The organism is Gordonia sp. p3-SID1431 (genome assembly GCF_025143765.1).
In the GTDB taxonomy this organism is placed as follows: domain Bacteria; phylum Actinomycetota; class Actinomycetes; order Mycobacteriales; family Mycobacteriaceae; genus Gordonia; species Gordonia hongkongensis.
The window spans coordinates 1-57,671 of sequence record NZ_JAMBDT010000019.1 but is presented as its reverse complement, the minus strand read 5'-3'; the positions used below and the strand labels follow the sequence as shown (position 1 = coordinate 57,671).

Annotated in this window: 46 protein-coding genes, 2 pseudogenes and 1 riboswitch; of the genes and pseudogenes, 39 read left to right on the top strand and 9 right to left on the bottom strand. The window is 68.8% G+C overall.

Annotation, left to right across the window (positions count from 1 at the left end; genetic code table 11):
* Window positions 1–112 precede the first annotated feature (112 nt).
* From M4D77_RS07290 to M4D77_RS07280, 3 genes are all read left to right on the top strand, one after another.
* Window positions 113–943: a tRNA (adenine-N1)-methyltransferase gene (locus M4D77_RS07290; protein ID WP_065632207.1), complete on the top strand. Its 831-nt coding sequence runs from the start codon at window positions 113–115 to the stop codon at window positions 941–943.
* Between the two features lie 201 nt (window positions 944–1,144).
* Window positions 1,145–2,962, top strand: a complete 1,818-nt coding sequence (gene arc / locus M4D77_RS07285; protein ID WP_058250428.1) for a proteasome ATPase — start codon at window positions 1,145–1,147, stop codon at window positions 2,960–2,962.
* Between the two features lie 117 nt (window positions 2,963–3,079).
* Entirely contained in the window at window positions 3,080–5,614 is a 2,535-nt protein-coding gene (locus M4D77_RS07280; RefSeq protein WP_259935892.1) for an FHA domain-containing protein, read from the top strand.
* Between the two features lie 84 nt (window positions 5,615–5,698).
* Here M4D77_RS07280 and glgP read toward each other — a convergent pair whose 3' ends face one another.
* Window positions 5,699–8,293: an alpha-glucan family phosphorylase gene (gene glgP / locus M4D77_RS07275; RefSeq protein WP_259935888.1), complete on the bottom strand. Its 2,595-nt coding sequence runs from the start codon at window positions 8,291–8,293 to the stop codon at window positions 5,699–5,701.
* A gap of 67 nt (window positions 8,294–8,360) precedes the next feature.
* On the opposite strand from glgP, the gene dop reads away from it, so the two are divergent.
* The 11 genes from dop (at window position 8,361) to M4D77_RS07220 (ending at window position 20,669) form a co-directional block, all read left to right on the top strand.
* On the top strand, window positions 8,361–9,860 hold the full coding sequence (gene dop / locus M4D77_RS07270; protein WP_058250430.1) for a depupylase/deamidase Dop: 1,500 nt from the start codon (window positions 8,361–8,363) through the stop codon (window positions 9,858–9,860).
* A 194-nt stretch (window positions 9,861–10,054) separates the two neighbouring features.
* On the top strand, window positions 10,055–10,246 hold the full coding sequence (locus M4D77_RS07265; protein WP_004019064.1) for a ubiquitin-like protein Pup: 192 nt from the start codon (window positions 10,055–10,057) through the stop codon (window positions 10,244–10,246).
* Window positions 10,243–11,124, top strand: coding sequence for a proteasome subunit beta (prcB, locus tag M4D77_RS07260; RefSeq protein WP_259935887.1), 882 nt, complete (start codon window positions 10,243–10,245; stop codon window positions 11,122–11,124). Before M4D77_RS07265 ends, prcB begins: the two co-directional genes overlap by 4 nt.
* Window positions 11,121–11,912 carry a proteasome subunit alpha gene (gene prcA, locus M4D77_RS07255; RefSeq protein ID WP_259935886.1) on the top strand — a complete coding sequence of 264 codons (792 nt, stop codon included), beginning with the start codon at window positions 11,121–11,123 and terminating at the stop codon, window positions 11,910–11,912. Before prcB ends, prcA begins: the two co-directional genes overlap by 4 nt.
* A 75-nt stretch (window positions 11,913–11,987) precedes the next feature.
* On the top strand, window positions 11,988–13,346 hold the full coding sequence (gene pafA, locus M4D77_RS07250) for a Pup--protein ligase (RefSeq protein WP_004019052.1): 1,359 nt from the start codon (window positions 11,988–11,990) through the stop codon (window positions 13,344–13,346).
* A 68-nt stretch (window positions 13,347–13,414) separates the two neighbouring features.
* Entirely contained in the window at window positions 13,415–14,407 is a 993-nt protein-coding gene (locus M4D77_RS07245) for a YafY family protein (RefSeq protein ID WP_259935885.1), read from the top strand.
* Entirely contained in the window at window positions 14,407–15,378 is a 972-nt protein-coding gene (locus M4D77_RS07240; RefSeq protein WP_259935884.1) for a YafY family protein, read from the top strand. The genes M4D77_RS07245 and M4D77_RS07240 overlap by 1 nt, the downstream gene beginning before the upstream one ends.
* A gap of 83 nt (window positions 15,379–15,461) precedes the next feature.
* Window positions 15,462–15,734, top strand: a complete 273-nt coding sequence (tatA, locus tag M4D77_RS07235) for a Sec-independent protein translocase subunit TatA (RefSeq protein WP_259935883.1) — start codon at window positions 15,462–15,464, stop codon at window positions 15,732–15,734.
* 93 nt (window positions 15,735–15,827) lie between these two features.
* Window positions 15,828–16,745, top strand: coding sequence for a twin-arginine translocase subunit TatC (gene tatC, locus M4D77_RS07230; protein ID WP_091344258.1), 918 nt, complete (start codon window positions 15,828–15,830; stop codon window positions 16,743–16,745).
* A complete protein-coding gene (locus M4D77_RS07225; RefSeq protein WP_259935882.1) occupies window positions 16,742–19,552 on the top strand; it encodes an RNA helicase in 2,811 nt (936 codons plus the stop codon). The genes tatC and M4D77_RS07225 overlap by 4 nt, the downstream gene beginning before the upstream one ends.
* Window positions 19,553–19,763: 211 nt before the next feature.
* Entirely contained in the window at window positions 19,764–20,669 is a 906-nt protein-coding gene (locus M4D77_RS07220) for a DUF4333 domain-containing protein (protein WP_259935881.1), read from the top strand.
* A gap of 70 nt (window positions 20,670–20,739) precedes the next feature.
* Here the strand turns inward: M4D77_RS07220 and M4D77_RS07215 are convergent, their stop codons facing one another.
* Window positions 20,740–21,696, bottom strand: coding sequence for a 5'-3' exonuclease (locus tag M4D77_RS07215; RefSeq protein ID WP_259935891.1), 957 nt, complete (start codon window positions 21,694–21,696; stop codon window positions 20,740–20,742).
* A gap of 54 nt (window positions 21,697–21,750) precedes the next feature.
* On the opposite strand from M4D77_RS07215, the gene M4D77_RS07210 reads away from it, so the two are divergent.
* A complete protein-coding gene (locus M4D77_RS07210) occupies window positions 21,751–22,917 on the top strand; it encodes a Xaa-Pro peptidase family protein (RefSeq protein WP_259935880.1) in 1,167 nt (388 codons plus the stop codon).
* Here M4D77_RS07210 and M4D77_RS23840 read toward each other — a convergent pair.
* Together M4D77_RS23840 and M4D77_RS07200 are read right to left on the bottom strand one after the other, a co-directional pair.
* Window positions 22,824–23,252 (bottom strand): annotated as a pseudogene (locus tag M4D77_RS23840) (hypothetical protein); the annotation flags it as partial. The gene M4D77_RS07210 and the pseudogene M4D77_RS23840 overlap by 94 nt on opposite strands.
* Before the next feature lie 37 nt (window positions 23,253–23,289).
* Window positions 23,290–23,691 carry a PPOX class F420-dependent oxidoreductase gene (locus M4D77_RS07200; RefSeq protein WP_247449173.1) on the bottom strand — a complete coding sequence of 134 codons (402 nt, stop codon included), beginning with the start codon at window positions 23,689–23,691 and terminating at the stop codon, window positions 23,290–23,292.
* A 63-nt stretch (window positions 23,692–23,754) separates the two neighbouring features.
* On the opposite strand from M4D77_RS07200, the gene M4D77_RS07195 reads away from it, so the two are divergent.
* From M4D77_RS07195 to M4D77_RS07180, 4 genes are read left to right on the top strand one after another with little or no spacing between them, the layout of a single operon-like run.
* Window positions 23,755–24,552 (top strand): SDR family NAD(P)-dependent oxidoreductase, encoded by a 798-nt coding sequence (locus M4D77_RS07195; RefSeq protein ID WP_259935879.1) that lies wholly within the window; start codon window positions 23,755–23,757, stop codon window positions 24,550–24,552.
* Window positions 24,549–25,859: a precorrin-6y C5,15-methyltransferase (decarboxylating) subunit CbiE gene (cbiE, locus tag M4D77_RS07190; RefSeq protein ID WP_259935878.1), complete on the top strand. Its 1,311-nt coding sequence runs from the start codon at window positions 24,549–24,551 to the stop codon at window positions 25,857–25,859. Before M4D77_RS07195 ends, cbiE begins: the two co-directional genes overlap by 4 nt.
* Window positions 25,856–26,632: a precorrin-4 C(11)-methyltransferase gene (gene cobM / locus M4D77_RS07185; RefSeq protein ID WP_259935877.1), complete on the top strand. Its 777-nt coding sequence runs from the start codon at window positions 25,856–25,858 to the stop codon at window positions 26,630–26,632. The genes cbiE and cobM overlap by 4 nt, the downstream gene beginning before the upstream one ends.
* Window positions 26,629–27,393, top strand: coding sequence for a cobalt-precorrin-6A reductase (locus tag M4D77_RS07180; protein ID WP_259935876.1), 765 nt, complete (start codon window positions 26,629–26,631; stop codon window positions 27,391–27,393). Before cobM ends, M4D77_RS07180 begins: the two co-directional genes overlap by 4 nt.
* Here the strand turns inward: M4D77_RS07180 and M4D77_RS07175 are convergent.
* The 3 genes from M4D77_RS07175 to cobG are packed head-to-tail and all read right to left on the bottom strand — an operon-like array spanning window position 27,346 to window position 30,756.
* Complete coding sequence (locus tag M4D77_RS07175; protein WP_259935875.1) at window positions 27,346–28,947, bottom strand: precorrin-2 C(20)-methyltransferase; 1,602 nt, start codon at window positions 28,945–28,947, stop codon at window positions 27,346–27,348. The two genes, M4D77_RS07180 and M4D77_RS07175, sit on opposite strands and share 48 nt — an antisense overlap.
* Before the next feature lie 11 nt (window positions 28,948–28,958).
* Window positions 28,959–29,582 carry a precorrin-8X methylmutase gene (locus M4D77_RS07170; RefSeq protein WP_259935874.1) on the bottom strand — a complete coding sequence of 208 codons (624 nt, stop codon included), beginning with the start codon at window positions 29,580–29,582 and terminating at the stop codon, window positions 28,959–28,961.
* A 13-nt stretch (window positions 29,583–29,595) separates the two neighbouring features.
* Complete coding sequence (cobG, locus tag M4D77_RS07165; protein WP_259935873.1) at window positions 29,596–30,756, bottom strand: precorrin-3B synthase; 1,161 nt, start codon at window positions 30,754–30,756, stop codon at window positions 29,596–29,598.
* 60 nt (window positions 30,757–30,816) lie between these two features.
* Window positions 30,817–30,894: riboswitch (cobalamin riboswitch) on the top strand.
* Window positions 30,895–30,965: 71 nt separating this feature from the next.
* Between cobG and cobN the strand changes: the two genes are divergently transcribed.
* The 5 genes from cobN to M4D77_RS07140 all read left to right on the top strand — a co-directional run bounded on the left by cobN (window position 30,966) and on the right by M4D77_RS07140 (window position 39,668).
* Window positions 30,966–34,742, top strand: coding sequence for a cobaltochelatase subunit CobN (cobN, locus tag M4D77_RS07160; protein WP_259935872.1), 3,777 nt, complete (start codon window positions 30,966–30,968; stop codon window positions 34,740–34,742).
* Between the two features lie 180 nt (window positions 34,743–34,922).
* A complete protein-coding gene (locus M4D77_RS07155) occupies window positions 34,923–35,432 on the top strand; it encodes an FxsA family protein (protein WP_259935871.1) in 510 nt (169 codons plus the stop codon).
* A 108-nt stretch (window positions 35,433–35,540) separates the two neighbouring features.
* Window positions 35,541–37,175, top strand: a complete 1,635-nt coding sequence (locus M4D77_RS07150; protein WP_259935870.1) for an amidohydrolase — start codon at window positions 35,541–35,543, stop codon at window positions 37,173–37,175.
* Complete coding sequence (lnt, locus tag M4D77_RS07145) at window positions 37,172–38,866, top strand: apolipoprotein N-acyltransferase (protein ID WP_259935869.1); 1,695 nt, start codon at window positions 37,172–37,174, stop codon at window positions 38,864–38,866. Before M4D77_RS07150 ends, lnt begins: the two co-directional genes overlap by 4 nt.
* Window positions 38,850–39,668, top strand: coding sequence for a polyprenol monophosphomannose synthase (locus tag M4D77_RS07140; RefSeq protein WP_058250447.1), 819 nt, complete (start codon window positions 38,850–38,852; stop codon window positions 39,666–39,668). Before lnt ends, M4D77_RS07140 begins: the two co-directional genes overlap by 17 nt.
* A 79-nt stretch (window positions 39,669–39,747) precedes the next feature.
* Here M4D77_RS07140 and M4D77_RS07135 read toward each other — a convergent pair whose 3' ends face one another.
* On the bottom strand, window positions 39,748–40,092 hold the full coding sequence (locus M4D77_RS07135; RefSeq protein ID WP_058250448.1) for an RNA polymerase-binding protein RbpA: 345 nt from the start codon (window positions 40,090–40,092) through the stop codon (window positions 39,748–39,750).
* 319 nt (window positions 40,093–40,411) lie between these two features.
* Between M4D77_RS07135 and M4D77_RS07130 the strand changes: the two genes are divergently transcribed.
* The 6 genes and pseudogenes from M4D77_RS07130 to M4D77_RS07105 all read left to right on the top strand — a co-directional run bounded on the left by M4D77_RS07130 (window position 40,412) and on the right by M4D77_RS07105 (window position 44,474).
* Window positions 40,412–40,693 (top strand): hypothetical protein, encoded by a 282-nt coding sequence (locus tag M4D77_RS07130; protein WP_065632033.1) that lies wholly within the window; start codon window positions 40,412–40,414, stop codon window positions 40,691–40,693.
* Window positions 40,690–41,842 (top strand): annotated as a pseudogene (locus tag M4D77_RS07125) (DUF475 domain-containing protein). The gene M4D77_RS07130 and the pseudogene M4D77_RS07125 overlap by 4 nt, the downstream one beginning before the upstream one ends.
* Window positions 41,843–42,042: 200 nt before the next feature.
* Window positions 42,043–42,264, top strand: coding sequence for a DUF3263 domain-containing protein (locus M4D77_RS07120; protein WP_065632045.1), 222 nt, complete (start codon window positions 42,043–42,045; stop codon window positions 42,262–42,264).
* Window positions 42,265–42,300: 36 nt separating this feature from the next.
* Window positions 42,301–42,624, top strand: coding sequence for a hypothetical protein (locus tag M4D77_RS07115; RefSeq protein ID WP_058250451.1), 324 nt, complete (start codon window positions 42,301–42,303; stop codon window positions 42,622–42,624).
* Complete coding sequence (locus M4D77_RS07110; protein WP_058250452.1) at window positions 42,621–43,367, top strand: VOC family protein; 747 nt, start codon at window positions 42,621–42,623, stop codon at window positions 43,365–43,367. Before M4D77_RS07115 ends, M4D77_RS07110 begins: the two co-directional genes overlap by 4 nt.
* 99 nt (window positions 43,368–43,466) lie before the next feature.
* Complete coding sequence (locus M4D77_RS07105) at window positions 43,467–44,474, top strand: oxygenase MpaB family protein (protein WP_259935868.1); 1,008 nt, start codon at window positions 43,467–43,469, stop codon at window positions 44,472–44,474.
* 19 nt (window positions 44,475–44,493) lie between these two features.
* On the opposite strand, the gene M4D77_RS07100 is transcribed toward M4D77_RS07105, so the two are convergent.
* Entirely contained in the window at window positions 44,494–45,726 is a 1,233-nt protein-coding gene (locus M4D77_RS07100) for an NAD(P)/FAD-dependent oxidoreductase (RefSeq protein WP_259935867.1), read from the bottom strand.
* A 28-nt stretch (window positions 45,727–45,754) separates the two neighbouring features.
* Between M4D77_RS07100 and M4D77_RS07095 the strand changes: the two genes are divergently transcribed.
* From M4D77_RS07095 to M4D77_RS07055, 9 genes are all read left to right on the top strand, one after another.
* The gene (locus M4D77_RS07095; protein ID WP_259935866.1) at window positions 45,755–46,984 is read left to right on the top strand and encodes a glucose-1-phosphate adenylyltransferase family protein; all 1,230 of its coding nucleotides are present in this window, start codon (window positions 45,755–45,757) and stop codon (window positions 46,982–46,984) included.
* On the top strand, window positions 46,981–48,660 hold the full coding sequence (locus M4D77_RS07090; protein ID WP_396266540.1) for a phospho-sugar mutase: 1,680 nt from the start codon (window positions 46,981–46,983) through the stop codon (window positions 48,658–48,660). The genes M4D77_RS07095 and M4D77_RS07090 overlap by 4 nt, the downstream gene beginning before the upstream one ends.
* A gap of 18 nt (window positions 48,661–48,678) precedes the next feature.
* Window positions 48,679–49,110 (top strand): helix-turn-helix transcriptional regulator, encoded by a 432-nt coding sequence (locus M4D77_RS07085; RefSeq protein WP_259935865.1) that lies wholly within the window; start codon window positions 48,679–48,681, stop codon window positions 49,108–49,110.
* A gap of 19 nt (window positions 49,111–49,129) precedes the next feature.
* On the top strand, window positions 49,130–49,540 hold the full coding sequence (locus M4D77_RS07080; protein WP_259935864.1) for a VOC family protein: 411 nt from the start codon (window positions 49,130–49,132) through the stop codon (window positions 49,538–49,540).
* Window positions 49,541–49,746: 206 nt separating this feature from the next.
* Complete coding sequence (locus M4D77_RS07075; protein WP_259935863.1) at window positions 49,747–52,155, top strand: excinuclease ABC subunit UvrA; 2,409 nt, start codon at window positions 49,747–49,749, stop codon at window positions 52,153–52,155.
* A gap of 559 nt (window positions 52,156–52,714) precedes the next feature.
* Window positions 52,715–53,986 carry a reverse transcriptase family protein gene (locus tag M4D77_RS07070; protein ID WP_259935862.1) on the top strand — a complete coding sequence of 424 codons (1,272 nt, stop codon included), beginning with the start codon at window positions 52,715–52,717 and terminating at the stop codon, window positions 53,984–53,986.
* Window positions 53,987–54,120: 134 nt separating this feature from the next.
* Entirely contained in the window at window positions 54,121–54,570 is a 450-nt protein-coding gene (locus tag M4D77_RS07065; protein ID WP_159370792.1) for a globin domain-containing protein, read from the top strand.
* Between the two features lie 211 nt (window positions 54,571–54,781).
* Window positions 54,782–56,047: a glycosyltransferase 87 family protein gene (locus tag M4D77_RS07060; RefSeq protein ID WP_259935861.1), complete on the top strand. Its 1,266-nt coding sequence runs from the start codon at window positions 54,782–54,784 to the stop codon at window positions 56,045–56,047.
* Window positions 56,048–56,147: 100 nt separating this feature from the next.
* Complete coding sequence (locus tag M4D77_RS07055; protein ID WP_259935860.1) at window positions 56,148–57,563, top strand: cytochrome P450; 1,416 nt, start codon at window positions 56,148–56,150, stop codon at window positions 57,561–57,563.
* Window positions 57,564–57,671 lie beyond the last annotated feature (108 nt).

Genomic DNA, 57,671 nt, shown 5'->3' with positions numbered 1-57,671 from the left:
CCCGCAGTGACACGAGGCAGGACCGGCCCACCTCGTCGGGTAACGTCCACACGGCCCACGAACCCCTGCGCCGAGTCGCGCGGGTTCGGATCGTTCACGAGAGGAAGCACACGTGCCCACCACCGGACCGTTCGTCGTCGGCGACCGGGTTCAGCTGACCGATGCCAAGGGGCGCAAGTTCACGGTGCTGCTCGACGAGGGAAAGCAGTTCCACACCCACCGCGGTGCCATCTCCCATGACGACCTCATCGGTTCGCCCGAGGGCAGCATCGTCTCCGCGACCAGCGGTACCCAATATCTGGCGCTGCGCCCGCTGCTCGTCGACTACGTTCTCTCGATGCCGCGCGGGGCCCAGGTCATCTATCCCAAGGACGCCGCCCAGATCGTGCTCGAGGGCGACATCTTCCCGGGCGCCCGCGTCCTCGAAGCCGGTGCCGGCTCCGGGGCGCTGACGTGTTCGCTGCTGCGCGCGGTCGGTGCCGACGGAGAGGTTGTCTCCTTCGAGATCCGGGATGACCACGCCGAGCACGCGATCCGCAACGTCGAGACCTTCTTCGGGGGACGGCCGGACAACTGGCACCTCACCGTCGACGATCTGGCGAACGTGGATCGGGACGAACGGTTCGATCGCGTCATCCTGGACATGCTCGCGCCCTGGGAACCGCTCGACGTCGTGCGGACCGTGTTGAAACCAGGCGGGGTCTTGACGGTCTACGTGGCGACCGTCACCCAGTTGTCCCGGGTGATGGAGGCCCTGCGCGAGCAGGAGTGCTGGACCGAGCCCCGGGCCTGGGAGACGCTCCTCCGCGAGTGGAGCGCGGTGGGCCTCGCGGTGCGTCCCGAGCACAAAATGCAAGGCCACACGGCTTTTCTGATCACGGCCCGGCGCCTTGCCGACGGCACCACCACACTGCGTCCGCAGCGCCGTCCGAGCAAGGGCTGAGCCCGGTCGCGGAGCAACGGCTCGTCGCCGAGCTGTGCGGTGAAACATCGCGAATACGTTGCGAAGACGCACATTTAACACACCGTCAACACCGGCGATTGCGCGGTGGACGGCGATTCGCCGTCTCGGCCGGTAGCGTAGGGATACGGCGCGAGCATTCCGATCGAGGGATCGGGTGATTGCCGGCGAGAGGAGTCAGCAATGACCGAATCTGACCGCCACGACGCACTGGGGGACCGCGCGGTTCCCGAGGGCGCCAGTGCATCCGACGAGGGCTTCGTCCCCGCCTACACTCCGCCCCCGCCGCGGAGCGGCACCGAGTCGCCGCTGTCGCGGAGCGGCCCGGACTCGTCTGCGCGCGGCGCAGCCGGCCGGCCGGCCGGGGATCTCCAAGAGCGGGTGGACAGCCTCACCGCACGCAACGCGAAGCTGCTCGACACCCTCAAGGAAGCCCGACAGCAACTCGTCGCTCTCCGCGAGGAGGTCGACCGTCTGGGTCAGCCGCCGAGCGGGTACGGCGTCCTGCTGGACGTGCACCCCGACGCCACCGTCGATGTGTTCACCTCGGGCCGCAAGATGCGCCTCACCTGTTCGCCCAACATCGACACCGACCTGCTGACCAAGGGGCAGACCCTGCGTCTGAACGAGGCCCTGACCATCGTCGAGGCCTGTGAGTTCGACACCGTCGGCGAGATCAGCACGCTGCGCGAGGTGCTCGGTGACGGCAAACGCGCCCTGGTCGTCGGTCACGCCGACGAGGAGCGGGTGGTCTGGCTGGCCGAACCGCTGCTGGGCGAGGTCGACGGTGAGGACGGCCTGCGTCGCAAGCTGCGTCCCGGCGACTCACTGCTCATCGACACCAAGGCCGGGTTCGCGTTCGAGCGGGTGCCCAAGGCCGAGGTCGAGGATCTCGTCCTGGAGGAGGTCCCGGATGTCGGTTACGAGGACATCGGTGGCCTGGGCCGCCAGATCGAGCAGATCCGCGACGCCGTCGAACTCCCGTTCCTGCACAAGGACCTGTTCCGCGACTACCAGCTGCGTCCCCCGAAGGGCGTGCTGCTTTACGGTCCGCCCGGCTGTGGCAAGACGCTCATCGCCAAGGCCGTGGCCAACTCCCTGGCGAAGAAGATCGCGCAGGTGCGCGGCGACGACGCCAAGGAGGCGAAGTCGTACTTCCTGAACATCAAGGGCCCCGAGCTGCTCAACAAGTTCGTCGGTGAGACCGAACGGCACATCCGGCTGATCTTCCAGCGGGCGCGCGAGAAGGCTTCGGAGGGCACGCCGGTCATCGTCTTCTTCGACGAGATGGACTCGATCTTCCGCACACGCGGGTCGGGCGTCTCCTCGGACGTGGAGACCACCGTCGTCCCGCAGCTGCTCAGTGAGATCGACGGCGTCGAGGGCCTCGAGAACGTCATCGTGATCGGTGCGTCGAATCGCGAGGACATGATCGACCCCGCGATCCTGCGCCCGGGGCGCCTCGACGTGAAGATCAAGATTGAACGTCCCGACGCCGAGTCGGCGATCGACATCTTCTCCAAGTACCTCACCGAGGAGCTGCCCATCCACGCCGACGACATCGGCGAGTTCGGGGGCGATCGCACGGCCTGTGTCAACGCGATGATCGAGAAGGTCGTCGAGCGGATGTACGCCGAGAGCGAGGACAACCGGTTCCTCGAGGTCACCTACGCCAACGGCGACAAAGAGATCATGTACTTCAAGGACTTCAACTCCGGCGCGATGATCCAGAACGTCGTCGACCGGGCGAAGAAGTACGCGATCAAGTCGCAACTGGACACGGGTGCACCGGGTCTGCGCGTCCAGCATCTCTTCGACTCCATCCTCGACGAGTTCGCGGAGAACGAGGACCTGCCCAACACGACCAACCCCGACGACTGGGCCCGGATCTCGGGCAAGAAGGGCGAGCGGATCGTCTACATCCGCACGCTGGTCACGGGCAAGAGTGCGGGCGCGAGCCGGGCCATCGACACCGAGACGAACACGGGTCAGTACCTGTAGCGACAGTGGTCTCGACCGAGCAGACAGCCGACTCCCACGGGGTCGGCTGTCTGCTCGACAGAACCGCGTGAACAGCGCCGTCAAGCACTAGAGTTGTCGGCGATGAACAGCACATCGATGGCGCGTGGACGAGTGATCGTCGACGGTGGGGCGCCGCATCCACTGGGCGGCGCTCCGCGCATCACCCTGGGGCGTGAGCCCGACAACGACATCGTGATCAACCATCCGATGGTGTCGCGTCGGCATCTCGCCATCGAGTGGCGCGGTACGGCCTGGTGTCTCGTCGACATCGGCAGCACCAACGGCTTCTTCGTCAACGGCCGGCGGATGGCCGAGTTCGTGGTGCCCGGTACGACCCAGGTACGCCTCGGCGACGTGAACACGGGTCCGGTCGTCGACCTCGTGGTCGACGTGCCCGCATCCGGCGGCCGACCGCCCTCGAGTGGTCCCGGGCGCAGCGTGCCGTCCCGGCCGGGTCCGCCGGTCTCGCGTCCGATGCAGTCGGGCTACCCGCCGTCAGGTCCTCGCTCGGCGGGGTTCCCGGGCGCGGGCGTCCCGGCCTCCGGGCAGATGCCCGCCCACGCGCCGGGCGGACGACAGTACCGAGTGGACCCGATGCCGCAGGAAGTCCTGAGCGCGCCGCATCTGCAGGCGCTGCAGCAGAACGTGTCGGCCGTCTACCGCCTGCCCGGCGCGCCGACACCGCCCGAGCGCGAGTCGATCTCGCTCCGCGGAGTCCAGCGGATCGGACGCACGCCCGACAACGACATCGTCGTCAGCGACGTCCTGGCGTCCCGGCACCACGCTCAGGTGTCCAGCCGCGGGGCGGCCCTCGTGATCGAGGACCTCGGCAGCGTCAACGGAACCTTCGTCAACGGCCGGCGGGTGTCGAGCGCGCAACTGACCGACGGCGACGTCGTCACCATCGGAAACAGCGACTTCGTGGTGTCCGGCGGCACGCTGATGCGCGGGCAGGAGAGCGCCGCGGTCGCCGACGGCCTCCACGTCCACGGGGTCAGTCTCGTCGTCGACGGCGGGAAGCGTCTGCTCGCCGACGTGGACTTCAGCGCCAGTCCGGGCACGCTGACCGCGGTGATCGGCCCCTCGGGCGCGGGTAAGTCGACGGTGTCGAAGATCGCGGCCGGACTCAACTCACCGACGAGCGGCCTGGTCACCTTCGAGAGCCGCAACGTCCACGCCGAATACGACGCTCTGCGCACCCGCATCGGTATGGTGCCGCAGAAGGACGTCCTGCACCACAAGCTCACGCTGCGGCAGGCGTTGCGCTACGCCGCGGAACTGCGCCTGCCACCCGACCTCTCGAAGGCCGATCGGGACCGGGTCATCGACGGGGTGCTCAGCGAGCTGCAGCTGACCGAGCACGTCGACACCCGCGTGGAGAAGCTGTCCGGCGGCCAGCAGAAGCGCGCGTCGGTCGCGATGGAGTTGCTGACGGGTCCGTCACTGCTCATCCTCGACGAACCGACCTCCGGTCTCGACCCCGCACTCGACCGCCAGGTGATGGCCACCCTCCGCCGGCTCGCCGACGCCGGGCGTGTGGTCCTCGTGGTCACGCACTCGCTGACCTATCTGTCCATGTGCGACCAGGTGCTGCTGCTGGCGCCCGGCGGCAAGACGTCCTTCTGCGGCCCGCCCGGACAGGTCGAGGGGGAGATGGGCACCTCCGACTGGGCAGAGATCTTCGCGTACGTCGCCGATCAGCCGGACACCGCACACATGCGGTACCTGGACCGGCACCGCCGAGCGCCGAATCCGCCGCCGCCCCAGCGTCCCCCCGGTCCGCCGATACCGGTGCCGCACACGAGCTTCACCCGCCAGTCGTCGACCATCGCCCGACGCCAGGTGCGGCTCATCTTCGCCGACGTCGGCTATCTCGTCTTCCTCGTGCTGCTACCCGTCGTGCTCGGCCTGCTCACCTTGGTGATCCCGGGTTCGAGCGGGTTCGCCCGCCTCGAGGTGATCCCGAACGCGCCGCCACCGAAGGACGGCGCGGAGGCGATTCAGATCCTCGTCGTGCTCGTCGTCGGGGCCGCGTTCATGGGGGCCGCGCTGACCGTGCGCGATCTCGTCGGGGAGCGCGACATCTTCGAACGCGAGCGCGCCGTCGGGTTGCGGCCCGGCGCATACCTTTTCGCCAAGATCGTGGTGTTCTTCGTCGCCGCGGTGCTGCAGACGATCATCATGGTCGGCATCACCTTCGCCGGTCGGGGGCTGCCCGACTTCGGCGGTCCGATCCTCCCGCCGCCGCTGGCGTTGCTCGTCGCGGTGGCCGTCCTCGCCTGCGTGAGCACGCTCGTCGGTCTCGCGATCTCGTCGGCGGTCAAATCCAACGAGCAGGTCATGCCGCCGCTGGTCATCGTCGTGATGGTCCAGTTGGTGTTCTGCGGCGGCCTGTTCAAACTCGACGGCATCGGGCTCGAACAGCTGTCGTGGATCTTCCCGTCGTTCTGGGGGTATGTCGCCGCGGCCGGCAGCGTGGACCTCTACAACATCAATGTGGCCGCCCCGCAGCGCATCACGCTGTGGGAGACATCGGTCGCGCACACCGCACTCGCCTACGGGGTGCTCGCGGTGATCAGCGCGCTGCTGCTCGCCTTCACCTATTCGCGGCTGCGATTGAAGAAGCGCTGACGAGGCTCATAGCCGGCTTCCCCCGCTGGTTGAGCCGGCCTGGCCAGTTGGGGGTCGCCAACTCATCTCGGAAGTCCGGCCGCCTCAACCGGTCGTCGCCGGAAAGCGTACGAACCCGAGTTCGGACTCCGACGACAACTGCGGATGGCGGGGCAGGACCCGGACGGTGTAGCCGAGATGACCGGAGGTCGACGGCGGCACCAGTGCGGTGAACACCACTCGGCCAGACGCATCGCGGTCGGGACCGGGGGTCATGTCGGTGAACGTCGGTGCCAGGATCTCGCCGTCGTCGCCGACCCGGCCGAGTACGACCTGCACCGCGACCGACTCGGGCGCGAGGTCTCCCAATGCCACATGGGCGGTGATCCAGAGTCCGTCCTCGCGACGCTCGTCCTCCACACCGGCCACCAGAACCGACGACCATCCGGTCTCCAGTGTGCGCCGATAGACGGCGAGGTCGCGTGCGCCCGCGTAGGAGTCGGCGCATGCGGACTCGTAGGCGCGGGCGGCCGGGCAGTAGAGGTCGGTCGTGTAGTCGCGGACCATGCGCGAGGCGAGTACCTGCGGGCCGAGCCGAGTGAGGGTGTGGCGCATCATCTCCACCCACCGGCGGGGTACACCGTCGTCCGCCCGGCGATAGAAGAGGGGGATCACCGTCTCCTCGAGGAGCGTGTACAGCGCCTGCGCCTCCAGATCGTCGCGACGATGTTCGTCGGTGATCCCCTCCGCGGACGGGATCGCCCACCCGTTGTCGCCGTCGGCCATCTCGTCCCACCAGCCGTCCAGGATCGACAGATTGAGTCCGCCGTTGAGCGCCGATTTCATCCCCGAGGTCCCGCAGGCCTCCATGGGACGGACCGGATTGTTCAGCCATACATCGCAACCGGCGTAGATGAAACGCGCCATCGAGATGTCGTAGTCGGGGAGGAACACGATGCGATCGCGCAGTTCCGGATCCTCGGTGAACCGGACGACCTGCTGGATCAGGGACTTGCCTCCCTCGTCGGCCGGGTGGGCCTTGCCCGCGATGACCAGCTGCACCGGCCGATCGGGATCGGTGAGGATGGTGCGCATGCGTTCGGGATCGCGGAGCATCAGCGTCAGGCGCTTGTAGGTCGCCGCTCGCCGTGCGAATCCGATGGTCAGCACGTGCGGGTCGAACAGGTCGGCGGTCCATGCCAGCTCGGCGTGGGTGAAGCCGCGGTCGAGGCCGCTGGCTAGTGCTCGCCGCCGCACCTCGTCGACTAGTTCCTCGCGCAGCTTCTCGTGTGTTCGCCAGATCGTCTCGTCGGACAGGTCCGCGTACACCTCGGGCGCGGAGTCCTCGTCCCCGTCGGCGAAGTCGCGCCACGCCGGGGCCACCCAGGTCGGTCCGTGCACGCCGTTCGTGATCGCGCCGATTGGCACATCGGCCGCGTCGAAACCCGGCCACAGATCGGCGAACATCTCCCGACTCACCGCACCGTGCAGCTGCGACACCCCGTTGCTGCGTTGCCCGAGCCGAAATCCCATGTGCGCCATGTTGAAGACGCCGGGGTCCGCCTCGTCGCCGAGTTCGGCCACCGTCGCCGCGGCCAGCCCGGGCAGCAGGCGGGATTTGCCGTCGGAGTCGGCGTCGAGGTAACGGGCGACGAGGTCGGCGGGGAAACGGTCGATCCCGGCCGGCACCGGGGTGTGGGTGGTGAACACGTTCGAGGCGCGGACCACCGCTTCCGCGGTGTCGAAGTCGAGCCCGCCGGCCACCAACTCGCGGATGCGTTCCACGCCGAGGAAGCCCGCGTGTCCCTCGTTCATGTGGAACACCGTCGGCTCGGGCCGGCCGGTGATCCGGACGTACTCGCGGAGCGCGCGGACACCGCCGATGCCGAGCAGGATCTCCTGTGCGATCCGGTGTTCCTGATCCCCGCCGTAGAGCCGGTCGGTCACCGCGCGCAGGGCGGCGCCTTCGGGCTCGTCATCGTTGCGATCGATGTCGGAGTCGAGGAGCAGCAACGGGATTCGGCCCACCGATGCCACCCACACCTGGGCCGACAGGGTCGCCCCGCCGGGCATCGCGACCTCGACGATCACCGGCTCCGCGCCGTCGCCCGGGGCGAGGAGCGTGAGGGGCAGGTCGGCGGGATCGTTCACGGGATACCGCTCGATCTGCCAGCCGTCGTGATCGAGGCCTTGGCGGAAGTAACCGGAGCGGTACAGCAATCCGACGCCGATCAGCGGCAGCCCGAGGTCGGAGGCCGCCTTGAGGTGGTCACCGGCGAGGATGCCGAGGCCGCCGGAGTAGATCGGCAGGACCTCGGAGACGCCGAACTCCATCGAGAAGTACGCGATTCCCGGGGGCACCACCCGGTCATGCGCCGAACCGTCCTGTCCCGATGACTCGGCCGCATACCTCTGGAACCACTGCGGTGCATCGAGATACTGCTCGAGGTCGGCGTGTGCCTCGGCGACCCGTGCCACGAAACCCTCGTCGTCGGCCAGCTCGACCAGACGGGTGGGGTCGGTGTCGGCGAGAACCCGGACCGGATCGCCGGTTGACGACCACAGGCGCGGGTCGATGGTGGCGAACAGCTCCTGGGTGGGGGTGTGCCAGGCCCAGCGCAGGTTGTGCGACAACGGCGCGAGGTCGGCGATCCGGTCGGGCAGCGGCACTCGAACGGTGAACCGGCGGAATGCTTTCACGGCGTCGACCGTACTCAGCACGTGCGGTGGTTGCGACCGGTGGCAAGTGAACATCTACCCTCGAAGGATGCAGCGAATCATCGGGACCGAGGTCGAGTACGGAATCTCCGCACCCGGCGACCCGACCGCGAACCCGATCATGACGTCCACCCAGGCGGTTCTCGCCTATGCCGCGGCCGCCGGTGTACCGCGCGCGAAGCGGACACGCTGGGACTACGAGGTGGAGTCACCGCTTCGCGACGCCCGAGGTTTCGACCTCGGCCGCGGGGCCGGACCCGCACCGATCATCGACGCCGACGAGATCGGCGCGGCCAACATGATCCTCACCAACGGGGCGCGGCTGTACGTCGACCACGCCCACCCCGAGTACTCCGCACCCGAGGTCACCGACCCGATGGACGCGGTCATCTGGGACAAGGCCGGGGAGCGCGTGATGGAGGCCGCGGCTCGTCACGTGGCGAGCGTCCCGGGCGCTCCGAAACTGCAGCTGTACAAGAACAACATCGACGGCAAGGGCGCCTCCTACGGCACCCACGAGAACTACCTGATGGCGCGGGAGACCCCGTTCACCGCCGTCATCGCCGGGCTCACGACCTTCTTCGCGTCCCGGCAGGTAATCACCGGTTCGGGACGCGTGGGTATCGGCCAGTCCGGCGACGAGGCGGGTTATCAGCTGTCGCAGCGGTCGGACTACATCGAGGTCGAGGTCGGGCTGGAGACCACGCTCAAGCGGGGCATCATCAACACCCGCGACGAGCCGCACGCCGACCCCGAGCGATACCGGCGACTCCACGTCATCATCGGCGACGCCAACCTCGCCGAGACCTCGACCTACCTGAAGGTCGGGACCACCGCGCTCGTCCTCGACCTCATCGAGGCCGGTGTCGACTTCTCCGACATCGAGCTCGCGCGGCCGGTACAGGCCGTACACACCATCAGTCACGACCCGTCGCTGACGGCCACGGTCGCACTCACCGACGGTCGCGAGCTCACCGGCCTCGCTCTGCAGCGCGAGTATCTGGAGCGTTGTCAGAAGTTCCACGACCAGGAGCACTCCGACGACCAGCGCGCCGCACACGTCCTGCAGACGTGGGCGGACGTGCTCGACCGCCTCGAGCGCGACCCGATGGAGTGCGCCGACATCCTCGACTGGCCCGCGAAGCTGCGCATCCTGGAGGGGTTCCGCCAGCGCGAGAACCTGTCCTGGTCGGCACCGCGTCTGCAGCTCATCGACCTGCAGTACTCCGACGTCCGGCTCGACAAGGGGCTGTACAACCGGCTCGTCGCGCGCGGGTCGATGAAGCGTCTGACCGACGAGAACGACGTGCTCGCCGCGATCAGCGAGCCGCCGCGGAACACGCGCGCCTACTTCCGCGGCGAGTGCCTGCGCCGGTTCGGCGCCGACGTCGCGGCGGCGAGCTGGGACTCGGTCATCTTCGATCTCGGCGGGGACTCGCTGGTCCGTATCCCCACCCTCGAACCGCTACGCGGCACCGCGGCGCACGTCGGCAAGCTCCTCGACTCGGTGGACTCGGCCGCCGAACTGGTGGATCAGCTCACCACCTGACAGGCCGCGGCGCCTCGCCGTCTCCGACGGCATGTGCTTCGTTCCGCCACAGTTGTCGTCCCCACAGGTAGTGTGGGAGCACACGATTCCGCAGGGTCGAGACACCGGATCACCGCCGCGACAGCGACACCCGATCCCGACTCCCTCGACCGCGGTAGCCCGCCAAGGGGCGATCGGTTTCAAGGAGGCAGCAGATGGCGCAGGAACAGACCAAGCGTGGTGGCGGCGGCGACGACGAGGGCGTGGGCCCCGATTCCGGCGCCGGACAGGAACGTCGCGAGAAGCTGGCCGAGGACACCGACGACCTGCTCGACGAGATCGACGACGTGCTGGAGGAGAACGCCGAGGACTTCGTGCGCGCCTACGTCCAGAAGGGCGGCCAGTGAGCGACAGGTTCGGTTCACTGCCCCCGCTGTCCCAGTTCCGCCCCGGCGCGTTCGCCGGCGCCGACATCTCGTCGTTCACCGAATTCCTCCGGACGCATGCGCCGGAACAACTCCCGCAGGCCCAGGTCGACCGGGTGGGGTCGTTCGCCGGCGGCGCCGACGGCGCCGGTGACATCCCGCACGGCACGACGATCGTGGCCGTGTCGTACCCGGGTGGGGTCGTCCTCGCCGGGGACCGCCGGGCCACCATGGGCAACCTCATCGCCACGCGCGACGTCAAGAAGGTCTACATCACCGACGAGTACTCGGCGGCCGGGATTGCCGGCACCGCCGGGATCGCGATCGAGATGGTCCGGCTGTTCACCGTCGAACTCGAGCACTACGAGAAGATCGAAGGCGTCCCGCTGACACTGGACGGCAAGGTCAGCCGGCTGGCCTCGATGGTGCGGGGCAATCTCGGCGCGGCCCTGCAGGGTCTGGCGGCCATTCCGCTGCTCGTCGGCTACGACATCGACCACGATGATCCAAACGTACGCGGACGCATCTTCAGCTTCGACGTCGCGGGTGACCGGCACGAGGAGTTCGGTGGCTACACCGCCATCGGCTCGGGGTCGGTGTTCGCCAAGTCCTCGCTCAAGAAGCTCTACCGACCCGATCTGACCGCCGACGAGGCGCTCGCGATCGCCGTCGAATCGCTGTACGACGCCGCTGACGACGACTCGGCGACCGGCGGGCCCGATCTGGTCCGCAAGATCTTCCCGATGGCCGCCATCGTCGGCGCCGACGGGGCCCGGGAGGTGGACCCGACCGACATCGAGGCGGCGGCACGTGCCGTCGTCGAACGCCGCAGCGCCGAGCACGAGGGGGGTGCCCGATGACCTTCCCGTACTACGCCAGTGCCGAGCAGATCATGCGCGATCGCTCGGAGCTCGCCCGCAAGGGCATCGCCCGGGGTCGCAGCGTCGTGATCCTCACGTTCGCCGACGGTGTGCTGTTCGTCGCGGAGAACCCGTCCAACACGCTCCGCAAGACCAGCGAGATCTACGACCGGATCGGTTTCGCGGCGGTGGGCAAGTACAACGAGTTCGAGAGCCTGCGCAAAGCCGGCATCCAGATCGCAGACATGCGCGGCTACAGCTACGACCGTGCCGACGTGTCCGGGCTGTCGTTGGCCAACACCTACGCCAACGCACTGGGCAGCGTCTTCACCGAGCAGGCGAAGCCGTTCGAGGTCGAGCTCTGCGTCGCCGAGGTCGCCCGTCCGGGCAAGCCGAAACGGTCGCAGCTGTACCGGATCTCCTACGACGGGTCGATCACCGACGAGACCCGCTTCCTGGTGATGGGCGGGGCGACCGAACCGATCGCGGCGGCCCTCAAGGACAGCTACGAGCCCGACATGGAGCTCGGCCGGGCGATCGGCGTCGCGGTCACCGCCCTGACGGCGCCGGCCGACAACGGTGGCGGGACCCCGACCGAACGTCGGGTGCTCGCCGCGGGCGATCTCGAGGTCGCCGTCCTCGACCACAACCGTCCGCGGCGCGCGTTCCGGCGCCTCACGACGTCCACGGTCGAAGGGCTCCTCCCGCAGGCTGCGGCGACCCAGTCCTCGGATACACCGTCCGAGGCGGACGAAGTCCCTGGTGAGACGCCATCCTCCGAACAGTGACGAGAACGCCGCGGCGCGCGGCGGCCGGTGCGTGTCGACCGGTCCGCCGCGGTCCGCGCGAGTAGGGTTGGTCAAGTGCAGCGACGAATCATGGGCATCGAGACCGAGTTCGGTGTCACGTGCACCTTCCACGGCCACCGCCGCCTGAGTCCGGACGAGGTCGCGCGGTACCTCTTCCGCCGGGTCGTGTCGTGGGGCCGGTCCTCGAACGTCTTCCTGCAGAACGGCGCTCGCCTCTATCTCGACGTCGGATCGCATCCCGAATACGCCACCGCGGAGTGCGACAGCCTCATCCAGCTGATCAACCACGACCGCGCGGGCGAACTGGTTCTCGAGGACCTGCTCGTCGATGCCGAACAACGCCTGGCCGACGAGGGCATCGGCGGCGACATCTATCTGTTCAAGAACAACACCGACTCGGCCGGCAACTCCTATGGATGCCACGAGAATTATCTCGTCGTGCGGGCGGGGGAGTTCTCCCGCATCTCCGACGTCCTGTTGCCGTTCCTCGTGACGCGCCAGCTGATCTGTGGTGCGGGCAAGGTTCTGCAGACCCCCAAGGCGGCGACCTTCTGCCTGTCGCAGCGCGCCGAGCACATCTGGGAGGGCGTCTCGTCGGCGACCACCCGGTCGCGCCCGATCATCAACACGCGCGACGAGCCGCACGCCGACGCCGAGAAGTACCGCAGGCTGCACGTCATCGTCGGCGACTCGAACATGTCGGAGATGACCACCCTCCTCAAGGTCGGTTCGGCGGCTCTCGTCCTGGAGATGATCGAGGCCGGTGTCGCGTTCCGGGACTTCGCGCTCGACAATCCGATCCGCGCGATCCGCGAGGTCAGCCATGACCCGACGGGGCGACGCCCGGTGCGCCTCGCCGGCGGCCGGCAGGCCAGCGCCCTCGACATCCAGCGCGAGTATCACGCCCGGGCCGTCGAGCACCTCACCAACCGCCGGCCCGACCCCGAGATGGACATGGTCGTGGACCTGTGGGGACGGATGCTCGACGCCGTGGAGAGCGATGACTTCGCCAAGGTCGACACCGAGGTCGACTGGGTCATCAAGCGGAAGCTGTTCCAGCGCTACCAGGACCGGTACTCGATGGAGCTCTCGGATCCGAAGATCGCGCAGCTCGACCTGGCGTTCCACGACATCAAACGCGGCCGCGGCGTGTTCGACGTCCTGATGCGCAAGGGGCTGGTCGCCCGGGCGACCACCGACGAGGCCATCAAGACCGCGGTCAACGAGCCGCCGCAGACCACCCGTGCCAAGCTCCGAGGCGATTTCATCTCGGCCGCGCAGAAAGCCGGGCGTGACTTCACCGTCGACTGGGTTCACCTCAAGCTCAACGACCAGGCCCAGCGGACGGTGCTGTGCAAGGACCCGTTCCGCAGTGTCGACGAGCGCGTCGATCGCCTCATCGCCTCGATGTGAGCGCCGGGTCACCGGCGAACCCAGCGTGCCTCCGCACGCGGTGAACGGCCACGTTCTAACCTGACTCGGTGGCAACCCCCAAAGTCGAGCGTCTGCTCAACCTCGTGATCTGCCTGCTGTGGACGCGGCAGTACGTCACCGCCGACTACATCCGCCGCAACGTCGCGGGCTATTCGGACGACGGGCAGTCCGACGAGGCGTTCAACCGGATGTTCGAGCGGGACAAGAACGAGCTGCGAGATCTCGGGATCCCCCTCGTGACCGGCCGGTCGCCGATGGCGGCCGGCGCCGAGGGATACCGCATCGACCGCGACTCCTACGAGTTGCCGGAGATCTCGCTGGAGTCCGACGAGGCCGCGGCGATCGCCATGGCCGCCGCGCTGTGGGACACCCCCGAGGTCTCGACGCTGTCGCAGACGGCGATCCTCAAGCTCCGGGCCGCCGGGCTCGATGTCCGCTCCGAGGACGATCTGGGGATCACCTCGGGCGGGTCGTCGCGATCGCTCGGTTCCGAAGAGGTCATCGCCGGCCTGCTCGCCGCGGTCCAGGACCGCCGTGCCGTCGAGTTCCAGCATCGATCGTCTGCCGCGGCCGCCCCGACCACCCGACGCGTCGAACCGTGGGGGGTCGTGTCGCATCGGGGCCGCTGGTACGTCGTCGGCCACGATCGCGACCGCGACGCCACCCGGACCTTCCGGCTGTCGCGGATCACGGCGGTCGCCGCGGTCGGTGCCGCCGACGCGGTCGTGGTCCCGGCCGGCACCGATCTCCAGCAGATCGTCTCCGCGGCGGTCGATTCCGCTGCCGGTTCGGACGGACGGACCGCGCGGATCTGGGTCGCGGCCGACCGGGCATTCTGCCTCCGCCGGGCCGCGACGACGACCGAACCCGCCGACTTCGACGGCGAACCCGGCGACATCGTGACCCTCGACATCCACTCGCTGACCGCGGTGGCGCGGATGGTGCTGGGTGTGGGCCGCGATGCGGTCGTCCTCGATCCACCCGAGCTGCGCGAGCTCGTCATCGCGAGCCTCGACCGTCTGATGGGGGTGAGCGTCTGATGGCCGCGGCAGCGCCGTCGAGACTCAACCGACTGCTGGCGATGGTCCCGTATTTCCAGGCCCGCCGGGGCATCTCGGTTGCTCAGGCCGCCGACGAACTCGGGGTCACGCAAGCGCAGCTCACGAAGGACCTCGAGCTGCTCTTCGTCTGCGGGCTACCGGGCTACTACCCCGACGACCTGATCGAGCTCGAGTTCAGCGAGGGTTACGTCACGGTCGGGTTCACCGCGGGCATGGACCGGCCACTGCGGCTGACGACCGTGGAGGCGAGCACGCTCCTCGTCGCACTGCGGGCGCTGGTCGAGACCCCGGGGGTCGTCGATGTCGCGGCGGCCAGGCGGGCGATCGCCAAGATCGAGCAGGCGGTGGGTGCGACAGTGCCGGGGGTCGCGGGCGCGTCCGACGCACCCGCCGAGCCGTCGGGGGAGAACCCCACGTACACGACGATCCGCGAGGCCACCAAGAAAGCGCGTGCATTGCGCCTGCGCTACTACTCGGCCGGACGCGACAGCGTCACCGACCGCGTGGTCGACCCCATCCGCCTGCAGGTCATGGACCAGCACACCTATCTCGAGGCCTGGTGCCGGATGGCCGAAGGCGTGCGGTTGTTCCGGTTCGACCGCGTCGACACCGCGACCGCCCTCGACGAGCCGAGTCGTCCGCCGGCCGAGGCGGCGGCGTCGAATCAGTCGGTGCTCGTCGCCGAGGACCCCGACCTCCCGGCCGTCGAGATCGAGATCGACGCCGATCACCTGTGGATTCTCGATTACTACCCGCTCGAACCCCTCGAGACCGTCGAGGACCGGCCCGATCCAGGTCTCCCCGTCCGCGCCCGGTTGGTCTACGGCTCGCCGGAATGGCTCACCCGATTCCTGCTCGGATTCGCCGGCGCCGTGCGGGTCGTCGATGACCCTGCGATTGCCGCCGCGGTCGCCGACACCGCGGAGGCCGCCCGCGGGCGTTATCGCTGAGACCGGCCACGGCTGGGCCCTTCCGGCCCGGCGTGTGTCGGGTAGCATTGGACACTGTCTGCTCCGAACTGAAGGGTGATCTCATGGGCTTCACGTCATGGTGGCACTGGGCGATCGTCGCCATCGTGCTGCTGATCCTGTTCGGCTCGAAGAAGCTGCCGGACGCCGCCCGTGGTCTGGGACAGTCGCTGCGCATCTTCAAGAGCGAGGTCAAGGAGATGCAGAAGGACGACGACAAGGACGCGCCGGCCACCACCGACGCGGCAGCGAACGATCCGGCACGACGTGAGCTGCCCGTGGGTGACTCGACCCAGCCGGCCGCGCAGCGCGACGCCGACGCCAAGAAATCGGCTTAGGGGCGCGTCGGAGCATCGCCAGTGCGCACTCTCCCGATTCCCCGACGCCTCGACCCGCGGCAACGCAAGCGAAAACTCAATCCCGACGGCACCATGTCGTTGGTCGAGCACCTGTACGAGTTGCGCACTCGTATGGTCATCTCGCTGCTGGCCATCATCGCCACCACCATCTTCGGGTTCGTCTGGTACAGCCACGGCTTCCTGGGCATCCCGTCGCTCGGCGACGTGCTGCGCGGGCCGTACTGCGATCTGCCCGCGTCGTCGCGCGCGACGCTGACCCCGGATGATTCGTGTCGCCTTCTGGCGACCGGTCCGTTCGACCAGTTCATGCTCCGGTTGAAGGTCGCGCTGACCGCGGGTGTGGTTCTCGCCTGTCCGGTGTGGATCTACCAGATCTGGCAGTTCATCACGCCGGGTCTGCACGCCCACGAACGTCGCTACGGCATCATGTTCGTCGCTATGGCGACGACCCTGTTCGTCAGCGGCGCGGTGCTTGCCTATCTGGTGGTGGCCAAGGCCTTCGACTTCCTGCTCACGGTCGGCAACGAGGTCCAGGTCACGGCACTCGCGGGTGACCAGTACTTCGGCTTCATGCTCAACGTCCTGGTGATCTTCGGCGTCAGCTTCGAACTCCCGCTCCTGATCATCGCGCTGAACGTCGTCGGCGTGCTGACCTACGCCCGGTTGAAGAGCTGGCGCCGCGGGCTCATCTTCGCGGTCTTCGTCTTCGCCGCCATCGCGACACCGGGCCAGGATCCGTTCACGATGCTCGCACTGGCCCTCGCGCTCACCGTGCTGCTCGAGTTCGCGATCCAGTTCGCGCGGATCTTCGACCGACGCAAGGCGAAGAAGGCGCCCGCATGGGCGGGCCTCTCCGATGACGAGGCCAGCCCACTGCCGCCGACGAAACCGATCGCCCCGGCATCGCCGATCCCGGCGCCGGCGAACGCGGTCGCCAACGCCACCCGTACGTCGACGCGGGCACGCGAGACCTTCGACGACGTCCTGTGACCCAACTCGACTCGTTCACGTCGAGACTCGCTTTCCGCCTCGACGACTTCCAGCGCCGCGCGTGTGAGGCGCTCGAGGGCGGCCACGGTGTGCTGGTGTGCGCACCGACCGGCGCGGGTAAGACCATCGTCGGCGAGTTCGGCGTCCATCTGGCCCTGGCCGGTGGCTCGAAGTGCTTCTACACCACGCCGATCAAGGCGCTCAGCAACCAGAAGTACAACGATCTCGTGGCCGTCCATGGGCACGAGTCGGTCGGGCTGCTGACCGGCGACAGTTCGATCAATCCCGATGCCCCGGTCGTCGTCATGACGACCGAGGTCGTCCGCAACATGATCTACGCCGAATCACGGGCCCTGGACGGTCTGTCCCACGTCGTCATGGACGAGGTCCACTTCCTGGCGGACCGGTTCCGCGGGGCGGTGTGGGAAGAGGTGATCCTGCACCTCGAACCGTCGGTGCGGGTCGTCAGTCTGTCGGCGACGGTGAGCAACGCCGAGGAGTTCGGCGACTGGATCCAGACGGTTCGCGGTGACACCTCGGTGATCGTCGACGAACACCGTCCGGTGCCGCTGTCCCAGCACATGCTCGTCGGGCAGCGACTGTTCGACCTGTTCGATCCGGCCGACACCGGTCCGGCCCGCAAGGCCGGAACGCGACCGCGCGTCAATCCGGAGCTCAAACGCCAGATCCGGCACCGGATCCTGATGGCCGACGACGAGCGGGAGTCGTCGCGCGGCCGTGGCCGAGGACGTGGCGGCGCGCCCCGTCGACGCGACGGACGGGGACCCGCGCTCTCCCGGCCGAACCTCGTCACGCGACTCGACCGCGAGGGGCTGCTCCCCGCGATCGGTTTCATCTTCTCCCGTGTCGGTTGCGACGCCGCCCTGGCGCAGTGTCTGCGATCCGGGATCTCGCTTCTGACTCCCGCAGAGATCGGCGAGGTCGACGCGATCGTCGACCGCCACCTCACCGAACTGGCGCCGGCCGACCTCGACGTGCTCGGGGTGCATGAGTGGCGTGAGGGGCTGCGACGCGGACTGGCCTCGCACCATGCGGGGATGCTCCCGACCTTCCGGCACACGGTCGAGGAACTTTTCGTGCGCGGCCTGGTCCGGATGGTGTTCGCCACCGAGACGCTCGCGCTCGGCATCAACATGCCCGCTCGCTCGGTGGTTCTCGAGCGTCTCGTGAAGTACAACGGCGAATCGCACGTCGACCTGACGCCCGGCGAGTTCACGCAGCTGACCGGTCGCGCCGGCCGTCGCGGGATCGACGTCGAGGGTCACGCCGTCGTGGTGTGGACACCCGAGGTGGTGCCGGAGGAGGTCGCCGGCCTCGCCGGCGCGCGGACGTTCCCGCTGCGGAGTTCGTTCTCCCCGGAATACAACATGGCGGTCAACCTGCTCGGCCGATTGGGCCTGGACGGCGCGCGTGAGCTGCTCCATCGGTCGTTCGCCCAGTTCCAGGCCGATCGATCGGTCGTCGGTCAGGCGCGAAAGCTGGACGAGGCGCAACGGGCGCTGCGCAAGCTCGACGGCGAGCTGGCCCGCGCCGCGCAGGCTCGGGGGCTGGAACCTGGTGGTGCCGAACCGGATTCGGACGACGGTCCGTACGCGGGCTTCCCCGGTTACATCACTTTGCGCGAGGACATCCGCCGCCGCGAACGAGATCTGAAGTACCGCAAGCGGGTCAATACACACGACGCCATCACCGCTGACCTGGCCGCACTCAAACGCGGTCATGTCATCGGCGTACCCGTCGGACGGCACCGCGGTCTGGCGGTCATCATCGAACCGGCTACGCAGGCGCAGGATCCGAAGCCGCTCGTACTGACCGAGGACGCCTGGTGCGGACGCGTCGGTACCCGCGACTTCGTCAACCCGCCCGAGGTGCTGGGCAACATGCGGATGCCGAAGAACGCCGACCGACGCACCGGGCGCGGTCGCCGCGACCTGGCGTCGGCGTTGCGATCGACCGGCATCGAGATGCCGCGCGGACGTCAGAAGAAGCGCGCCGACGCCGCCGACGACACCGAACTCGCGCACCTTCGGCGAACCCTGCGCGCGCATCCGGCACATCAGCTGTCCAACGGTGACGAGCTGTTCCGGCTCGCCGAACGCCGCAACCGGCTGGTGCGCGACATCGTCAACGCCGAGCGCAGCATCGGGGAGCGGACGTCCACCCTCGGGGTCACCTTCGATCACATCGTCGGCGTACTCAGCGAGCTGGGATACCTCGAGCGCGTCGCCGAGTCGACCGAGTCCACCGGGCACACGATGATGGTGACCGATTCGGGCAAGCTCCTCGGCCGTATCTACAGCGAGAGCGACCTGGTCGTGACCGAGTGCATCCGAGCCGGGGTCTGGGACGAGTTGTCACCCCCCGACCTCGCCGCGGTCGTCGCCGCACTCGTCTACGAGAGCCGGCGCGACAGTTACAGCGGGGTCGACGCCCTGCCCGGCAGCAGCTCGATGCGTGCGGCGATGGCCGCGACCGTCGAGATCTGGTCGCGGGTCACCGCGGTCGAGCAGCGTCATCGGGTCAGTCCGACACGCGAACCCGACACCGGTTTCTCGGTCGCCGTGGCCACGTGGGCGTCGGGTCGTTCGCTCGGCGAGGCCCTGTTGCTGGCGGGCGAACGCGGCCAGCTGCTCTCTCCGGGCGACTTCGTGCGATGGAACCGGCAGGTCGTGGACCTGCTCGAACAGATCCGACTCGGGGTGGGCTCCGACACGCGCCTCGGTGGGACGGCGCGGGCAGCGGTCAAGGCCATCCGCCGCGGCGTGGTCGCCGCCGAGCTCGGCTGAACCGCGCCGTCGACCTCCGCCGACGAGTGTGCGCCGGTGTCGGTTCACCGGACGACGCGACGCCGGGCCACGCGCGATGTTCGCTGATAGTCCCAGGCCGCTGAGGTAACGTTCATCCCGCATTCGGTGTCGGCGTGTCCTGCCCCGATACTGCCGCGACGTCACAGTTCGCCGGCACCCGTCCGGGTGAACGGCCGAGTGGGAGGGACTCATGACCGACCCGTACAACCCCAACCCGTCCCAGCCGAATCCCTCCGGTGATCAGTCCGGTCCCGACGGCAAGACCGAGATCGTGAACCTCCCCGGCGCCACTCCGACGGGCGCCCCGCAGGCCGACCCGACCACCATGGCCCCCAACCCGGGCTCCGCCAACCCCGGGTCACAGAACCCGGGTTATGGTCAGCCGCAACAGAATCCGTACCAACAGAATCCCTACCAGCAGAACCCGTACCAGCAGCCGGGCGGGCCGACGGGCCAGCCGCCCCAGTCGGCCCCGTCTCAGTCCCAGCCGACTCAGGTCGGTCAGCCGGGGCAGTACGGGCAACCGGCCGGTCAGCCCTACGGGCAGCCCGGCGGTCAGTATGGCGCCGAGCAATACGGAGCCGGTCAGTACGGGGGACCGGGTCAGTACGTGCCCGGTCAGTATGGGGCACCCGGACAGTACGGCCAGCAGCCCCCCGGCCAGGATCCGTACGCCCAGAACCAGTACGGGCAGAACCAGTACGGGCAGAACCAGTACGGGCAGAACCAGTACGGGGGCGGCGACCAGTTCAGCGGGATGGCGACCGGGAAGTCGAACAAGACCGCCCGGACGCTGATGTTCGTCGGCGGCGGCGCGCTGCTCCTCATCGCCGCGATCGTGCTGATCACCGCATTCCTCTTCCCCGGATGGGCACCGAAGAACCTCGATCAGCAGGCGGCGCAGGACGGCGTGCAGAAGATCCTCACCGAGGACTACCAGGCCAGCGACGTCTCCGACGTCCAGTGCCCGTCGGGGCAGCGGGTGGAGACCGGAGCGTCGTTCACGTGCTCGGTCACCGTCGGCGGGCAGCAGCAGCAGGTCACCGTCACGTTCATCGACGACGACGGCCGCTACGAGGTCTCGCGCCCCAGCTGACTCGACCGGCTGTGACGTCCGGCCTCAGCAGGCTGTCACGTCCGGCCTCAGCCGGCTGCGACATGTGGCCTCAGCCGGCCTGGGGCCAGCCGAGAGCCTTGGCCAGCCTCCCCACCGACGCTCCGATACCCAGCTCCTCGACGAGCTCCGCGAGGGCCGCGGGGTCGGCGGGCTCGGCCGGGAGGATGTCCGAACCGCTGTCGATCGTCTCGGCGTCGGTGCGCACGGAGACGACGGTCCGCGCCGCCTGCAGGTACTCGACCGAGGCGAGCAGTGCCTTGCGGCTCCGTGTCGGAACCGATGACGACGGGTCGGCGGCAGCCGCCTCCAGTGCGTCGAGGCTGCCGTACTCGGTGATCAGTTTCGCCGCGGTCTTCTCGCCGATACCGGCCACGCCCGGCAGACCGTCCGAGGGATCGCCGCGCAACATCGACATCTCCGCGTAGCCGATACCCGCGCGCTCGACCGGCACGCCGTATTTCTCGGCGACCTCCACCGGGCCCATCATCTCGGCCTTCGCCAGACCGCGGCCGACGTACAGGACGCGCACCGGGACGGGATCGTCGGCGACCACCTGCAGCAGGTCCCGGTCACCGCTGACCACGATCACCGGATCGTTCGCCTCGTCGTAGGCGAGCGTGCCGATCACGTCGTCGGCTTCACAACCGACAGCGCCCGAGGTGGCGATGCCCGCCGCCGCGAGAACGGCCATGATCATGTCGACCTGCGGGGTGAGGGTGTCGGGTACCTCTTCGACGTCGATGTCCCGGCCCTCGACGTCGGTCCCACCGTCGGGGACCGCGACGCGATGGGCCTTGTAGGTGGGGATCAGGTCGGTGCGGAACTCGGGGCGCCAGTCGAGATCGAGGCACACCACCAAGCGTGTGGGGCGTTCGCGCACCACGAGATTGGCGATCGTGTCGACGAAACCGCGTACCGCGTTGACCGGTCGCCCATCCGGGCTGGTCATCTTCTCCGGCAGCGCGAAGAACGATCGGAACCACAGGCTGGCGCCGTCGAGCAGCATCAACGAATCCGTCACCCCCACACTCTGTCATGAGTCGGCGGTAGTGTTCGTCGCATGGCATCTGGGAGCGGGGCAACACGGGTCGCGACGGCGGGCGAGGGGATCGGAGCCGGGCCGCTCTTCGAGGCGCAGGTCTATCGCGACCGGGTCCGCCGCGCCGCCGAACTCACCCGCGCCGCGGAGTTGGACGCGCTGGTAGTCGCCCCCGGGCCGGACCTGCGTTACCTCATCGGTTCCCGGGCGGAGACCTTCGAACGGCTCACGGCGCTCGTGATCCCCGCGACCAGTGATCCCCGATTGGTGATCGCGCGGCTCGAGGTCCCGTCGCTGTCGTCCTCCGCGGTCGGCGATCTCGACATCGAGGTGGCCGACTGGGTCGACGGCGACGACGCCCACGCTCTCGCATTGGCCGGATTGCCGTCGCAGCCGCGGATCGCGGTCTCCGACTCCATGCCCGCCCTCCACGTCATCCCGCTGGCCCGACACACCGGCGCCACACCGCAATTGGCGACCGACGTGCTCCGCGAACTGCGAATGATCAAAGACGCCGCGGAGATCGACGCGCTCCGCCGCGCGGGTGCCGCGATCGACCGGGTGCACTCGCGGATGGGGGACTGGCTGATCCCCGGCCGCACCGAACGCGAGGTGGCCGCCGACATCGCCGCCGCGATCCTCGAGGAGGGTCACACCGAGGCGGCTTTCATCATCGTCGGGTCGGGACCGAATGGAGCCGATCCCCATCACGAGTTCTCCGACCGGGTCATCGAGCGGTCCGACATCGTCGTGATCGACATCGGCGGTCCGGTAGAGCCGGGCTACAACTCCGATTCCACGCGCACCTACTGCTTCGACGATCCGCCCGCCGAGATCGCCGACGCCTACGCCGCTCTGCTCGCGGCCCAACGCGCGGCGGTGGCCGCCGTCCGGCCGGGGGTGAGCGCGTCCTCGATCGATGCGGCGGCGCGTGATCTTCTCGCCGAGCGCGGCCTGGCCGATCGGTTCATCCACCGGACGGGCCATGGGATCGGGCTGTCGGTGCACGAGGAGCCGTACATCGTCGGTGGCAACGACATCCCGTTGCGCACCGGTATGGCGTTCAGCGTCGAGCCGGGGGTGTACGTGCCCGGTCACTGGGGTGCCCGCATCGAGGACATCGTCGTCGTGACCGATGACGGCTGCGAGTCGCTGAACAACCGCCCGCACGAACTCGTCCGGTTGTAGGCGAAATTCGACCGGTGAACCTCATTTCGACTGCTGGACTTCGATCGAGGTCCAGCAGTCGAGTTGAAGTTCGCTGGTTGGCGGGTTTGAATCCGGGGCGCGTCACGAAGGGTCCGGCGACCGAGCCTGCCAAACCGTCGGGTGGTAGGTCCGTGGATCTCATCGCGCCCGGTGTTCAGATGTTCTGCGAACCGTCGGGGTATGTCGGGTCGGCGGTTGATGTGTTCGGGGTTGGGTGGTGCGCCGGGTTCAGGGTTGAGTCGCCAGGCGCAGCGGCCTTCGTCGGGTCCGTTGCGGACCACCCGGGTGGTGTATTGGCCGGGCCGGTGCCGGACGGCTCCGCAAGAAGCATCCGACTTCCGACGCGCGTCACTAGCTGAACAGCGAGGCCGAACCCAGTACCCGGCTCACGCTGATCTCGATCACGACGCGGCGCGGGTTCGGCCTGGGCTCCCGGTATCGCTGGGCGTAGCGCTGCTCGGCCTCGCGCACGCGCTCGGGCTCACGACGCACCGTGGCGGGACCCTCCAGGGTCAGCCATCGCGGGCCGTCGACGTTGGTGACGGCCGCGTAGCCACCCCGCTCGGTGTTGCGGACCTTCTGATTGCCGTCCGAGGTGATGACCCTAGCCAGGCCGGCGTCGGGATCCCAGGTGAAGCCGACGGCCACGGCGTGGGGGGTGCCGTCGGCGCGCAGCGTGGTGAGGGTCCCGAGGTGGCGTTCGACGAGGAAGGCGAGCGCATCGGGCCCGAGATCGGCGGCGGTACGAGGCATGACACCAAACTAGCCGCGACGCCGCACACGGTCGGTCGCGGGGCCGATGCGATACTGGCAGCCATGGCGTCACGCAGCAGAGGGGCATCAGCGCGTCCGGACACCGACCCGTCCGGTGCCCTCGTGCTGTTCGGCGGCCGCAGCGAGATCGGCGTCGCCACCGCGGCGCGCCTCGCATCCGGGCGGACCGTCGTCCTGGCGGCCCGCCGTCCCGACGACCTCGCGTCCGAGTCCGCACGACTGCTCGATGCCGGTGCAACCGAGGTACACACCGTCGCCTTCGACGCGAACGACACCGACAGCCACCCAACGCTCGTCGAGTCGTTGGCGCAGCGACACGGTCCGATCGGGATCGCGATCATCGCGTTCGGCATCCTCGGCGACCAGCCCCGCGCCGAAACCGATGTGGCGCATGCACTTCAGATCGCCCACACCGACTACAACGCCCACATCAGCGTGCTGACCCCGCTCGCGTCGGTGTTGCGAGCGCGGGGCTCCGGGACCATCATCGTCTTCTCCTCGGTCGCCGGTGTCCGGGTGCGCCGCGCCAACTACGTCTACGGATCGACCAAGGCGGGTCTCGACGGATTCGCGAGCGGACTCGCGGATGCGCTGCACGGCACCGGCGCTCGCCTGCTGCTGGCCCGCCCGGGCTTCGTGATCGGCGCGATGACACGCGACCTCATGGCGTCCGGGGTTAAGCCGGCCCCGCTGTCGCGGGATGCCGAGCAGGTCGCCGACGCGGTGGCACACGCCTATCGCAAGGGCCGCGGTGAGGTCTGGATTCCGGGGACGTTGCGTCCGTTGTTCTTCGGGATGCGACTGCTGCCGCGTGCCGTGTGGCGGAGACTTCCCCGATGACGTCTCCGGACACCGAAGTCACGTCGTCTGTCCCGTCCGAGCTCGTCCCATCGGAGTTCGTGGTGGTCGGGATCGGCGCCGACGGTTGGTCCGGTCTGGGCGAGACCGTCCGCGACGAACTTCGCCGCGCCCGCGTGATCTACGGCGCCGCACGCCAACTCGCGCTCCTCGACGGAGCCGCGCCCGAGCTCGGCGCACAGCTGCGTCCCTGGCGCTCACCCATGTCGGAGCACTTGGCAGAGCTCGTCGAGACGGGGGCCGAGGATTCCGCCCACGCGGACACGATCCACATCCTGGCCAGCGGCGACCCGATGTTCCACGGCGTCGGTGCGAGCATCATCGCGCGTGTCGGTGTCGACCGGGTACGGGTGTATCCGGCCGTGTCGAGCGCGAGCCTCGCCTGTGCGCGTCTGGGCTGGGACCTCGCCACGACCCGGATCGTCAGTGCGGTGCGCGCCGAGCCGGGCGTGGTGCTCGGCGAGGTCACCGACGGGGCTCGCGTACTGGTCTTGAGCCGCGACGAGACCACACCCGCCGCACTCGCCGGGATTCTGGTCGACGCCGGTTTCGGCGCGTCGACGATGACCGTCCTCGAGCAGCTCGGCGGGCCGGCTGAACAGATCACCGCCGGTACGGCCGAGACCTGGCGCCGCCGGGCCGGCGACCCGCTCAACATCGTCGCCGTCGACTGCGTCGGACCCCGCCGGTCCCGGCTCCCGGGGCGGCCGGACGACACCTATGAACACGACGGCCAGATCACCAAGTCGACGATCCGTGCCCTCTCCGTGTGCGCCTTGGAACCGGCCGGCGCGCAGGTCCTCTGGGACATCGGAGCCGGATCGGGCAGTGTGACGATCGAGTGGCTGCGTGCGGACGACCGGGGAGTGGCCGTCGCGTTCGAACGCGACCCCGATCGCGCTGATCGGTTGCGGCGCAACGCCACCCGGCACGGAGTTGCGCATCGGCTCTCGGTGCGGGGCCCGGCTCCCGACGACCTGTCCGGCGCGCCGCAGCCGGATGCCGTCTTCATCGGTGGCGGACTGGACGAGGCGATCCTCTCGCTCGTCTGGGCCAGGCTGCCGGACTCGGGGCGGCTCGTCGTGAACGCGGTGACCGTGGAGAACCAGACGCTCGTCACGCGCTGGCACGCCCGACACGGCGGTGACCTACGACGCCTGTCGGTCGAAACGGTGGCACCGCTCGGCACGATGCACACCTGGCGCCCGGCTCTGCCGATCGTGCAGTGGGCCGTCGCGAAGACGGCACCCCAGGCTGCCGCCGCGGATTCGACGGAGGCGCTCCGTTGACCGTCTACTTCATCGGGGCCGGCCCGGGTTCGCCCGATCTCATCACGGTGCGCGGAGCGCGGCTGCTGGGGGAGTGCCAGACCTGCGTCTACGCCGGGTCACTGGTGCCCCCGGAACTGCTCGACCTGTGTCCCGACGGTGCCGAACTGATCGACACGGCCCGGATGCCGTTGTCGGACATCATCGATGTCATCGCGGCGGCCGTCGGCAAGGGGCACGACGTGGCCCGCCTGCACTCGGGTGACCTCTCGGTGTACTCGGCGATGTCCGAGCAGCAGCGTGAGCTGACCGCGCGCGGAATCGATCATGAGATCGTGCCCGGTGTCCCGGCGTTCGCGGCTGCCGCGGCGGCACTCGACACCGAACTCACCATCCCCGGTGTCGGCCAGAGCCTGCTGATCACGAGGGTCTCCACCCTGTCGACGGACATGCCGCCGGGGGAGGATCTCGCGACCCTGGCCCGGACGGGGGTGACACTCGCGCTGCATCTCGCAGCCCATCGGGCCGAGGAGATCGTGGCGGCGCTCACCCCGCACTACGGCGATGACTGCCCCACCGCCACAGTCGCTTTCGCCAGTCGGGAGAACGAGCAGATCGTGCGGTGCCCGCTCAACCGGTTGCTCGAGGCCCTCGACGCCGCCGACATCCGGAGGACCGCGGTCATCTTCGTCGGCCACGTGCTCGGTCCGCGCCGGTCGGACGTCACCGACAGCTATCTGTACTCGCATGCGCGGATGACCAAACTCCGCGCTGATCGCCACTCGACGTCGTGACCGACCTGATCCCTCCGGATCCAGTCCCGCACGTCCTGATCCTCGGCGGGACCGGGGAGGCACGAGCGCTCGCCTCGACCCTCGCCGACACCGACATCGCGTTCATCAGTTCGCTCGCCGGCCGGGTGAAACACCCCCGCCTACCGGCCGGGCCGGTGCGCATCGGCGGGTTCGGCGGATCCGACGGGCTCCGGGAGTGGTTGCAGAGCAACCGCATTCAGGCAGTGGTCGACGCGACCCATCCGTTTGCCGCGACGATCACCCGTAGCGCGGCGCGAGCCACCGCCGATGCGGGTGTGCCGCTGTTGCGCCTGCGCCGGGACCCCTGGGTGCCCGGCGACACCGACACCTGGATCCGTGTGCCCGACCTGCCCGCTGCCGCACGAGAAGTGGCCGCCCGGGGCGGCCGCGTCTTCCTGACCACCGGGCGCCAGGACGTCGGTGTCTTCGCGGGGATCGATTCGGCGTGGTTCCTGATCCGGGTCGTCGACGCCCCGACCGGAGCGCTTCCGCCGCATCACGAGGTGCTGCGCTCGCGGGGGCCCTATGACCACCGGTCGGAGCGAGAGCTGCTGCGGAACAACGACATCGATCTGCTCGTCACGAAGAACAGCGGCGGATCGCTGACCTCGGCCAAGCTGGCGGCCGCGGCCGAACTCGGCATCGAGGTCATCATGGTCGACCGGCCCGCCGAACCCGACACGCCGGTCGTCTCAGATGTCGGTGCTGCCCGGAACTGGCTCGAGGAGCTGTTCGGCTGACTGATCGGCGGTGTGATCGTCGCTGTCGACCGGGTGGTGGCTGCGCGGTGTGAACACCAACGTTCCGGCCGCGCGCGGCACGACCCTTGTGGCCGACGACCCGATGATGATCATCGTGCGCATGTCGACGACCGCGGGATCGAAGTCCGCGACCGTGGTGGTGGTGAGTTGCTGCTCCGGACCACCGACGTCCCGTCCGAGGATGACGACGCGATCGGGCGACACCGTCTGCGAGAGAGTGTGTTTGAGGGCCCCGACCTGCCAGGTGCGGCTCGCCGAGCCCGGGTTGTAGATGGCGATCACCAGGTCGGCGCCGAGTGCGGCTCGGATGCGCCGTTCGATGACCGACCACGGCTTCAACCGGTCGGAGAGCGAGATGATCGCGAAGTCATGCCCGAGGGGCGCTCCCACGGCAGCGGCGACCGCGGTCGCCGCCGTGACGCCGGGCACCACACGGACGGGCACCTCGTGCCACCGGGGCTGTGCGGCGACCTCGGCGACCGCGGCGGCCATCGCGAACACACCGGGATCACCGGACGAGACGACGGCGACGCGAGCGCCGCGTCGAGCCAGGTCGAGCGCGAACTCGGCCCGCTCGGCCTCGACCCGGTTGTCGCTGGCGTGTACTCGCTGCCCCGGCCGCGGGGTGACGCGCTTGAGATAGGTGGTGTAACCGACGAGGTCGGTGGCCGTGGCCAGCTCGGCGCGGACCTCCGGGGTGGTCCAGCTGTCGTGACCCGGTCCGAGGCCCACGACGACGAGCTCACCGGGGACGGGCTCCGGCTCGAACCTCGGATTGTTGCGGCGTCCGGGGACGACGAGGATCGAGAAGTACGGCACCTCCGCGGGATTCACGTCGGCGGCCGGCAGCACCCGCTCGACGGTCGTCGACGCGCGTTCGACGTAGAAGGCTTCGTCGAGACGCCCGGCCTCGCGGAGGGCGTCGCGCACCCGCTCGAAGGTCCGACCGAGTTTCATGACCACGATCGCGTCCGCGGACCGGAAGCGGAAGAGCAACTCCGAGGTCGACGCGGTACCGGGCACGACGGTCAGCGTCTCCTCGCCCTCGACGAGCGGGACCCCGGTCGCCGCGGACGCCGCGCTCACCGAGGTGACGCCGGGCACGATTTCGGCGTCGAAAAGCGGTGCCAGGCGTTTGTGCATGTGCATGTAGGAGCTGTAGAAAAGTGGATCGCCCTCGGCGAGCAGGACGACATCGCGACCCGCGCGCAGGTGCACCGCGAGACGTTCGGCACTCTCGGCGTAGAAGTCGTCGAGCGCGCCCTGGTACCCACCGGGGTGGTCGGTCGTCTCGGTGGTGACCGGGTACATGAGACGTTCCTCGGTCTGGCCGTCGCGCAGGTAGGGTTCGGCCACCGACCGCGCGATGCTGTTGCCGTGTCGCGCAGAGTGATACGCGATCACGTCCGCGGTGCTGATCAGGCGGGCGGCCTTGACGGTCATCAGCTCGCTGTCACCCGGGCCGAGCCCGATGCCGTAGAGCGTGCCCGGACCTGACTCTCGTCCGGCCGCTGCGGTGCTGTCAGAGTTCATGGGGTCCACCATCATTCCTGCGGGGTCGCGAGCGCGTTGACCGCGGCCGCGGTGATCGCCGATCCACCGCGCCGGCCCGTGACCGTGATGAATTCGAGGTCGTCGCGTTCGGCCAGTGCCGCGCAGGATTCGACCGCGCCGACGAAACCGACGGGTGCCCCGACGATGGCGGCGGGACGCGGTGCGCCGTCGTCGATCATGTCCAGGAGCGCGAACAGTGCGGTCGGCGCGTTGCCGATCGCGACCACCGCACCTTCCAGGCGCGGCCGCCAGAACTCCAGTGCCGCAGCGGTCCTCGTGGTTCCCATCTTCTCGGCGAGGGCCGGGAGAGTGGGTTCGGACAGGTGGCACAGCACCTCGTTGTCCGCGGGGAGACGCTTACGCGTGATCCCGGACGCCACCATGTTCGCGTCGCAGAGGATCGGGGCGCCGGCTTCGAGCGCACTGCGCGCGGCGGTCACGACGCCGGGCGTCGCGACCACGTCGCGCGTCAGGTCGGTCTGGCCGCACGCGTGGATCATGCGGACGACAACGGTCGCGACGTCGGGTGCGAACGCGGAGAGGTCGGACTCGGCGCGGATCGTGGCGAAGGACTGGCGGTAGATCGCGGCGCCGTCACGCAGGTACTCGGTCATGGTGGGAACGAGCCTAACGGCGCCGCCGTTCGTATCCGCCGTCGGGCGTGGCCTGCACCGACAGGTGCGATTCGGCCGGCGACCCGCAGCCACGGGCGCAGCCCACCCAGTGTTCACGCTCCTCGACGGGGTCGTCGTCCTGCACCCGGGCCACCAGGTCGTCCCGGACCGGCGCATGCGCGGACGAGCAACCCGGGGCTCCGACGCAGCAGCTGACCTGGGCCCATGGCGAAGCGGCGTCGAAGATCAGACCCATCGGTGCGAGCACGCGGACGACGGTCTCGGCCACGCCTTCGCCGAGGTCGCACAGGAGGATCTCGCGGTCGGGGGTGAACACGACCGGCGCCTGCACGGCCGCGATGAATTCCGCCAGCCGGGCCGGCAAGCGTCCGAGTTCGACGACCGCGCCGAGCAGCACCGCGCCGTCGTCCTGGTCGAACCAGCCGACGATCGGTTCCTCCGAGGCGACCTGTGCCGCGTCCGGGTCGGCCCCGATGACGGGATCCAGCGTCGGGGCGATGATTTCCGCGAGCCGGCGCCGGGAGTCGTCGTCGAGGTCGCGGACCCGCCAGGCGCCGGGCGAGACCTCGCCCAGACCCGCGGCCACCGCGATGAGCGCGCGCACGATCGCCTCCGTACCGGTGGCCGATCCGACGGCCGTCCCGCCGATGAGGACGTCTGCGGCCAGGGGAGTGTCGCTCCGGATCATCGCGCACGCGTCGGGTCGTCGTCCGGCGATGTCACCGCGCCCGTCGTCGATGCCGAACAGGAACCGGCCGGACAGGGTGGCCGCGGCCGGGTCGGCCCGCAGGGCGTCGTCGAGGGCCGCGGCGAGCGGACGCGCGTCGGCGACGCCGCCGATGCGACCGGTCAGGGGGCTGAGCTCGATGTTGCGCACCTTGTCGTGGCTGCTGCTCGGCGCGAGCCCGGCGGCGACGACGGCCTGCGCGACGGCTTCGACGTCGGTGATCCCGCGCAGTTGGAGGTTGCCGCGCACCGTCAGTTCCAGGTGCCCATCGGCGTGGTCGGCGGCGGCCCGGGCGAGCGTCTCCAGCTGGTCCGGACGGATCCGTCCGCCCGGCAGCCGGACACGGGCCAGCGCGCCGTCGGCCGCCGGGTGCGTGTCGAAGACCCCTGGGCAACGGTCGGTGGCGGCCCGGGCTGACTGGTTCATCCCACCAGCCTACGACCGGCGGGCGCGGTGGCCGTAGGCTGAACGCACTGCGAGCGGGCTGAAGCCGGTGCGATTCCGGCGCGGTCGCGCCACTGTGACCGGGGGTCGGCATCGGCCGGACATCCGGAAGTCAGACCAGTCCCTCGCACTGCACCCGCCACTCACGGCACCGACACGCACCGGGCGCGACAACCCGGCGAGGAGACACGATGATCCTGCTGCTCTCGACCTCGGACACCGACCTGCTCACGGCCTCGGCGGCCGACGAGGGCAACGCGTCGCCCGACGCGTCGGTGTCCTACCGCGGCGCGAATCCCTCTCGCATCCTGACCGAGGACATCCCGCGTCTCGCCGCCGACGCCGACCTCATCGTCGTCCGCATCCTGGGCGGCGTTCGCGCCTGGGAGGACGGGCTGGCTGCGGTCGAGGCGACCGGCAAGCCGCTCGTCGTGTGTTCCGGTGAGCAGCAGCCCGACCCCGATCTGATGGCGCACTCCACCGTGCCCTCCGGCGTCGCCGCCCAGGCCCACGACTATCTCGCCGCGGGCGGTGTCGCCAACCTCGTGAACCTGCACCACTTCCTGTCCGACACCGTCCTGCTCACCGGCAACGGTTTCGAACTCCCGCAGCAGACCCCCGCGTGGGGTGTGCTCGAACGTTCTTCCGCTGAGCCCTCTCTGCTCCCTGAGGTGCGAGGAGCGCAAGCCGGCCCTTCTTTGCTCCCTGAGGTGCGAGGAGCGCAAGCCGACCCTTCATTGCTCCCTGAGGTGCGAGGAGCGCAAGCGACGAGCCACGAAGGGCCCGACGCCCCGACCATTGCGGTCCTCTACTACCGCGCCCAGCACCTGGCGGGCAACACGCGGTACATCGCCGCGCTGTGCGATGCGATCGAGGACCGCGGGGCCCGTGCGCTGCCGATCTTCTGCGCCTCGCTGCGGACCGCCCCCGACGACCTGCTCGAGCTGCTCGGTACCGCCGACGCCCTCGTGGTCACGGTGCTGGCCGCCGGTGGCGCCACGCCGGCCACCGCATCGGCCGGTGGCGACGACAAGGCGTGGAACATCGAACGGCTGGCCGCCCTCGACATCCCGATCCTGCAAGGTCTCTGCCTCACCGGGTCCCGCGCGGACTGGGAGGACAGCGATGACGGCCTGTCGCCACTCGACGTCGCCACCCAGGTGGCGGTGCCCGAGTTCGACGGCCGCATCATCACCGTGCCGTTCTCCTTCAAAGAGTTCGACGACGACGGATTGCCGTGGTACCAGCCGGATCTCGAGCGCTGCGCACGGGTGGCGGGGATCGCCACCGCGCACGCCCGGTTGCGTCGGACCCCGGCCGCCGACAAGCGGATCGCGGTCATGTTGTCGGCCTACCCGACCAAGCACGCGCGGATCGGCAACGCCGTCGGTCTCGACACCCCGCGCAGCCTGCTGCGCCTGCTCGCCGCGATGCGCGACGCCGGCTACGACATCGGCCCGGAGTCCGGTCCGGACGCGATTCCCGGTCTCGCCGACGATGATTCGGATGCGCTGATCCACCAGATCATCGCCACCGGCGGTCAGGATGCCGACTGGCTCACCGAGGAGACCCTCGCGGCCAACCCGATCCGCCTGTCGGCGCGCGACTACCGATCGTGGTTCGACACCCTGCCCGAGGGGCTGCGCTCGGCGGTCACCGAACACTGGGGACCCGCACCGGGCGACCTGTTCGTCGACCGCACGCACAATCCCGACGGCGACATCGTCATCGCGGCATTGACCTTCGGCAACATCGCGATCATGGTGCAGCCGCCGCGCGGGTTCGGCGAGAACCCGGTCGCGATCTACCACGATCCGGATCTGCCGCCGTCGCACCACTATCTGGCCTCGTACCGGTGGATCGCGGCGCACGACACCGGCTTCGGCGCCGACGCCATCGTGCACGTCGGCAAACACGGCAACCTCGAGTGGCTGCCGGGCAAGAACCTCGGCATGTCGGCGGACTGCGGGACCGACGCCGCCCTCGGCGACCTCCCGCTCGTCTACCCGTTCCTGGTGAACGACCCGGGCGAGGGGACGCAGGCCAAGCGCCGCGCTCATGCGGTTCTCGTCGACCATCTGATCCCGCCGATGGCACGCGCCGAGTCCTACGGCGACATCGCCCGGCTGGAACAGCTTCTCGACGAGCACGCCAACATCTCCGCACTCGACCCGGCGAAGCTGCCCGCGATCCGCCAGCAGATCTGGACACTGCTGACCGCGGCGAAGATGGACTCCGACCTCGGGCTCACCGAACGGCCCGACGAAGAGGTCTTCGACGACATGCTGCTGCACGTCGACGGGTGGCTGTGCGAGATCAAGGACGTGCAGATCCGTGACGGGCTGCACGTTCTCGGCGAGCCCCCGCGTGACGACGCCGAGGTCGACCTGGTCCTCGCAATGCTGCGTGCGCGCCAGCTCTGGGGCGGCACGTCGGCCCTGCCCGGCCTGCGCGAGGCCCTCGGGCTCGTCGAGGACGGCTCGGCCGAGCGCGGTTCCGTCGACGCCGTCGAGGCGCAGGCCCGCGAACTCGTCGCCGCCTGCGCGAAGGACGACTGGTCGACCGAAGCGGTTGCCGCGGCCACCGCGGGACTGCCCAGCGCGGTCGGGGATGTGCTCACCTTCGCGGCGACCGAGGTCGTCCCGCGCCTGCGTCAGACGACCGCCGAGGTCCCGCGGGTGCTGCACGCACTGGACGGCGGGTTCATCCCGGCCGGACCGAGCGGGTCACCGCTGCGCGGGCTGATCAACGTGCTGCCGACCGGACGCAACTTCTACTCGGTCGACCCGAAGGCGGTGCCCTCGCGGCTGGCGTGGGAGACCGGCCGCGCGATGGCCGACTCCCTGCTCGAGCGTTATCTGACCGACCACGGCGAATACCCGGCGTCGGTGGGGCTGTCGGTGTGGGGGACCAGCGCCATGCGCACCTCGGGTGACGACGTCGCCGAGGTGCTCGCGCTGCTCGGGGTCATGCCGGTGTGGGACGAGATGTCGCGGCGGGTCTCCTCGCTCGAGCTCATCGGCCTCGAGGAACTCGGACGTCCCCGCATCGATGTCACCGTCCGCATCTCCGGCTTCTTCCGGGATGCCTTCCCGCACGTCGTCACCATGCTCGACGACGCGGTCGCGCTCGCCGCGGCCGCCGACGACGAGTCCGACGAGCAGAACTTCGTCGCGGCACACGTGCGCGCCGCGATGGCCGAGCACGGCGACCGGCGTCGGGCCGTGACACGTGTCTTCGGTTCGAAGCCGGGCACCTACGGCGCCGGCATCCTGCAACTCATCGACTCACGGGACTGGCGCAGCGACGAGGACCTGGCGCGTGTCTACACAGAGTGGGGCGGTTACGCCTACGGGCGCGACCTCGACGGTGTACCTGCGGTCGACGACATGCGCGCGGCCTACAAGCGGATCGCCGTGGCGGCCAAGAACACCGACACCCGCGAACACGACATCGCCGACTCCGACGACTACTTCCAGTACCACGGCGGCATGGTCGCAACCGTTCGCGCACTGACCGGCTCCTCGCCCGAGGCCTACATCGGCGACAGCACCCGCCCCGACTCCGTCCGCACCCGCACGCTGTCGGAGGAGACCAGCCGCGTGTTCCGCGCCCGCGTCGTCAACCCGCGCTGGATCTCGGCGATGCAGCGCCACGGATACAAGGGTGCGTTCGAGATGGCCGCCACGGTCGACTACCTCTTCGGGTACGACGCGACCACCGACGTCGTCGCCGACTGGATGTACGAGAAACTCACCGAGTCCTACGTCCTCGACGAGACGAACCAGCAGTTCATGCAGCAGTCCAATCCCTGGGCGTTGCACGGCATCGCCGAACGTCTCCTCGAGGCCGTCGAACGCGACATGTGGCGCGAACCGCCGGCCGAGCTCCTCGACGCCCTCCGCACCGTCTACCTCCAGACCGAGGGCGACATCGAGGGCCGCGGCGAGGACGCCTCTGCCGGCTGAGCCGCCCACCGCTGGTTGAGCCGCCCACCGCCGGCTGAGCCGCCCACCGCTGGTTGAGCCGCCCTCCGCTGGTTGAGCTTGTCGAAACCCCCCCGGGACAAAACCGCGTCGTCGTTCGTTGTCCACGCAGACCCTGACGTCAACGGGTGCCGAAGGGCACCGAAGGACAGGTGAAGCACCATGGCTCTCCGCTGGTTCGCGGCCTACGCCGTGCTGGAGATCGCCGCGTTCGTCGCGATGGTCATGACCCTCGGATTCGGCTGGGCGGTGTTAATCAGCCTCGCCGCCGTCGTGCTCGGAGTCGTCATCTTGCGCTGGCAGGGACGCAAGGTCTTCGGCGAGTTGCAACGCGCGTCGAGGAACGAGGTCGATCCCCGGGCCCCGCTGGCCGACACTGCGCTCGTCGCCGTGTCGACGATCCTTTTGGTTGTCCCGGGCGTCGTGTCGACCGTCGCCGGGACCCTGCTGCTGTTCCCGCCGACCCGTCGGGTGATGCGTCCGGCCGTCTCCGCGGTGGGTGCCCGCCGTGTGGCGACCGCGATGGACCGGGCCGGGATGTATGCCACCGGTGTCTACGGCGCCGGACGTGGCGCGACCGTCGTCGAGGGTTCCGTCGTGGAATCCGACACGCCCGAGCCCGGGTCGCCGTCGGCGCCGCCGCACACCCGGGGCTTACCGCAGGGCCGCTGAACAGGTCCTGACCAGCCGGCGGTCGGCACCACGCCGCCCGCGTCACTGACACGCGCGCACCCGGACCGCTCGCCACCCTCCTCCGACGGCAAGGCACACTGAACGATCGTGGCAACCCAACTGCTTCTCGGCGGCGCCGTGTACTCGCCGGCGGCCCCCGACGCGACCGCGATGGCCGTGACCGACGGAATCGTCGTCTGGGTCGGGACCGACGACGTCGGCCGCGCACTCCATCCCGACGCCGAGGTCATCGACCTCGCCGGGCACTTCGTCAGTCCCGGGTTCGTCGACTCCCACGTCCACCTGACGTCCACCGGGCTCGGACTCGACGGCCTCACCCTGAACGAGGCGTCGAGCCGCACGCACTGCCTGCGGCTGGTGGAGAAGGCCGTGGCCGCCGAGTCCGCCCATGACGGAGGCGACCTCATCTGGGGTCTCGGCTGGGACGACTCGACCTGGGCGGGCGCCGAACCCGACGACGGTCGCTTCCCGACGACCACCGAGCTCGACGCCGTCGTCGGGACCAGGCCGGTCTACCTCGCCCGGATCGACGAGCACTCCGCGGTGGCATCCACCGCGCTACGACGCCTGATCCCGGACCTGGCCGACGCCGTCGGGTATCACCCGGAGGAGCCGCTGGTCGCCGAGGCCCACCATCTCGTCCGCGGCGCGGCCCGCCTGCTGGTCACCGCGGCGCATCGCGAACGCGCACAACGCCGCGCGCTCGACGGGGCCGCCGCCCACGGGGTGGTGGCCGTGCACGAGAACGGCGGACCGGACATCAGCGGCATGGACGACTTCCTCGCGCTCGCCGAACTCGACCATCCCGTCGAGATCCGGCGCTATTGGGGCCAGGCCGTCACCGACGCCGACCACGCCCGCGAACTGATGTCGATCACCCGGGCCGATGCCCTGGGCGGTGACCTGTTCATCGACGGTGCCATCGGCTCCCACACCGCGTGGCTCTCGGAGCCATACACCGACGATCCGCACACCAGCGGTATCAGCTACCTCGACCCCGACCAGATCCGCGATCACCTGCGCGCCTGCACGATCGCGGGCATCCAGGCGGGCTTCCACGTCATCGGCGACGCCGCGACCGGTGTGGTCGTCGGCGCACTCGCCGAACTCGCCGACGAACTCGGCACGCCCGCGCTCGCACGCTGTGCGCACCGGCTCGAACACGCGGAGATGGTCACCGCCGCCGACGCCGAGGTCCTCGCGCGCTGCGGCGTCATCGCCAGCATGCAACCGTTGTTCGACGCCGAATGGGGCGGTCCCGGCGACCTGTACGACGCCCGTCTCGGGGCGAGCCGTGCGGCCACCCTCAACGACTTCGCGATGCTGGCCAAAACCGGTGTCGCGCTGTCGTTCTCGTCAGACGCACCGGTGACGGCCATCGACCCGTGGTCGACCATCCGGGCCGCCGTGCACCATCATCAGCCGACCAATGCGATCTCGGCGCGCGGCGCGTTCGCCGCGACGACCCGCGGCGGCTGGCGGGCCGGGGGAGTCAACGACGGTGTCACCGGGACCCTGACGCCCGGCGCCCCGGCGAGTTACGCGGTGTGGGAGGTCGACGACCTCGTCGTCGCCGGATCCCACGAGAAGGTCCAGCGGTGGTCGACCGATCCGCGGTCGCGGGTGCCCGCGCTGCCGGACGTCTCACCGGGGGCCGCGCTGCCGCGCTGCGTGCGCACCGTGCATCGCGGCCGGACCCTGTACGACCGGGACGCCGGGTGAGTCCCCCGCGGGTCTCCCGATCCCGGATCTCAGCGTCCTGGCTCGCACGTACCGGGACCGCCGCCGCCGCGGGTGTCGCGATGTGGGCCGCGTTCCCACCGCGCAACTGGTGGTTCCTCGCGGTCCTCGGCCTCGGCCTGCTGTTTGCCGCACTCTTCGTCGGGTCGCCCCGGGTGCGCACCGGCGGGTGGATCGGCTTCGTCTTCGGGCTGGCGTTCTTCGTGCCGCTGTTGCCGTGGATCGGCGTCTACGTCGGTCCGCTCCCGTGGCTCGCCCTGGCCGCGGTGCTCGCCGTCTACCTCGCGCTGTTCGGCGCGATCGCCACCCTGACGATGCGCCTTCCGGTGCCCCCGGTGTGGTTCACGTTGTCGTGGGTGCTCGTCGAAGGGCTCCGGTCCGCCTTCCCGTTCGGCGGGTTCCCCTGGGGGAGAACCGCATTCAGTCAGGTCGACGGACCGCTGCTGCCGCTGGCCTCGGTGCTCGGCGCACCCGGGCTGTCGGCCGGTGTCGCGCTCTTCGGCTCCGCCGTCGCCTGGCTGCTCGTGATCCTCACCCGGGCGTACCGGCGCACGACGACCGTCTCCGACCCCGAGCACGCCGACGGCCCGGGGCCGTCCGCCGAACGTTCCTCGGGCGTGGTGCGCATCGCGACCGCCGCGGTGGCCATCGCGCTGCTCGCACCGATCGCGGCCATCGCGGCGACCCCCGCCAGCCTCGACCGCAACATTGCGACGTCCTCGGCCCGGATCGGTGCCATCCAGGGCAATGTCCCGCGCCTGGGTCTGGATTTCAACGCCCAGCGGCGCGCTGTCCTCGACAATCACGTCCGCACCACGATGTCCTACGGCCGGGCGATCGACACCGGGCAGACCGAGCAGCCCGACTTCGTCCTGTGGCCGGAGAACGCCTCGGACATCTCGCCGCTGGACAACGCAGACGCGGCCGCCGGGATCACCGCGGCCTCCGAGGCCGTCGACGCGCCGATCCTGGTCGGCACGCTCATCCGCAACCCCGATGGCCGACCCACCAATTCGGTCCTGGTCTGGGACGGCGCGCAGGGCCCGGTCGACCGCTACGACAAGCACATCGTCCAGCCGTTCGGCGAATACCTCCCGTGGCGGCCGTTCTTCCGCCTGTTCTCGTCGTATGCGGACATGGCCGGAGACTTCCGCCCCGGCACCGGAACCACGGTGGTCGATGTGCCCGGTCGCTCGGGGACGGTGACCGTCGGTGTCGCGACCTGCTGGGAGGTCGCCTTCGATCGGGCCGCTCGGCAATCCGTCCGGGACGGCGCGCAGATGCTGTTCGTGCCCACCAACAACGCGACCTTCGGCCGGACCGAGATGACGTATCAGCAGTTGGCCATGTCACAGGTCCGGGCCGTCGAACACGGGCGGTCCGTGGTCGTCGCGGCCACCAGTGGGGTGAGCGCCGTCATCGAGCCGGACGGATCCATCAGCCAGCAGTCCGGCATATTCACCGCGGAGGTGCTGACCGGTCGTCTGCCACTCCATGAGGACATGACCCTCGCGACCCGCCTGGGCCCCTGGCCGGAGGTGATCGCGATCATCGCGGCGGTGGCGGGGCTTTTGTTTGCGCTGCGCTCGCGTACTAGGTTCTCACTCAGGCCACGCAGGGTCGCCGCACGGGCGACCGGTGACACGAAGGAGCTCGATGGCATCGGGGATTGACGCCACGGCAGGGCAGCGGCGGCCCGACGACGCGCCGCAACGCGTGGTCGGCGCCGACGGCACGGGCGCACTCGTCGTCGTGCCGACGTTCAACGAGCGCGACAACCTGCCGCTCATCATCGGACGTCTACAGGACGTGCTGCCAGGGGCGCATGTCCTCGTGGTCGACGACTCGAGCCCGGACGGCACGGGCGATGTCGCCGACGACCTTGCCCGCGCCGACGCGGCGACCCGGGTCCATGTCATGCACCGCGTCGACAAGGACGGCCTGGGCAAGGCGTACCTCGCCGGCTTCGCGTGGGGACTCGACCGCGACTACGCCGTCATCGTCGAGATGGACGCGGACGGTAGCCACGCGCCTGAGCAGCTGCACCGCCTGTTCGACGCCGTCAACGACGGCGCGGATCTCGTGATCGGGTCCCGCTATGTCCCGGGCGGCAAGCTGGTGAACTGGCCGAAGCGCCGGGAGTTCCTCTCCCGCGGTGCCAACACCTATGCCCGTCTGGCTCTCGGTGCGGGCGTCCACGACATCACCGCCGGGTTCCGCGCCTATCGCCGCATCGTGCTGGAGAAGATCCAGCTCGACACCGTCGAGTCCGCGGGTTACTGCTTCCAGATCGACCTGGCGTGGCGCACGGTGCGTGCCGGCTTCGACGTCCGGGAGGTACCGATCACCTTCACCGAACGTGAGATCGGGGTGTCCAAGATGAGTGGCGGCGTGATGTCCGAGGCGTTCACGATGGTCGCCCGCTGGGGAGTCCAGAGCCGCCTCGAGCGCTGGGGACTGGTCCGGACGCGATGATCCGCTGAGCAGACGAACAGACCCGGCAGGATGTCCTGCCGGGTCTGTTCGGTTCCGGGCGTCGGGCGCCCGGCGGGTGTCAGTTGGTGATGCCCTTGCGCCGCTGCTTGAGCAGGTCGAGGCGCTCGTTGAGCAGCACTTCGAGCTCTTCCTCGCTGCGACGCTCGAGCAGCATGTCCCAGTGCGTACGCGGCGGCTTGGTCTTCTTCTCCTCGGGCTCGGCGCCCTCGAGGATGGTGCCTTCCATGCCGTTCTTGCACGGCCACTTCGACGGGACCTCCGCGTCGTCGGCGAACGGCACGTCGAAGATCTCGCCGTTGTCGGTGCGGTACTGGACGATGCGTCGTGGCGCGAGGTCGTGGTCACGATCGGTCTCGTAGCTCACCGCGCCGAGGCGGCTACCCCGAAGTACTCGATCTGCCATGAAGGGTTCCTCTCAACTTCGTCGGATCTCCCGGTCTGCCGGGAGATCTCTGTTGCATTCCAGGATCGCGCGCAACGCTGCGCACGACTTTCGGGTCGTCAACAGGAACATTCTACGCGCAATCCTGCGTGGGTTCGCCACCGGCGACGACCCGTGTTGTCCACCGCGGTCCGAGGGGCGGCGCCGCCGGGAGCGCAGCGAGCGGGGCCGGTCGTGACAGCGGTACGGTCTCGGTGTGGAACCAGGCACTACGCACGGCGTACAAACGGGCGCAGCGCGTCGGCGTCGGCCGTACGCCTGCGCCTGGTGCGGCCGCACGATGGTGGACTCCGAGATGGGGCGTCGGCGGAAGTACTGCAAGCGATCGTGCAGGCAGCGTGCCTACGAGCAGAGAACGCTGCTCGAGGGCACATCCATTCCCGACGACGCGGTGATCCTCTCCTCGGCGGAGGCCGCCGACTTCGGCGACCGGATGTTCGCGCTGCGGTGCGCCGCGGAGGACCTCGGCACCGCGGTGGCCGAAGGTGCCGAACACGACGTGCTGGCCGACCTCACCGACACTCTGCTCGAACTCGCGCGGGAAGCCGAGAAGCTGCGGTGACCGCGCGCATCTTCGCGCCCTCGCTCGTCGTCACGCTCGTGGCCCTGGTCGTCGCCTACCTCTACCTCGGCTGGACCGGCCTCGCCCTGTGCGCCATCCTCGGCGTGCTCGAGGTGTCCCCTGTCGTTCGACAACGCGGTCATCAACGCGACGATCCTCGAACGGATGAGCGCGTTCTGGCAGAAGATGTTCCTCACCGTCGGCGTGCTCATCGCCGTGTTCGGCATGCGTCTCCTGTTCCCGCTGGTCATCGTGTAGATCACCGGAGGTCTCAACCCCGTCGAGGCGCTCGACCTGGCGATGAACCCGCCACCTGAGGGGCAGACGCATTTCGCCGACGGTCAACCCAGCTACGAGACGATCCTCACCGAGGCCCACCCGCAGATTGCGGCGTTCGGCGGGATGTTCCTCCTGCTCCTGTTCCTCAACTTCGTGCTCACCGAGCGCCCGCAGACCTGGCTCACGTGGCTCGAGAAGCCGCTCGCCACGCTCGGCAAGCTCGACCAGCTCGCGGTCGTACTGGCCGCCCTCGCGCTGGTTCTCACCGCCGAGTTCCTGGCGCCGGACGAGAGCCGCGCGACCGTCCTGATCGCCGGAATCCTGGGCATGGTCACCTACATCACCGTCGACGGGCTCAGCTCGCTGTTCATGGCCGAACCGGAATCGGACGGGCCGGAATCGGACGCGACGGAATCAGGCGGGCCCGGATCACACAGGTCCGGATCGAACGGCTCCGGTCCGCACCCGGTCACCGTCGCCACCGGCAAGGCCGGGTTCTTCCTGTTCCTCTATCTCGAGCTCCTGGACGCGTCGTTCTCCTTCGACGGGGTGATCGGCGCCTTCGCCATCACCTCCGACCCGATCATCATCGCGTTGGGGCTCGGATTCATCGGCGCGATGTTCGTGCGGTCCATCACGATCTACCTTGTCCGCAAGGGCACGCTGGGGGAGTACCGCTACCTCGAACACGGTGCGCACTGGGCCATCGGCGCGCTGGCCGCAATCCTGTTGATCAGCATCGAGATCGAGATCAACGAGGTGATCACGGGGCTCGTCGGCGTGGCGTTCATCGGCGCGTCGCTCGCCAGCAGCATCCGCGCGAACCGGCGCGAAGCGCGTGCCGGGACCGGCGATCGACTGGCGGTCTGAGCTTCTCCGCGGCCGTCCTCGAACGTGCGATGAACATCTGCGGGACCTTTGGAATCAGCATGGGCCGCCTGCTGTCTTCTGTCGGTCGACAGGTGTAGAAATGACGACGTCGGTGACGTGTGTCACGCAGGAGCCGAAGCCGAGTGGCTCCGCGACACAGGTCCGGGTTTCAGGTCGACAACGCAGATTCGGTGGTCTTCATGGACAGCAAACAGCAGCAGATGATCCAGTTCGAGACGGACTGGTACTCCCTGGGCGGGGGCTCCTCCCGGCAGATCGTCGAGGAGTTCGGCCTCACCGATCGGGACTTCTTCTCCCAGGTCGACCGCCTCGTCGACACCGACCCGCCGTCGGGATTGACCGCTGCGGAGCTGCGCCGCATGCGCCAGGTCATCCGCCGTCGGCTGTGGATGGCCCGCTGATCCCAGCCCGCGCGCGGCTCGGGGGATAATCGACGGGTGCCCTTCTCCGATGACGATCTCGAAGCGTTCTATCGCGATGTCGAGGCACGCACGGCGTTCCGCGAGCAACCTCGACGCCGGCGCCGCGCCGGCATCGACTATCCGGCCTGCCCGACGCCTGACAAACTGCCGTTCGCCTCACCGGCCGACGCTCGTGAGGGCATCGATCGACTCCGTCGCCACCTCGTTGGTACCGCCCCGGAGCTGCGCTACTACGAGTGCTCCTGTCGCGCTTGGCATATCACCAGCTCGGCGCAACTGATCCATCGACGGGTGCCGCCGGCGCCGGCTCGTCGTCGGAAGGGTAAGAAGAAGCGGTGACGATTCCGCCCGCCGGCCCGCACGCACTCGTCGACCTCGCGAGCGACGACCCGTCGACGACCGCCGAGACCTACCAGCGGTTGCTCGGACACGAGGTCGGTACGGGCGCCGACGGCCGGCGAGTGGTGAACCTCGGCAACGTCGCCCTCTCGATGCGGCTGTCGGCCGGCGAGCCCGACACCCACGACGTGTACTTCACGGTCGACGACATCACGGCGTCCCGGCGTCTACTCGGCCGGCGCGGGTATCCGCTCGCGGACACCGTCCTCGGAGCGCTGGGTGAGACCAGTCCGGTCGGGATCGCCGAACGACCCGAATCCGGGGCGGCCGTTGACGGCGATCTGACCGGCCTCGACCATCTGGTCTTCACCTGCGACAACCGCGATGTCGCCGTCGCGCTGTTCGCCGGCACCTTCGGCCTCGATTTCCGTCTCGACCAGCCGATCGGGCAGGACGCCCGTCAGCTGTTCTTCCGGCGCGACGACCTGATCGTCGAGGTCGTCGCCGCGCCCCGCCCGCCGGCCGACCCGGTGCCGTCGTCGCCGGTCTTGCTCTGGGGTGTGGCATGGCGGTCGACCGATGTGGACACGACCCACGCGCGTCTGACGGCCGACGGACTCGATCTCAGCGAGGTCCGCAGCGGACGCAAGAAGGGCACGCGGATCTTCACGGTTCGCCACCGCGAACTCGCCACGCGGACCGTGGTCATCGGCCCCGACGCCGGAGCCGACTCGCTTCAGTAGCCGAAATCCGACAAAAGGTGGGTTTTCGGGAACGCCTGCGCTAATCTGACTACGAATGTTGTCGAATTAGTAGTATCCGAGACCGATGTTGGGGGCACCATGACCGCGGTACACGAAGAACGGACAGCGTCCGAACCCGCAGCGAGTGACTTCGTGGCGGGCGAGCCGCTGCTCAACCACCGCGACGACGAGATCGAACTGATCCCGCCGGACTCGCTGACCGCCAAGCTCACCGGCATGTACACGTTCCTCCCGATCAACGGGGCGGCGTTCGTGATGCAGGTGATGCACCCCGTCATCGGCGATGTCGTCGACAAGTATTCAGTCTTCCGCACCGATCCCGTGGGACGTGCGATCCGCTCCGCCGACTCGGTGCTGCGCTGGACCTACGGCGGTCAGGAGGCTCTCGAGGAGGGCAAGCGTCTCCGCAAGCTGCACCAGCCGCTGCAGATGCGCAACTCGGAGGGCAAGCACATCAGTGCACTCAACCCGGAGGCGTACGCCTGGGTGATCGCCACCGCGCTACCCACGATCGAGACCGCCGCGCCGCTGGTGCTGGGCCGGCACTTCACCCTCGAGGAGCGCAAAGAACTCCTGCGGGACAACCGCCGCATCGCCAAGATCGTCCAGGTACCGATGAAGAACTACCCCGAGACCCTCGAGGAGTTCGACGAGTACTTCGACGATTTCATCGAGAACAAGCTCGTCCGGCACCCGGTCGCGCTGGAACTGATCGGTCAGATGCGCGCCGCGCCCGTCGTCCCGAAGTCGGTGCCCAAGGCGTTGCGCCCCGCCGTGAAGAAGGCCGCTGCCACCGCGTCGGTGCCGTTCCAGAACTTCAACTACCTGACCACCGTCGGCGTCATGGATCCGCGCGTGCGGGAGATCCTGGGCCTGAGCTGGTCCGACGCCGAGCAGCATCACCTCGAGCGGATTCATCGCAATCTACGATTCGCCTACCGCACCCTGCCGGAGCGGCTGACGTACTTCCCGCTGGCCTATCACGCCCGGCGTCATCACGACGCGATCCAGGCCATGAAGGTTCGCGAGAAGGCAAGCGCTGCCTACCAGTACCACCCCAAAGAGGGTGCGGCGCACCAGGGCTGAGCGCTCCCTGTCGGTCTGGTCACGTCGTCGGGGGCGTGACCAGACCGACGACATGGTCGGCAATCGCCAACGATGACGTGATGCCCGGCGACTCGATACCGAAGAGGTTGACCAGGCCCGCGATGCCGTGTGACCGCGGCCCCTGGATCACGAAGTCACCGGCACCGGCACCCGGCCCGGCGACCTTGGGCCGGATCCCGGCGTAGGCGGGCACCAGGGCGTTGGCCGGCAAGTGCGGCCAATACATGCGGATGGCTCGTTCGAATGCGTCGGCGCGCGCCTCGTCGACGGCGTAGTCGAGTACCTCTCCGGCAATCGTCTCGTCGGGGGACGAGTTCAGCCATTCGACGTCGGGGCCGAATCGGGCCTCGCCGGCGAGATCCATCGTGAAGTGCACGCCCAATCCGCCGTCGGCGGGGATCGGGTAGACGAGGTGACGGAACGGCGCCCGGACGCCGGACAACCCGAAGTAATTCCCCTTGGCGAGGAAGCGCGGCGGGATCCGGCCGCCGAAGCCGGCCAGCGCCCGGGCCACCTCCCACGCGCCGATCCCGGCACAGTTGACGAGCGTCCGGGCGGAGGCCGATTCGCCGTCCGATGTCTGCACGGTGACGCCGTGTGCGTTGATCTGTCCGCCGATCACTCTGCTGCGCAACGCGATCGCGCCACCGTGTGCCTCCAGGTCACGCACCAGTGCACGCACCACACCGTCGACGTCGACGATCCCGGTCGACGGTGAGAACAGTGCCGCGACGCCTTCGACTGCCGGTTCCCGGTCGCGCAGTTCGTCCACTCCGATCCGTCGAAGGTCGGAAACGCCGTTGGCCAGACCGTGTCGGAGCAAGACGTCGAGGCGTTCGCTCTGAGTGCCGTCGGTGGCGACGATGAGTTTGCCCGGCCGCGCCCACGAGACGCCGTGCTCGTCGCAGAATCGGGTCAACTGATCGCGACCGCGGACGCACAGTTCCGCCTTCAGGCTGCCCTCGGGGTAGTAGATGCCGGCGTGGATCACCTCCGAGCTCCGCGAGGTCGTCTGCGCGCCAACCGAATCGGTGGCCTCGAGGACGACGACGTCGCGTCCTCGCCGGGCGAATGCCCGCGCCACCGCCAGCCCGACGATGCCGCCGCCGACCACGAGGCAGTCGACCTCCACACGCTCCGTCGTCGCGTGCTCGGCCCGGTGGATGCGCGTCACTGCTCGTACCTCCTCGTCGCATGTCGTCGAGTTCCGTCGGCCACGGTATCCGGGCAAACCCGGCGGCGTGGGGCAGACTGGGGTGATGCGGTATTCGGAGGTTCTCGCGATCGTGCAGGCCGGTGGACGTGGTTCGCGGATGGAGGTGCTGACCGATCGGCGGGCGAAACCCGCGTTGCCGTTCGCGGGCAACTATCAGCTCATCGACTTCCCGCTCTCCAACCTGCACCACAGTCACATCGACGACGTGTGGTTGTGCGTGCAGTACGAGGCCGAGACCATCACCCAGATCGTGGCGGGTGGCCGTCCCTGGGATCTGGACCGCACGAGCGGCGGGTTGCGCGTGGTGATGCCGGAGCAGACCGACGCCCCGGAAACCGAAGACGGCTTCGCGACCGGCAACGCCGACCTGCTGTATCGCATCCGCGGCCGCATCGCCGCCCACGCACCGGCCGAGGTCATCGTCATGAGCGCCGACCACGTCTACGACTTCGACTTCCGCGACGCCATCGAGACCCACCGCCGCCATGGCGCCGAATGCACTGTGGTCACCACGACGTGTCCGCTCGACGAGGCCGCGCAGCACGCCACCGTGAAAGCCCGCCGCGACGGGACCGTCCGCGAGTTCCGCTACAAACCCGAACGCGCCACCACGCGCACGATCGCCACCGAGATCTTCGTCTACGACCCGGCCGTGCTCATCGAGGGCCTCGAGTACCTGGAGAGCCGGACGACCGAGGGATCCCCGAAGGACGACACCGGCCTGGGCGACTTCGGCGAACACCTGGTGCCCTGGTTCGTCGACCGCGGCAAGACGGTGGCCCACGCGATGCCGGGGTACTGGATCGACGCCGGCCGTCCCGAGACCTACCTGCAGGCGCACCGCGACCTCATCTCCGGGTCCCTCGACGTCTTCCGCGCCGACCGGCCGATCCTCACCAACCAGCCGCAGCGCCCGGCCGCGCGTATCGAGACCGGGGCGGTCGTCGAGGGCAGTCTCGTCAGCAGCGGCGCCCACGTGCACGGAACGGTCCGACGCAGCGTTCTCGGACCGGGGGTGGTCGTCGAAAAAGGTGCGGTCGTGGCCGATTCGGTGATCTTCGGCGACGTTGTCATCGGCGCCGGCGCGTCGGTCGCATGGTCTGTCCTCGACGAACGGGTGCGCGTCGGCCCGAACGCGGTGATCGGCGGGCACCCGCGGACACGGCCGGTCCCGACCGAGAAGATCACGTTGGTCGGGATGGATACGCAGATCCTGCGCGGTGCCCGGGTGGCATTGGGAGACCGCGTCGAGCCGGGTCGCCGCATCCGGTGACCCGGGCCGACCTGTTCGCGACCGCGCGGCACTGGCGGGACCACGATCCGGACCCGTCGACCCGAGCCGTGCTGACCGATCTGATCGACGCGGCCGTGACCGGTGACGTCGCCGCCGCCGACGATCTCGCGGCCCGCTTCCACGGACCGCTGACCTTCGGCACCGCCGGCCTGCGCGGCGAGGTCGGTGCGGGCGAGTCACGGATGAACGTCGCCGTGGTCACCCGCGCCACGGCCGGTGTCGCGCGGTATCTGCTCGGCACGGTCGGTCCCGACGCGCGTGTCGTGGTCGGGTGCGACGCCCGGCACGGATCGGCCGAGTTCTTCGACGCGGCAACCGAAGTGCTTGCGGCGCAGGGGCTCACGGTGTTCGCGCTGCCACCCTGGTTGCCGACGCCGGTCACCGCTCATGCGACGCGTGCGCTCAACTGCGACGCCGGGGTGATGATCACCGCCTCGCACAACCCACCGGCCGACAACGGTTACAAGGTGTATCTCGGCGGCCGTGCCACCGACGATGCGGGCAGGGGAGTGCAGATCATCTCCCCGGCCGACGCCGACATCGCGGACCGGATCGCGCAGGCGCCGCCCGCTGACGAAGTGTCCCGCGACCCCGCGGCGGTCATCCACCTCGACGACGAGACCGTGCGGACCTATGTCGAGCGCACCGCGCGGCTTCGACCCGGCGGCGGCCCGTCGCCGGTGCGCGTCGTACTGACGCCGATGCACGGGGTCGGGGGTACGGTCGCTCGGGATGTGTTGCGGGCTGCGGGAATCGGCGACATCCACGTGGTGGCGGCGCAGTTCGCTCCCGATCCCGACTTCCCGACCGTGCCGTTCCCGAACCCGGAGGAGCCCGGTGCCCTCGACCTCGCGCTCGATCTCGCACGCGACGTCGGCGCGAACGTCGTGATCGCCCTCGACCCCGACGCCGACCGCTGCTCGGTGGCGACGGTCGGTCCCGATGGGCAGTGGCGACAGCTGACCGGCGACGAGATCGGCGCGCTGCTGGGGGAGCAGGCGGCACGGGATGCGACGCGCCCCGGTGACACCCTGGCGTGTTCGATCGTGTCGAGCCGGCTGCTCGGCCGGATCGCCGCGGACCACGGGCTGCGGTTCGCCGCGACGCTCACCGGCTTCAAGTGGATCGCCCGGACTTCCGGCCTGCGTTTCGGTTACGAGGAGGCGATCGGCTACTGCACTGACCCCGACACCGTCCGCGACAAGGACGGCATCGGTGCGATGGTCCGGGTCATCTCCCTCGTCGAGGAACTCGGGAGGGATGGCCGCACGCTGACCGACGAGCTCGACCGGCTCGCCCGTCGCCACGGCCTGCATGCCACCGCACCGTTGACGATCCGCGTCGAGGACACCGCGCTGATCGGCGAGATGATGCAGCGCCTGCGTTCGTCACCGATCGAACGACTGGCCGGCTCGCCGGTGGTGGAGAACCGCGACCTGGCACATGGATCCGCTGATCTCCCGCCGACCGACGGCGTCCTGGTGCGGACGGCCGCCGACGACCGCGTCGTCGTGCGTCCCTCCGGCACCGAGCCGAAGCTGAAGTGCTATCTCGAAGTCGTCCTCGACTGCTCGGACGGCGCCGTACCGCGGGACGAGGCCGCACGCCGTCTCGACGCCCTCGGTGCGGACATCTCGGCGGTGCTCGAGGTCTGAGCGCACTACGATCAATCCGTGCCGCGAACCGATTCCGATCAGCGCCTGCGCGACCTGACCCTGCTGCGTCAGGTCCGCGACCGGATCGACCGCGAGTACGCGCAGCCGCTCGACGTCGAGGCGCTCGCGCGCGGGGTGAACATGTCGGCCGGTCACCTGAGCCGCAAGTTTCGCCGGACCTACGGCGAATCGCCTTACTCGTACTTGATGACTCGCCGCATCGAACGGGCGATGACGCTGCTGCGGCGCGGCGACCTGACCGTCACCGAGGTCTGCTTCGAGGTGGGCTGCTCGTCGTTGGGCACCTTCAGCACCCGGTTCACCGAACTCGTGGGGGTCCCGCCGACGGTCTATCGCGAACAGTCGGCCGACGCGACGGACGGGATACCGGCGTGCCTGGCGAAGAACATCACGAGACCGATCAGGAATCGAGAAGCACAGCGCGGGTGAGACTGCCTAGCCTGATCCCATGAACATCACGATCCAGTACACCTTCCTCCCACACACCGATGGCGACGCCGCCCTGGGCTTCTACCGCGACCTCCTCGGTTTCGAACTCCGCAAGGATGTCGGCTACGAGGGCATGCGGTGGCTGACCGTCGGCCCGCCCGGACAACCGGGCACGTCGATCGTCCTGCATCCGCCGGCTGCCGATCCCGGTATCTCCGAGGAGGAACGCCAGACGATCCTCGAGTTGATCGCCAAGGGGAGTTACGGCGCGCTGACGCTGGCAACCGACGACCTCGACGGGCTGTTCGACAAGTTGCAGTCAAGCGGCGTCGACATCATGCAGGAGCCGATGGATCAGCCGTACGGCGTTCGCGACGCCGCCGTTCGTGACCCGGCGGGCAACCTCATCCGTATCGACCAGGCCGGCTGAGAGATGTGCGGACCCGGTCGATACCCGCCCCCGGAAGCACTCGGCGCGGTCGTCGACCGACAACACCCCGCGCCGGCGCCCGCCACCCTGGTTAGATCGACCGGGAGTCCGCGCACCGACCTCGTGGCAACGGACCTCCGGAATGACACGAGCACCCCGAACGCCGACGACCGCCCGCCCGCGGTCGCCACATTGATGGAGAGACGATGAGCCGAACAGCCACCCGTCCCGCACGGAAGGTCGACGCCGTGCGGGCCGACGGCATCCACCCCGCCGACACGCACGACATCATCCGCGTCCACGGCGCCCGGGAGAACAACCTCAAGGACGTCAGCGTCGATCTGCCGAAGCGTCGGCTGACGGTCTTCACCGGGGTGTCGGGTTCCGGGAAGAGCTCACTGGTCTTCAGCACCATCGCCGCGGAATCCCAGCGGCTCATCAACGAGACGTACAGCGCGTTCGTCCAGGGCTTCATGCCGTCGATGGCTCGTCCGGACGTCGACATCCTGGAGGGTCTGACGACGGCGATCATCGTCGATCAGGAGCGGATGGGTGCCAACGTCCGGTCGACCGTCGGCACGGCCACCGACGCCAACGCGATGCTGCGTATCCTGTTCAGTCGCTTGGGAACTCCGCACATCGGATCGCCGCAGGCGTTCTCGTTCAACGTCGCCTCGATCAGCGGGGCGGGTGCGGTGACCATCGAGAAGGGCGGGCAGAAGGTCAAGGAGCGTCGGAGCTTCTCCATCACCGGCGGGATGTGCCCGCGATGCGAGGGACGTGGCGACGTCTCCGACTTCGACCTCACCGCACTCTACGACTCGTCGAAGTCGCTCAACGAGGGCGCGCTGACGATCCCCGGCTACTCGATGGACGGCTGGTACGGCCGGATCTACCGCGGCTGCGGCTTCTTCGACCCCGACAAGCCGATCGCGAAGTACACCAAGAAGCAACTCAACGACCTGCTCTACAAAGAGCCCACCAAGATCAAGGTCGAGGGCATCAACATCACCTTCGAGGGTCTGATCCCGAAGATCCAGAAGTCGATGTTGAGCAAGGACCGTGAGGCGATGCAGCCGCACATCCGTGCCTTCGTCGACCGGGCGATCACCTTCGCGAAGTGCCCGGACTGTGAGGGCACCCGCCTCACCGCCGAGACCCGTTCGTCGAAGATCAAGGGCATCAGCATCGCCGACGCATGCGCGATGCAGATCAGCGATCTCGCCGAGTGGGTGGCCGAACTCGACGATCCGTCCGCGGCCCCGCTGATCACCGCGCTGCGAGACCACCTCAACGCGTTCGTCGACATCGGACTCGGCTACCTGTCCCTGGAACGCCCGGCCGGCACTCTGTCCGGCGGAGAGGCGCAGCGCACCAAGCTGATCCGGCATCTCGGTTCGTCGCTGACCGACGTGACCTATGTGTTCGACGAGCCGTCGATCGGTCTGCACCCGCACGACATCACTCGGATGAACGATCTGCTGCGCGCGTTGCGGGACAAGGGCAACACGGTGCTGGTGGTCGAGCACAAGCCGGAGGTGATCGCGATCGCCGACCGCGTCGTCGACATCGGCCCGGGAGCGGGCACCGACGGCGGCACGATCGTGTTCGAAGGGACCGTCGACGAACTGCGTGCCGCGGACACGCTCACCGGGCGCCACCTGGAGGACCGCGCCGCCGTCAAGAACGAGGTCCGCACGCCCAGTGGCCATCTCGAGGTCCGCGGGGCCGATGCCAACAATCTGCGCGATGTCGACGTCGACATCCCGCTCGGTGTGCTGGTCGTGCTCACCGGCGTTGCGGGCTCGGGCAAGAGTTCGTTGATCAACTCGACGGTCGCCAAGGAGGACGGGGTCGTCTCCATCGACCAGAGCGCCATCAAGGGGTCGCGGCGTTCCAATCCGGCGACCTACACCGGTCTGCTCGAGCCGATCCGCAAGGCGTTCGCCAAGGCCAACGGCGTGAAACCCGCCTTGTTCAGCGCGAACTCGGAGGGCGCCTGCCCCAACTGCAACGGTGCGGGTGTCGTCTACTCCGACCTCGCGATGATGGCCGGCGTCGCCGCGCCCTGCGAGGTGTGCGAGGGCAAGCGATTCCAGGCCGAGGTGCTCGACTTCACCTTCGGCGGCCGCAATATCAGCGAAGTGCTCGAGATGTCCGTCGCCCAGGCGGAGGCCTTCTTCGCCGACGGCGACGCCAAACTCCCGTCAGCACACAAGATCCTGCACCGGATGGTCGACGTCGGGCTCGGCTACATCAAGGTCGGTCAACCGCTGACCACCCTGTCCGGCGGCGAACGCCAGCGCCTGAAGTTGGCCAGTCACATGGGGGAGAAGGGCGACGTCTACATCCTCGACGAGCCCACCACCGGCCTCCACCTCGCCGACGTGGAACAGCTCCTCGGGCTGCTCGACCGTCTCGTCGACTCCGGAAAGTCGGTGATCGTCATCGAGCACCATCAGGCCGTGATGGCCCACGCCGACTGGATCATCGACCTCGGCCCGGGCGCCGGCCACGACGGCGGCCGGATCGTCTTCGAGGGCACGCCCGCCGATATCGTCGCCGACCGATCGACCCTCACCGGTGAGCACCTCGCCGAGTACGTCGGTGCCTGACACCGGGGATCCCGAACCACAAAACTGCTGGTCACATGCCAGAGGAGCAGAAGGATCTGAGCGATCTTGGCGTTGACAACTCCCGTACCCTCTGCTCCCTGAGGTGCGAGGAGCGATAGCGACGAGCCTCGAAGGGTCCAGCAACCAGGCCCCCCCAACCGACAGACTTCAACTCGACCTATGGACTTCGATCGAGGTCTACCGGTCGAGTTGAAGTCTGTCGGTCAACAAGGGAGTAGGTTCGCGCGAGACAACACAATCGACGCAGCGCTGCTGGCCCTTTCACTACCGCACCCCTCGTGACGCTCTGCCGCGCGAACGACGAACGTCCCCGACGGTGTCAGACGCCCGTGGCACAATGTCGGTTGATGAACGACGGGCGAGGTGAGAGTGGATCGTCGCGATCCGTCTCAGGGGTAACCCCTGGGTGCACTTCACAGCTGGTTCCTGCGTCCGACGCCGGCGCGCACGCTGCACGTGCCACACGGCGCCGCTGCTCAGTTCTGGTCACCCCATCCGTCGTTCATCATCACGTCAGCCCACGACGCGACACGGCGCCGTGACCGAACCGTTCCTGCAACCGCATGAGGCAGCGGAAGTCGCTGCGGCCTTCTCGCGCACGTATACCGCCTGGACGTGGCCGGAGATCCTGGCGGCAGTGAGAGCGGTCCTGCCCGCTGAGGTCACCTCCGAAGTCGCCGCCCGCATCATCGAACTCTCGCCTCACGAACCGCGACATCCCGCGACCGTGATGATCCAGGCCCTCGCGCCGTGGACCCACCCGGCACCCGTCGCCGCTCAACCCGTCGTCGTGCACGAACCACGTTCCGCGGGAACGGTGTCCGACGCTCTGCCCGATCTCTACGATGTCGAGCAGTTCGCGCACTGGCTCGACTTCACCGTGCCCGAGCTCGAATGGTTCGCCGACCGCGGCCAATGGCTACGAACGGCGCGCCCGCCGTTGCGTCACTACCGAATCTGGCGGCGTGAGAAGCGGGACGGTGTCCGGGTCATCGAAGCTCCGAAACCCCGTATGCGCGAGACGCAACGGCGCCTGCTGCGACGGTTGATTGAGCGCATTCCGGCCCATCCCGCGGCGCGCGGCTTCATACCCGGGTCGTCACCGGCTGCTTTCGCCTGGCCGCACACGGACCGTCCCGTGGTACTGCGCGTCGACCTCCGGCATTGCTTCGAGACGATCACCGTACCGCGCGTCCGAGCAGTGTTCCGGCAGGCCGGCTACCCGCCGCACATCGCCCGCCTGCTCGCCGAATTGTGCACCACAGCAACGCCTGTGGACGAACTCCGCGGTATCGATCACACGCACGCGGCACTCCTTCGGGAACGACACCTGCCGCAAGGTGCGCCGACCTCGCCGCATCTGGCGAATCTCGTGATGCGGCCGCTCGATCGGCGGCTCGACGGGTACGCCCGCCGTCACGGCCTCCGATACACCCGCTACGGCGACGACCTCGCGATCTCGGGCGACGCGATGAACGCCGACCGCGTGCTGTGGACGGTGCTCCGCATCGTCGAAGACGAGCGATTCACCGTGCACCCGGAGAAGGTCCGGATCATGCACAGCCATCAGCGCCAACACCTCGCCGGTCTCGTCGTCAACGACCGTCCGCAGGTCGCCCGATCCGACTACGACAACCTGCGAGCCCTGCTCCACAACGCCCGCCGGCACGGGGCGTCGTCGCAGAATCGCGACGAGCACCCGGATTTCCGTTCACACGTCTACGGGCTCATCGCGTGGATGGGTGCGACGGGGGAGACGCGCCGACGCCGGTTGTTGGACATGGCCCGCACGGTCGACTGGGACAGCTGAAAACCTCTGAGAACGGACCAAACGCCCGAACAATCCCGAACCTCACACCGGCTGCGGTTCGCTGTGAGACCACTGTTACCTCGGCCTTCCCCGCAGCGCGCCCAGTCGCAATGCCGGTGGACCAAGGTCCGTGCATGGACAAACAACTGCTCGAACGCAGCCTGGCACTCGTCGACCTTCCCGACGCGGGCCTCACCGTTCGCTTCTACGAGATCCTGTTCGACCGCTATCCCACCGTTCGCGCCATGTTCGGCCGCGACACCAGGGCCCAGGCCGAGATGTTGCGCAGCGCCGTCGCCTCGGTCGTGGAGCATCTCGACGACGCCGAGTGGCTGACGACGACTCTGCACGCGTTGGGGCGGCGACACGCCGGTCTCGGCGTCACCCGACCGATGTACACGGCGGTCGCGGAATGCATGATCGCCGCGATGAGTGAGATCGGCGGCGAGTCTTGGACCCCGGCCATGACGCTGGCCTGGGACCGCGCACTCGGCGCGGTCGCGACGATCATGCTCGACGGCTATCCGGACGACGGCGTGGTCGACATCATGCCGGCAGATCGACGCAAACCCGGAGCTGCCTGACCCGCCCTTCACCCGATCCCGGCGACGCCCGATCACTTCGACTCGCCACGGTCCCATCGACCGACCCCACCGGAGAATGCTCGACCACCCTTCGACCGTCGACGACCGACGAGTCCACGTGCGACCCGCACCGCCCGACTACACGGCCACGGCCCGGCCACCCTGAATCGCACGCCCTCCGCGATACGATCCCGCTCGGAAGTGAGGGCTCGTGACTGCTGCTGTAAACCCGCGACGTGCGCTGGATCGATACCTGGGATCAGCCTGGGCCCGGTGGGCGACACTCGCCGTCTTCCTCATCAGTTCGGCGGTCGCCATCGTCGTGCTGCCGAACCAACCGCCGGCCCCGTATCGCATCGATTTCGACGTCTACCGCATGGGCGGACGGGTCCTGCTCGACGGCGGCGACCTGTACGGCATCCTGCCCCGACTCGCGGAAGGCTCGTACCTCCCGTTCACGTATCCACCGCTTGCCGCAGCGCTGTTCTCGATCTTCACGGTCGTCCCACTCGGCCTCGGTCAGGCCCTGTTCACCGCGATCTCCATCGGCTGCCTGCTGGTGGTGTGCCGCATCGTCCTGTCCTGCCTCGTCGAGCGGCCTGCTCACCAGTTGTGGTGGCTCGCAACGGCCGCCGCGACGGTCGGCCTCTGGCTCGAACCCGTCCGCGACACCCTCAACTTCGGACAGATCAACATCGTGCTGATGACGCTCGTCGTCGTCGACGTACTGCTGGGCCGCGGCAAGTGGTGGAACGGGCTGCTCGTCGGACTCGCCATCTCGATCAAGCTCACCCCCGCGGTCTTCCTGTTGTTCTTCCTCGTCCGCCGGAACTGGCGCGCACTCGGCGTGGCCGCGGCGTCGGCGGTCGCCTACGCCGGTCTCGGCCATCTCCTGACACCGAACGACTCGCGCACCTACTGGACATCGACCCTCTTCGACACAGACCGCATCGGGAGTCCGCACTTCGCGAACAACCAGTCGATCAAGGGTGAGCTCGGCACCGAGACCGACGTCGCGTGGTTCCTCGTCTCGCTGATCGTCGGCCTGTTCATCGCCTGGGTCGCGTGGCGTCTGCTGTCGGTTGGACCGGCAGGTCCACAGCCGTCCGGGCCGCGCGACGTCGCGGCACTGATGGCAGTCGCGTTCGCCGCGCTGTACTGCTCGCCGGTCGCCTGGGACCACAGCTGGGTCTGGGTGGTCCCGCTGCTTATCCTGCTGACCTTCCTCGCGACCACGCCCGCGGCGTCGGCGATGTGGTGGTGGCTCGTCGGTTCCGGGCTCGTCATCTTCGCCGTCGCGCCGCATCAGCGAATCCCGCAGCGGTACGACGCCGAGTTGTCCTGGGTCTGGTGGCAGCATCTCGTCGGGTCGTCGTTCCTGCTCTGGGGTCTGGCGGTGCTGGTCGCGCTGGGGGTCTCGGGGCCCCGGGTGCTGACCTCCCGACGGTCGGCCGACACGCTCGCACAACCTGCGTGAACACCCCGTCTGCACACTCCCCTTGAAACAGACGCTAAAATCCGTTCCAATGGTGCATAGTGATGTAACGCACATCGGAACAACGGGGAGTGGCAGGTTCATGACGAGTCGGAAAAAGCAGATCCAGAGCGTGCTGGCGAAGGCGAGCAGCATGTACCCGAGCTCGGAACGCCCGCTGGCCGAGCCACCCGCCGGGTCGGACCTCAAGCCGGTGATGGGCGATCCGGGGATTCCGTACCTCGGCAACACTCTCGAAGCACTGGTCGACCCGCTGAAGACGGCGATGGAGCGCTTCGAGCGCTACGGCCAGGTCTCGTGGTCGGGCGCGCTGGGCATGAACATGGTCACGCTCGTCGGTCCGGATGCAATCGAAGCCGTCTGGATGAACCGAAAGAAGGCGTTCTCCAGCGAGCTCGGCTGGGAACCGATGATCGGCCCGTTCTTCCGCCGGGGCGTCATGCTGATGGATTTCGACGAGCACATGCAGCACCGCCGGATCATGCAGCAGGCGTTCAGCCGGCCGCGCCTGACCGGCTACCTCGACATCATGACCCCGCACATCGAGAAGACCCTCGCCAACTGGGAGGTCGGCAACGGCTTCAAGATGTACTCCCGCACCAAGGACCTCACGCTGTCGCTGGCGACCGAGGTGTTCATGGGTGCTCACGTCAGCGAGTCCGAGGCGCACCGCCTCGAGCACGCCTTCGAGGCAGCCGTGCGTGGCGGCCAGGCGATCGTGCGCAAGGACGTCGGCAACTGGACCTGGGCGCAGGGACTCCGCGGCCGCGAGGCGCTGCAGGAGTACTTCCGCTCCGAGATCCCGCTGCGTCGCGGCAACGACGCCGACGATCTCTTCAGCGTTCTCTGTAATGCCGAGAGCGACGAGGGTGAGACGTTCTCCGACGAGGACATCGTCAACCACATGATCTTCGTGATGATGGCTGCACACGACACCAGCACCATCGCGCTGTCGATGATGACCTACTTCCTCGGCAAGCACCCCGAGTGGCAGCAGCGTCTGCGCGAGGAGTCCCTGGCCCTCGACAAGCCGACGATCGACTACGACGACGTCGACAAGCTCCCCAGCATGGAGCTGGCCTTCAAGGAGACGCTGCGCCTCAATGCGCCGGTCGGCATGCTCTTCCGGATGGCGATCGAGGACACCGAGATCTGCGGTCACTACATCCCGAAGGGCACGCTGCTCGGCATCCACCCGTGGGCGACGATGCTGCGCAAGGAATGGTGGCCCAACCCCACCCACTTCGACCCCGAACGCTTCTCGCCCGAACGCCGCGAGGACAAGGTCCACCGCTTCGCATGGGCGCCCTTCGGCGGCGGCGCACACAAATGCATCGGCCTGTATTTCGGTGGCATGGAAGTGAAGTCGATCCTGCACCAGATGCTCCAGCGCTTCGAGTGGGACGTCCCGGCCGGTTACCGCCCGGAACTCACCTACGGCACCGGTCCGACCCCCGCCGACGGCCTCCCGATCAACCTGCGGCACCGCAAGATCTGAGCGCTACCCCCTGCTCCCTGAGGTGCAAGGAGCGATGCCGACAGCCCTCTGCTCCCTGAGGTGCGAGGAGCGATAGCCGCCGGGCCGAGCAAGCGACGAAGGAGCGCG

Coding starts and splice junctions, on each gene's coding strand:
- M4D77_RS07120 (WP_065632045.1), top strand. CDS start 42,043: ATGGACAGCAAACAGCAGCAGATGATCCAGTTCGAGACGGACTGGTAC.
- M4D77_RS07240 (WP_259935884.1), top strand. CDS start 14,407: ATGGCCGCGGCAGCGCCGTCGAGACTCAACCGACTGCTGGCGATGGTC.
- M4D77_RS07200 (WP_247449173.1), bottom strand. CDS start 23,691: ATGCCTCGTACCGCCGCCGATCTCGGGCCCGATGCGCTCGCCTTCCTC.
- tatA (WP_259935883.1), top strand. CDS start 15,462: ATGGGCTTCACGTCATGGTGGCACTGGGCGATCGTCGCCATCGTGCTG.
- M4D77_RS07210 (WP_259935880.1), top strand. CDS start 21,751: ATGGCATCTGGGAGCGGGGCAACACGGGTCGCGACGGCGGGCGAGGGG.
- M4D77_RS07280 (WP_259935892.1), top strand. CDS start 3,080: ATGGCGCGTGGACGAGTGATCGTCGACGGTGGGGCGCCGCATCCACTG.
- dop (WP_058250430.1), top strand. CDS start 8,361: ATGCAGCGAATCATCGGGACCGAGGTCGAGTACGGAATCTCCGCACCC.
- M4D77_RS07215 (WP_259935891.1), bottom strand. CDS start 21,696: ATGCTGCTCGACGGCGCCAGCCTGTGGTTCCGATCGTTCTTCGCGCTG.
- M4D77_RS07155 (WP_259935871.1), top strand. CDS start 34,923: ATGGCTCTCCGCTGGTTCGCGGCCTACGCCGTGCTGGAGATCGCCGCG.
- M4D77_RS07265 (WP_004019064.1), top strand. CDS start 10,055: ATGGCGCAGGAACAGACCAAGCGTGGTGGCGGCGGCGACGACGAGGGC.
- prcA (WP_259935886.1), top strand. CDS start 11,121: ATGACCTTCCCGTACTACGCCAGTGCCGAGCAGATCATGCGCGATCGC.
- tatC (WP_091344258.1), top strand. CDS start 15,828: ATGTCGTTGGTCGAGCACCTGTACGAGTTGCGCACTCGTATGGTCATC.
- M4D77_RS07220 (WP_259935881.1), top strand. CDS start 19,764: ATGACCGACCCGTACAACCCCAACCCGTCCCAGCCGAATCCCTCCGGT.
- M4D77_RS07080 (WP_259935864.1), top strand. CDS start 49,130: ATGAACATCACGATCCAGTACACCTTCCTCCCACACACCGATGGCGAC.
- M4D77_RS07170 (WP_259935874.1), bottom strand. CDS start 29,582: ATGACCGAGTACCTGCGTGACGGCGCCGCGATCTACCGCCAGTCCTTC.
- M4D77_RS07075 (WP_259935863.1), top strand. CDS start 49,747: ATGAGCCGAACAGCCACCCGTCCCGCACGGAAGGTCGACGCCGTGCGG.
- cobN (WP_259935872.1), top strand. CDS start 30,966: ATGATCCTGCTGCTCTCGACCTCGGACACCGACCTGCTCACGGCCTCG.
- cobG (WP_259935873.1), bottom strand. CDS start 30,756: ATGAACCAGTCAGCCCGGGCCGCCACCGACCGTTGCCCAGGGGTCTTC.
- M4D77_RS07140 (WP_058250447.1), top strand. CDS start 38,850: ATGGCATCGGGGATTGACGCCACGGCAGGGCAGCGGCGGCCCGACGAC.
- arc (WP_058250428.1), top strand. CDS start 1,145: ATGACCGAATCTGACCGCCACGACGCACTGGGGGACCGCGCGGTTCCC.
- cbiE (WP_259935878.1), top strand. CDS start 24,549: ATGACGTCTCCGGACACCGAAGTCACGTCGTCTGTCCCGTCCGAGCTC.
- M4D77_RS07135 (WP_058250448.1), bottom strand. CDS start 40,092: ATGGCAGATCGAGTACTTCGGGGTAGCCGCCTCGGCGCGGTGAGCTAC.
- M4D77_RS07065 (WP_159370792.1), top strand. CDS start 54,121: ATGGACAAACAACTGCTCGAACGCAGCCTGGCACTCGTCGACCTTCCC.
- M4D77_RS07105 (WP_259935868.1), top strand. CDS start 43,467: ATGACCGCGGTACACGAAGAACGGACAGCGTCCGAACCCGCAGCGAGT.
- M4D77_RS07195 (WP_259935879.1), top strand. CDS start 23,755: ATGGCGTCACGCAGCAGAGGGGCATCAGCGCGTCCGGACACCGACCCG.
- M4D77_RS07095 (WP_259935866.1), top strand. CDS start 45,755: ATGCGGTATTCGGAGGTTCTCGCGATCGTGCAGGCCGGTGGACGTGGT.
- M4D77_RS07130 (WP_065632033.1), top strand. CDS start 40,412: ATGGTGGACTCCGAGATGGGGCGTCGGCGGAAGTACTGCAAGCGATCG.
- M4D77_RS07175 (WP_259935875.1), bottom strand. CDS start 28,947: ATGAACTCTGACAGCACCGCAGCGGCCGGACGAGAGTCAGGTCCGGGC.
- M4D77_RS07055 (WP_259935860.1), top strand. CDS start 56,148: ATGACGAGTCGGAAAAAGCAGATCCAGAGCGTGCTGGCGAAGGCGAGC.